Origin of the sequence: Aeromicrobium sp. Root236 (assembly GCF_001428805.1) — a bacterium.
Classification (GTDB): domain Bacteria; phylum Actinomycetota; class Actinomycetes; order Propionibacteriales; family Nocardioidaceae; genus Aeromicrobium.
Genome location: NZ_LMIS01000001.1, coordinates 3,013,916 through 3,071,586, shown reverse-complemented (window position 1 = coordinate 3,071,586; position 57,671 = coordinate 3,013,916). Strand labels below are relative to the sequence as shown.

The 57,671-nt window shown below is 69.4% G+C and carries 45 protein-coding genes (2 of these 45 running past the window's edge); 13 read left to right on the top strand and 32 right to left on the bottom strand.

Going from position 1 to position 57,671, the window contains the following annotated elements; translation table 11 throughout:
- Together ASE12_RS15380 and ASE12_RS15375 are read left to right on the top strand one after the other, a co-directional pair.
- Positions 1–954: the 3' portion of an AraC family transcriptional regulator gene (locus tag ASE12_RS15380; protein ID WP_056402483.1), read on the top strand. 48 nt of this gene lie to the left of the window's left edge; 954 of the gene's 1,002 nt are visible here — the last part of the coding sequence; the start codon falls outside the window, past its left edge; it ends in the stop codon at positions 952–954.
- On the top strand, positions 951–2,360 hold the full coding sequence (locus tag ASE12_RS15375) for an NAD(P)/FAD-dependent oxidoreductase (protein ID WP_056402481.1): 1,410 nt from the start codon (positions 951–953) through the stop codon (positions 2,358–2,360). The genes ASE12_RS15380 and ASE12_RS15375 overlap by 4 nt, the downstream gene beginning before the upstream one ends.
- Here the strand turns inward: ASE12_RS15375 and ASE12_RS15370 are convergent.
- The 18 genes from ASE12_RS15370 to ASE12_RS15285 all read right to left on the bottom strand — a co-directional run bounded on the left by ASE12_RS15370 (position 2,339) and on the right by ASE12_RS15285 (position 33,174).
- Positions 2,339–2,710 (bottom strand): hypothetical protein, encoded by a 372-nt coding sequence (locus tag ASE12_RS15370; RefSeq protein ID WP_056402479.1) that lies wholly within the window; start codon positions 2,708–2,710, stop codon positions 2,339–2,341. The genes ASE12_RS15375 and ASE12_RS15370 overlap by 22 nt on opposite strands.
- A 2-nt stretch (positions 2,711–2,712) precedes the next feature.
- Positions 2,713–6,396: an immunoglobulin-like domain-containing protein gene (locus ASE12_RS15365; RefSeq protein WP_157412972.1), complete on the bottom strand. Its 3,684-nt coding sequence runs from the start codon at positions 6,394–6,396 to the stop codon at positions 2,713–2,715.
- A gap of 37 nt (positions 6,397–6,433) precedes the next feature.
- Complete coding sequence (locus ASE12_RS15360; protein ID WP_162255506.1) at positions 6,434–11,077, bottom strand: alpha-L-arabinofuranosidase C-terminal domain-containing protein; 4,644 nt, start codon at positions 11,075–11,077, stop codon at positions 6,434–6,436.
- 101 nt (positions 11,078–11,178) lie between these two features.
- Entirely contained in the window at positions 11,179–16,239 is a 5,061-nt protein-coding gene (locus ASE12_RS15355; RefSeq protein ID WP_200955037.1) for a family 43 glycosylhydrolase, read from the bottom strand.
- A gap of 58 nt (positions 16,240–16,297) precedes the next feature.
- On the bottom strand, positions 16,298–17,800 hold the full coding sequence (gene araA / locus ASE12_RS15350; protein WP_056402468.1) for an L-arabinose isomerase: 1,503 nt from the start codon (positions 17,798–17,800) through the stop codon (positions 16,298–16,300).
- A gap of 29 nt (positions 17,801–17,829) precedes the next feature.
- On the bottom strand, positions 17,830–18,504 hold the full coding sequence (locus ASE12_RS15345; protein WP_056402465.1) for an L-ribulose-5-phosphate 4-epimerase: 675 nt from the start codon (positions 18,502–18,504) through the stop codon (positions 17,830–17,832).
- Positions 18,501–20,171, bottom strand: a complete 1,671-nt coding sequence (gene araB, locus ASE12_RS15340) for a ribulokinase (RefSeq protein ID WP_056402462.1) — start codon at positions 20,169–20,171, stop codon at positions 18,501–18,503. Before araB ends, ASE12_RS15345 begins: the two co-directional genes overlap by 4 nt.
- On the bottom strand, positions 20,168–21,196 hold the full coding sequence (locus tag ASE12_RS15335; protein WP_056402460.1) for a LacI family DNA-binding transcriptional regulator: 1,029 nt from the start codon (positions 21,194–21,196) through the stop codon (positions 20,168–20,170). The genes araB and ASE12_RS15335 overlap by 4 nt, the downstream gene beginning before the upstream one ends.
- Positions 21,193–22,206, bottom strand: coding sequence for a galactofuranose ABC transporter, permease protein YjfF (gene yjfF, locus ASE12_RS15330; protein WP_056402457.1), 1,014 nt, complete (start codon positions 22,204–22,206; stop codon positions 21,193–21,195). The genes ASE12_RS15335 and yjfF overlap by 4 nt, the downstream gene beginning before the upstream one ends.
- The gene (locus ASE12_RS15325; RefSeq protein ID WP_056402454.1) at positions 22,203–23,240 is read right to left on the bottom strand and encodes an ABC transporter permease; all 1,038 of its coding nucleotides are present in this window, start codon (positions 23,238–23,240) and stop codon (positions 22,203–22,205) included. Before ASE12_RS15325 ends, yjfF begins: the two co-directional genes overlap by 4 nt.
- A complete protein-coding gene (locus ASE12_RS15320) occupies positions 23,233–24,789 on the bottom strand; it encodes a sugar ABC transporter ATP-binding protein (protein ID WP_235508925.1) in 1,557 nt (518 codons plus the stop codon). The genes ASE12_RS15325 and ASE12_RS15320 overlap by 8 nt, the downstream gene beginning before the upstream one ends.
- Before the next feature lie 69 nt (positions 24,790–24,858).
- A complete protein-coding gene (locus ASE12_RS15315; RefSeq protein WP_235508924.1) occupies positions 24,859–25,833 on the bottom strand; it encodes an ABC transporter substrate-binding protein in 975 nt (324 codons plus the stop codon).
- 352 nt (positions 25,834–26,185) lie between these two features.
- Complete coding sequence (locus ASE12_RS15310; RefSeq protein ID WP_056402448.1) at positions 26,186–27,814, bottom strand: amidohydrolase; 1,629 nt, start codon at positions 27,812–27,814, stop codon at positions 26,186–26,188.
- Positions 27,814–28,221 (bottom strand): VOC family protein, encoded by a 408-nt coding sequence (locus ASE12_RS15305; RefSeq protein WP_056404890.1) that lies wholly within the window; start codon positions 28,219–28,221, stop codon positions 27,814–27,816. Before ASE12_RS15305 ends, ASE12_RS15310 begins: the two co-directional genes overlap by 1 nt.
- A gap of 44 nt (positions 28,222–28,265) precedes the next feature.
- A complete protein-coding gene (gene mmuM / locus ASE12_RS15300; protein WP_056402445.1) occupies positions 28,266–29,117 on the bottom strand; it encodes a homocysteine S-methyltransferase in 852 nt (283 codons plus the stop codon).
- Between the two features lie 14 nt (positions 29,118–29,131).
- A complete protein-coding gene (locus ASE12_RS15295; RefSeq protein ID WP_056402443.1) occupies positions 29,132–29,806 on the bottom strand; it encodes a response regulator transcription factor in 675 nt (224 codons plus the stop codon).
- Positions 29,803–30,963 carry a histidine kinase gene (locus ASE12_RS15290; protein WP_056402440.1) on the bottom strand — a complete coding sequence of 387 codons (1,161 nt, stop codon included), beginning with the start codon at positions 30,961–30,963 and terminating at the stop codon, positions 29,803–29,805. The genes ASE12_RS15295 and ASE12_RS15290 overlap by 4 nt, the downstream gene beginning before the upstream one ends.
- Before the next feature lie 12 nt (positions 30,964–30,975).
- The gene (locus ASE12_RS15285; protein WP_056402437.1) at positions 30,976–33,174 is read right to left on the bottom strand and encodes an MMPL family transporter; all 2,199 of its coding nucleotides are present in this window, start codon (positions 33,172–33,174) and stop codon (positions 30,976–30,978) included.
- A 189-nt stretch (positions 33,175–33,363) separates the two neighbouring features.
- Here ASE12_RS15285 and ASE12_RS15280 point away from each other — a divergent pair, with 189 nt between their 5' ends.
- The gene (locus tag ASE12_RS15280) at positions 33,364–33,744 is read left to right on the top strand and encodes a cupin domain-containing protein (protein WP_157412970.1); all 381 of its coding nucleotides are present in this window, start codon (positions 33,364–33,366) and stop codon (positions 33,742–33,744) included.
- A 12-nt stretch (positions 33,745–33,756) separates the two neighbouring features.
- The gene (locus tag ASE12_RS15275) at positions 33,757–35,055 is read left to right on the top strand and encodes a cation:proton antiporter (protein WP_056402435.1); all 1,299 of its coding nucleotides are present in this window, start codon (positions 33,757–33,759) and stop codon (positions 35,053–35,055) included.
- Positions 35,056–35,061: 6 nt separating this feature from the next.
- Here the strand turns inward: ASE12_RS15275 and ASE12_RS15270 are convergent, their stop codons facing one another.
- Positions 35,062–36,162 carry a calcium:proton antiporter gene (locus ASE12_RS15270; RefSeq protein ID WP_056402432.1) on the bottom strand — a complete coding sequence of 367 codons (1,101 nt, stop codon included), beginning with the start codon at positions 36,160–36,162 and terminating at the stop codon, positions 35,062–35,064.
- A gap of 77 nt (positions 36,163–36,239) precedes the next feature.
- Here ASE12_RS15270 and ASE12_RS15265 point away from each other — a divergent pair, with 77 nt between their 5' ends.
- From ASE12_RS15265 to ASE12_RS15245, 5 genes are read left to right on the top strand one after another with little or no spacing between them, the layout of a single operon-like run.
- Entirely contained in the window at positions 36,240–36,944 is a 705-nt protein-coding gene (locus tag ASE12_RS15265; protein WP_082582311.1) for a lysoplasmalogenase, read from the top strand.
- Between the two features lie 30 nt (positions 36,945–36,974).
- Complete coding sequence (locus tag ASE12_RS15260) at positions 36,975–37,529, top strand: RNA polymerase sigma factor (RefSeq protein WP_056402429.1); 555 nt, start codon at positions 36,975–36,977, stop codon at positions 37,527–37,529.
- Positions 37,526–38,587 carry a hypothetical protein gene (locus ASE12_RS15255; protein ID WP_056402425.1) on the top strand — a complete coding sequence of 354 codons (1,062 nt, stop codon included), beginning with the start codon at positions 37,526–37,528 and terminating at the stop codon, positions 38,585–38,587. Before ASE12_RS15260 ends, ASE12_RS15255 begins: the two co-directional genes overlap by 4 nt.
- Before the next feature lie 28 nt (positions 38,588–38,615).
- Positions 38,616–39,377: a 1-acyl-sn-glycerol-3-phosphate acyltransferase gene (locus tag ASE12_RS15250; protein WP_056402422.1), complete on the top strand. Its 762-nt coding sequence runs from the start codon at positions 38,616–38,618 to the stop codon at positions 39,375–39,377.
- Positions 39,378–39,389: 12 nt separating this feature from the next.
- Complete coding sequence (locus ASE12_RS15245) at positions 39,390–40,226, top strand: alpha/beta fold hydrolase (RefSeq protein WP_056402419.1); 837 nt, start codon at positions 39,390–39,392, stop codon at positions 40,224–40,226.
- Position 40,227: 1 nt separating this feature from the next.
- Here ASE12_RS15245 and ASE12_RS15240 read toward each other — a convergent pair whose 3' ends face one another.
- Positions 40,228–41,871 carry a DUF563 domain-containing protein gene (locus ASE12_RS15240; protein WP_056402417.1) on the bottom strand — a complete coding sequence of 548 codons (1,644 nt, stop codon included), beginning with the start codon at positions 41,869–41,871 and terminating at the stop codon, positions 40,228–40,230.
- Between the two features lie 320 nt (positions 41,872–42,191).
- Here ASE12_RS15240 and ASE12_RS15235 point away from each other — a divergent pair, with 320 nt between their 5' ends.
- The 3 genes from ASE12_RS15235 (at position 42,192) to ASE12_RS15220 (ending at position 44,782) form a co-directional block, all read left to right on the top strand.
- Entirely contained in the window at positions 42,192–43,436 is a 1,245-nt protein-coding gene (locus ASE12_RS15235; RefSeq protein ID WP_056402414.1) for an HNH endonuclease signature motif containing protein, read from the top strand.
- 487 nt (positions 43,437–43,923) lie between these two features.
- The gene (locus ASE12_RS15225; RefSeq protein ID WP_056402408.1) at positions 43,924–44,355 is read left to right on the top strand and encodes a hypothetical protein; all 432 of its coding nucleotides are present in this window, start codon (positions 43,924–43,926) and stop codon (positions 44,353–44,355) included.
- Positions 44,356–44,431: 76 nt separating this feature from the next.
- Positions 44,432–44,782, top strand: a complete 351-nt coding sequence (locus ASE12_RS15220; RefSeq protein WP_157412968.1) for a hypothetical protein — start codon at positions 44,432–44,434, stop codon at positions 44,780–44,782.
- Between the two features lie 31 nt (positions 44,783–44,813).
- Here the strand turns inward: ASE12_RS15220 and ASE12_RS15215 are convergent, their stop codons facing one another.
- Positions 44,814–45,044, bottom strand: a complete 231-nt coding sequence (locus tag ASE12_RS15215; protein WP_056402400.1) for a hypothetical protein — start codon at positions 45,042–45,044, stop codon at positions 44,814–44,816.
- 36 nt (positions 45,045–45,080) lie between these two features.
- On the bottom strand, positions 45,081–45,923 hold the full coding sequence (locus ASE12_RS15210) for an exonuclease domain-containing protein (RefSeq protein ID WP_157412966.1): 843 nt from the start codon (positions 45,921–45,923) through the stop codon (positions 45,081–45,083).
- Positions 45,924–46,009: 86 nt separating this feature from the next.
- Between ASE12_RS15210 and ASE12_RS15205 the strand changes: the two genes are divergently transcribed.
- Positions 46,010–46,876 carry an SDR family oxidoreductase gene (locus ASE12_RS15205; protein ID WP_056402394.1) on the top strand — a complete coding sequence of 289 codons (867 nt, stop codon included), beginning with the start codon at positions 46,010–46,012 and terminating at the stop codon, positions 46,874–46,876.
- Here ASE12_RS15205 and ASE12_RS15200 read toward each other — a convergent pair.
- From ASE12_RS15200 to ASE12_RS15155, 10 genes are all read right to left on the bottom strand, one after another.
- Positions 46,845–47,558, bottom strand: a complete 714-nt coding sequence (locus ASE12_RS15200) for a gamma-glutamyl-gamma-aminobutyrate hydrolase family protein (protein WP_056404886.1) — start codon at positions 47,556–47,558, stop codon at positions 46,845–46,847. The genes ASE12_RS15205 and ASE12_RS15200 overlap by 32 nt on opposite strands.
- A gap of 2 nt (positions 47,559–47,560) precedes the next feature.
- The gene (locus ASE12_RS15195) at positions 47,561–48,328 is read right to left on the bottom strand and encodes a 3-oxoacyl-ACP reductase (protein WP_056402392.1); all 768 of its coding nucleotides are present in this window, start codon (positions 48,326–48,328) and stop codon (positions 47,561–47,563) included.
- 62 nt (positions 48,329–48,390) lie between these two features.
- Positions 48,391–49,752, bottom strand: a complete 1,362-nt coding sequence (locus tag ASE12_RS15190; protein ID WP_082582310.1) for an aldehyde dehydrogenase — start codon at positions 49,750–49,752, stop codon at positions 48,391–48,393.
- 9 nt (positions 49,753–49,761) lie between these two features.
- Positions 49,762–51,123, bottom strand: coding sequence for a glutamine synthetase family protein (locus ASE12_RS15185; protein WP_056402389.1), 1,362 nt, complete (start codon positions 51,121–51,123; stop codon positions 49,762–49,764).
- A gap of 28 nt (positions 51,124–51,151) precedes the next feature.
- A complete protein-coding gene (locus ASE12_RS15180) occupies positions 51,152–51,892 on the bottom strand; it encodes a FadR/GntR family transcriptional regulator (RefSeq protein ID WP_056402386.1) in 741 nt (246 codons plus the stop codon).
- A 63-nt stretch (positions 51,893–51,955) separates the two neighbouring features.
- Positions 51,956–53,581, bottom strand: a complete 1,626-nt coding sequence (locus ASE12_RS15175) for an alpha-amylase family glycosyl hydrolase (RefSeq protein ID WP_056402382.1) — start codon at positions 53,579–53,581, stop codon at positions 51,956–51,958.
- Positions 53,578–54,480, bottom strand: a complete 903-nt coding sequence (locus ASE12_RS15170; protein WP_082582309.1) for a carbohydrate ABC transporter permease — start codon at positions 54,478–54,480, stop codon at positions 53,578–53,580. Before ASE12_RS15170 ends, ASE12_RS15175 begins: the two co-directional genes overlap by 4 nt.
- The gene (locus ASE12_RS15165) at positions 54,470–55,423 is read right to left on the bottom strand and encodes a carbohydrate ABC transporter permease (protein WP_082582487.1); all 954 of its coding nucleotides are present in this window, start codon (positions 55,421–55,423) and stop codon (positions 54,470–54,472) included. The genes ASE12_RS15170 and ASE12_RS15165 overlap by 11 nt, the downstream gene beginning before the upstream one ends.
- A gap of 5 nt (positions 55,424–55,428) precedes the next feature.
- Positions 55,429–56,703, bottom strand: a complete 1,275-nt coding sequence (locus tag ASE12_RS15160) for a sugar ABC transporter substrate-binding protein (protein WP_056402380.1) — start codon at positions 56,701–56,703, stop codon at positions 55,429–55,431.
- 11 nt (positions 56,704–56,714) lie between these two features.
- Positions 56,715–57,671: the 3' portion of an FAD-dependent oxidoreductase gene (locus tag ASE12_RS15155; protein ID WP_056402377.1), read on the bottom strand. 648 nt of this gene lie beyond the right edge of the window; only the last 957 of its 1,605 coding nucleotides appear in the window; its start codon lies off the right edge, out of view — the gene reads right to left on this strand; the stop codon is at positions 56,715–56,717.

Genomic DNA, 57,671 nt, shown 5'->3' with positions numbered 1-57,671 from the left:
CGATCCGCCGCGCTGACCGAGGCGCTGGCGCACGTGCAGCTGTCCGGCGCGATGTTCCTGCACGGCGAGTACACCGAGCCGTGGGCGTACGAGTCGCTGCCGACGCAGGACGCCACGGCGGTCCTGGCGCCCGGCGCCACACGCATCGTGATCTTCCACGTCGTCGTGTCGGGCAGCTGCTGGGTCGAAGCCGGGTCGCACAAGGTCTGGGCGCACGAGGGCGACGTCATCGTCATGCCGTACAACGACCAGCACCGCATGGGCGGGCACGAGGACGCCGAGCTGGTGCCCATCACGCAGCTCGTCGCCCCGCCGCCGTGGGAGTCGCTGCCGCACATCGTCCATGGCCTCGGCGGCGCCCGCAGCGAGCTGGTGTGCGGCTACCTCGTGTGCGACGACCGGCTGTTCGACCCGAGCATGGGCGTGTTCCCGCCCGTGTTCGTCGTGAGCCCGCCCGAAGGCCCGGCCCGGTCGTGGGTCAGGGCGAGCAGCGACCTCGTGCTGCAGCAGACGAGCCAGGTCGGCACCGACCGGCTCGCGGCACCGACCGACGTACCGCAGCTGCTCCTGCGCGAGGTGCTCAAGCTGCACCTGGCCGGTGCACCGGCGACCGACACCGGCTGGCTGGGCGCCCTGCACGATCCGGTCGTGGCGCCCGCGCTCGCCGCGATCCACGGCGACCCCGCGCGCAAGTGGACCCTCACCGATCTCGCCCGCGAGGCCACCGTCTCCTCGACGGTGCTCGACGAGCGGTTCCGCTCGGTGCTCGGGATCGCGCCGATCCGTTATCTCACCGGTTGGCGTATGCACGTCGCGGACGACCTGCTGCGCTCGACCACCCTCCCGGTGACGGCGATAGCCCGCAGAGTCGGGTACGAGTCGGAGGAGGCGTTCAGCCGGGCCTTCAAGCGCGACCACGGCACGGCGCCGAGCCTCTGGCGCGTCGCGCGGTGACGACAGCCACGGTGGTCGGCAGCGGACCCAACGGTCTCGCCGCGGCCCTGACCCTCGCCGCTGCAGGGGTCGACGTCACGGTCCTCGAGGCGCAGGACCGGCTCGGCGGCGGTGCCACGTCGAGCGAGCTGACGCTGCCCGGCCTGGTGCACGACGAGTGCTCCGCGATCCACCCATTGGCGGTCGGCTCGGCGTTCGCCCGCGAGTTCGACCTCGAGGGCGCGGGACTCGTGTGGCGCTGGCCCGAGGTGCAGTTCAGCCACCCGCTCGACGGTGGCCGTGGCGCAGCGGTCTGGCGGTCGGTCGACGAGACGGCAGCCGGCCTGGGTACGGACGGCCGGTCGTGGACGCGGCTGTTCGGCCCGCTGGCCGAGCGGTTCGGCGCCCTCACCGACGACATCCTCCAGCCGGTCCTCCGCGTGCCCAGCCATCCGATCCACCTGGCGAGGTTCGGCGCGTACGCGGCGCTGCCCGTCCCGGTGCTCGCCCGTCGCTGGGAGACGCCGGAAGCCCGGGGCCTGTTCGCCGGCGCGGCGGCGCATACGTTCCGGCCGTTCTCCGGGGTCCTGTCCTCGTCGATCCCGCTGGCCCTGGGGGCGTCCGCACACGCGCTCGGCTGGCCGGTCGCCGAGGGCGGCACGGGCCGGATCAGCCGGGCGATCATCGAGCTCGCGAAGGCCCACGGCGCCACGTTCGAGACCGGTGTCGCCGTGACGTCCCTCGACCAGCTGGGCCGGCCCGACATCGTCATGCTCGACACCTCGCCCCGCGCCGCGGCCGCCATCATCGGCGACCGGCTGCCGGCCCGCGTGGCGCGAGCGTACCGGCGCTATCGCCACGGGCCGGGCGCCTTCAAGGTCGACTACGCCGTCGAGGGAGGCGTGCCGTGGACCCACGAGCCGTCGCGCTCCGCGGGCACGGTCCACCTCGGCGGGACGTTCGAGGAGATCGCCGCTGCCGAGCTGGCCGTCTCGAGGGGACAGATGCCGGAGCGGCCCTTCGTGCTCATCGGCCAGCAGTACGTCGCCGACCCCACGCGATCCCGCGACGACGTGCACCCGCTGTATGCGTACGCGCACGTCCCGGCGGGCTTCACCGGCGACGCGACCGAGGCGATCACGAGCCAGATCGAGCGGTTCGCACCCGGGTTCCGTGAGCGCATCCGGGCGAGCCAGGTACGGACGACCGCCGAGCTCGAGGCGGGCAACGCCAACTTCATCGGCGGCGACATCATCGGCGGCGCCAACACGGCACGGCAGCTCATCGCGCGGCCGCGCACGACCCTGCAGCCGTACGCGACAGGTGTCCCGGGCGTCCACCTCTGCTCCGCCGCCACCCCTCCGGGTGCCGGAGCGCACGGCATGTGTGGCTACAACGCCGCCCGCTACGCCCTGCGCCGCGCCTGACTGGCGGCGTCCCGCAGTCTGCGAGCCTTGACCAGCCGCACCGCGAGCCGGCTGTAGGGATCACGGGGCTCGGGACACGCCGCGATCCAGCGTTCCAGCACCTCGACCTCGGCGGCGTAGTCCCGCCGCCGGCGATGGATCACGGCGGCACGATGGGCGTACTCCTGTGGCGGTACGCCCTGAGTCGCCCATGCCTCGCGCTCGGCCGCCGCCATGCACTCGAGCAGCAGCGCGAGACCCGTGTCGTCGCGGCCTCGCGCGCGCAGCCGGTCCAGGGTCGCCACCCACTCACTGTGGTGGCGACCCCGGACGACGGCGTCGGTGCGGTCGAGCTCGTGCAGCACGGCCATGCCTATCGGACGACCCGCAGCGTGACGGTGCGGACCACGGCGTCGACGGTGGGACTGCCGGCGTACGCCACGCTCATGGCGTACGAGCGGGCGCCCAGCCTCGGCAGGGTCACGGTCGCCTTGCCCTTCGCGTCGAGCGTCACGGTGCGCTGGACGTAGTACTTGCCGCCGGCCCTGACCCGGATCGTGGCGCGCCCCGAGACCGGAGTCGCCGGGGTGGCCAGCACCGTGACCTTGATCGTCGCCCGCGAGCTCGGCTTGATCTTCGACGGGATGCTGAGCGACACCTTCCCCGCGGCCTTGATCACGGTGAGCGTCACCGTGTCGTCGGACGCGCGATACTCCGCGTCGCCGTCATAGCGGACGGTCAGCTCGTTCACGCCGACCGCGCCGAGGTCCTTCGTGCTGACCGTCACCGTGGCGCGGCCGCCGGCCAGGGTCCCCGTGCCGACGAGGGTGTCGCCGTCGAGCACACGCACCTGGCCGGTCGGCGTCGGTCCGGCGCCGTTGACCCGTGCCGTCACGGTCACGTTCGAGCCGTAGCGCACCTTGCTCGCCGACAGCGTGGCCACCGTCACCGAGTCGTGCAGGCCCTGCCCGACGGCTGGCACCGTCACCGAGTTCGGCTCCTCGGCGTTGCCCGCCTTGTCGACCGCCCGGAACTGCACGGCGGTCTCGCCGGAGCCGACCTGGACGGAGCTGCCTGTGGTCCAGTCCCCCGACGTGCCGAGCCGCGACTCGACCCGGGCGACGCCCGAGGTCTCGTCGGCGGCGACCAGGGTGACGGTACGCCCGGCGGCGACCGTCGCCTTGCTGATCGGCGCCGCGGTGTCGACCTTGAGGTCGAGCGTCTGGACCGGCGAGACGTTGCCGCTCGCGTCCGTCGCCCTCGCTCGTACGGAGTGCTTGCCCTCGCCGGTGACCTGCACCGTGACCTCGTCATCCTCCACGGCGACCCACGGCCCCTCGTCGACGGATGTCTCGACGCCGGCGACCTCGCGGTCGTCGAAGCCGGCGGCCGTGACCTTGACGGGTGCGGTCGTCCACCAGCCGACCTCGCCGTCAGGTGCGACCGGGTCGGTGGTCAGCGTGACGCTCGGGTCGAGCGCGTCGGTGACCGTGACGGTCGCCGTGGCGCGCACCGTCGAGCCCGGAGCCACGTCGCCCTGGACCTCGAACGTGCCGACGTCTGCGTACTTCGACGGGTCGACCGCGTCCCAGTCGACGGTCTTCTCGGCCGTCGAGCCGTCGGCGAAGTGCACCGTCGCCTTGGCCGGCAGCACCGGTGCGGTGCCGGCCTTGGTCGTCGCCGTCAGCGGGTCGACCGACTCGACGAGGAGGTTCGGCTGCAGGTCGAGACGCATCCGGTCGAGCTCATCCTGCGTCACCGGCAGCACCGTGCCGTGCCGCGGGCTGCTCGGCAGGTCCGCGTCGGGCACCGCCGTCCAGTCCGCCGACGCGATGTCGTGCGTCTCGAATGCCATGTAGCCCTGACCGCCGTGATAGCTCGGCTGGTCGATGAACATGATCCAGTGGTCGGGGTCGTCGTTGTCGCGGAAGACCGTCGGGCCCTCGCCGCCGGTGAAGGTGCCGCCCCACGGGTTGGGCTGGCCGAGGCCGACCTTCTCCTTGACGAGCTGCCAGCCCGGCGTCGACGTCGTGGTCGGCAGCGAGCCGGTGACGGTGGCGAGCAGGTCGGTCGACTTCTCCTGGCGCGGGATCATGTACGCCTCGTCCTTGACGACGCGGTAGAACGTGTCGCCGTCCTTGACGACGGTCGCATCGATCATGCCCTTGCCGGTCCCGCGCTTGACGTCGATCCACGGCTTGGGGTCGCTGAACGTCACGAAGTCGCGCGTCGTCGCGTACATCATCCGCTGGTACGACGTGTTGATGTCGCGGCCCGCGGTCTGGGTCGTGGGGTAGAGCGCCGACGCCCAGTAGACGACGTACTCACCGGTGTTCTCGTCGTAGTACGACTCCGGAGCCCACGTGTTGCCGGCGAAGTCCGACGACACCTTGACGTGCCGCTGGTTGCCCCAGTGCACGAGGTCGGTCGACTCCCACACCTCGAGGTACTTGCTGCCGGTCTCCTGGGCCTCGCCGAAGTCGACCGCCGGGTACGCCTTGAGGTCGGTCGCGAGCAGGTAGAACCGGTCGCCCTCGTGCGAGCGGATGATGAACGGGTCGCGCAGGCCCTTGGTGCCGAACTGCGACGCCAGGACGGGCTTGCCGTCGTTGAGCTCGTCGTAGTCGAGCGGGTCGTCGCCCTTGCTGGCGCCCATGTAGATCTTCTCGCCGTCGTCCGTGCTCTCGCCGGCGAAGTAGGCGAACGCGTACGCCTCGAAGTCCAGCGGTGCCGGGGCCGGCTTGACCGTCAGGACGATGTCGCGGGTGCCGGTCGTGGAGCCGAGCGTGCCCGTGGCGGTCAGCGTGACCTCGACGGGATCGGCGCCGTGCGCAGGCCGGGTGACCTCGCCGGTCGCGGTCACGACGCCGGGCTTCGACGACGACCAGCTGATGGTCGTGCCCGAGCTGCCCTTGGTCGGCAGCGTCAGGTTGCCGCGTACGTCGTCGGGGTGCACGAGCTCGATCGCGTCGAGGGCTGCCTGCACCTTGCCGGCGTCGTCGAGCTCGTCCTCGAGTACCGTCACCGCGAAGTCCTTCGTCGTGCTCACGGCCCCGTGGGTGATGGTGGCCGTGAGGGTGACGGCGGCGTCGCCGGCACCGTGCGCGGGCCGGGTCACGGCGCCTGCGCTGCTGACGGTGGACGGGGCCGATGAGGCCCACGTGATCGTCGACCCTGCGGAGCCCTTGACCGGCAGCGTCAGGTCGGCGGTGACCGCCGACGTGTCGCCGAGCGTCAGGCTCGCCTTGTCGGCGGTGGTCACCGCGGTCGAGGTCTTGGCCGACAGCGTCGCCGCGTCGCCGGCGTCGAGCGCCCGGTCGTAGATGCGGAAGTCGCGGATCGTGCCCTTGAACGAGAGGTCGCCCGCGTACGCCGAGCGGCCGAGGACGTTGCGCGTCGTCGTGCCGTCGGGCTCGCCGAGGTCAGAGGGCTTCGCGGTGATGTTGGAGTTGGAGGCGACGAGCAGGCCGTCCTCGTACAGCTTGCTGGTGCCCGGCGATGCCGGCGTGCCACCGTCGACGGTCAGGGTCACGTGCTTCCACACGCCGGTGCTCAGTCCGCCGGCGCGCGAGGCACTCTGCTCCGTCGCGAAGCCACCGGCCGCCATCGTGCCGCGGTAGCGGCCGTTGGAGTCGTTGGTCACGAACAGGTAGCCCGTGCCGTTGGGGTAGTTCGCGGTGTTGCCGAGGTTGAACATGAACCAGTTGCCGCTCAGCGCCGGGTCGACCTTGACGTCGAAGTCGACGCTGACGTCGTCGAGGCCCGCCAGCAGGTTGTTCGGCAGCGTGATGGCGTTGCCACTGCTGTTCGCCCCGCCGCCGAACGTGAACCCGTCTCCGGCGTTCCACGACGCCGTGCCGGTCACGGTGCCGTTGCGGCCGTGGCCCGACGAGTCCACGGCGGTCGTGCCGCTGGTCTCGTCGAGCTTGTACCAGGCGACAAGCCCCGTGGACACGTCACTCGCGGAGGCCGGCATCGTCGCCAACCCCGTCGCGGTCACGGCCACGCTCACGGCAGCCGCGATCAGGCCACGCGAGACCTTGGTGGTGATCTTCATGGAACGCCCCTTGCTGATGGTGGTGGTCACGGCCGGCCTACTTCACTCGGAGGTGGATCGACGCCGCGGACGAGCCGGTGACGGTCGCCGTGCCGGAGTACCTGACCCGCAAGGAGTAGGTGTCCCGCTTCGACAGCCGCGGCAGCGTGATGGTGACCCGGCCCGTCGAGCTGACCTGGCCGGTGCGCTCGGTGACGAGCTTGCCGTCGCGATAGACCTTGACGGTCGCCGTGCCGCCGCGAGCCGTGGACGGGCTGGTCGTGACCGTCACCGAGACCTTGGCGCGCTGCGACCGCTTGACGGTCGTGGGTGACACCGTCGCCCTGGTGCGCGACGACGCCTTCGACACGGTGATGCCCGCCGAGTCCTCGGAGGCGGCGTGCGCGGCGCTGCCGGCGTACCGGGCGACCAGCGTCCTGGTGCCGACACCGAGGCTCGACGCCTTGAGGCTGAGCACCACCTGGCCGTTGGTCAGCACGCCGGACGCGATCAGCGTCGCACCGGAGCGGATCGACACCTCGCCGGTCGGGGTGCCGGCCGTGGCCTTGACCCGTACGGTCGCGGTCGTCTTGTCGCCGACCCTGATCGCCGAGCTCGACAGCGTCAGTGCGGTGACCGTCGCGGTGAGCTGCTGGCCCTTGGCCGGCACCACGCTCGCGTTGGTCGCCTCGACGTTGCCGAGCTTGTCGATCGCGCGGAACTCGACGGTCGTCTCCTCGTCACCGACCGTCACGGGCTGCGCGTACGTCGCCCAGTCCCCCGCGCCGACGCGGAACTCGATGCGATCGAGGCCGGCGCCGGAGTCCGCCGCCGTGAGGGTCACGGTGCGCGCCTCGGCGTCGACGACGGCCTTGGAGACCGGCGGCGTCGCGTCGATCGTGAACGACACCGGGCGGGTCTCGCCGACGTTGCCCGACGAGTCGACCGCCCGGACCGCGACGGTGTGCGCGCCGTTGCCGGCGACCTCGAACGAGGCGTTCGCGCCGTCCTTCGCGGTGAACGCTCCCCCGTCGACCGAGACCTCGAGGTGGTCGACCTTGCGGTCGTCTGTCGCCTCGACCTTGACCGTCACCGGGTCGGCGTAGGTGCCGCGAGAGCTGGCGCCCTCGAGGTCGAGGCTCGACACGACGGGCGCCTCGGCGTCGACCGTCTCCATCCGCAGGAACGTGACCGACGAGGCCGGGAACTCGTAGCTGAACGAGTCCGAGAGGCCGTCGACCGAGCTCGTGAACGGCACGACCTTGGTCTTGCTCGCCTTGGAGTTGGTGTCGGCCAGCGACGACGCGGTCAGCTGCGTGACCTTGCCGGTGCCCTTGATGCCCACGTCGGAGACGTCGACCGCGGTGCGGACCGGCTTGGTCGCGGTGTTGACGACCTTGGCGACCAGGTCGCCCGACTTCTTGTCGCGCGTGACGACCTGGAACAGCTTCTCGGTCGAGGCCGCCTCGTCGTACGACATCTGCAGCTCACCGTCGAGGTAGAGCTTGATCGTGTGCCCCTCGACCACGACCTTGATGTGGTACGTCTGGCCGGTCACGAGGCTCGTGTTCTCCAGCGCCTTGACCTCCGACGCCGCACCGCCGGACGCCTTCTGCAGCACCGACCGGGTGTTGTTCCAGCCGCCGATGTTCCACCAGTAGAAGTCGTTGGTGTCCTTGGCGCCGAAGCCGACCAGGAAGCCCTCCGCTCCCGACTGCTTCGTGGCGTCGAGCTCGAGCGTGTAGTTGCTCCAGTCCTTCGCGTACGCACCGGTGACTATGCTGCGGGCGTCGTTGACCGACGTCGACGACTGCACGTACTTGCCACCCGTCGCAGCCCACGTGCCCGACTGCGGCGACCACTTCGACGCGTCGTCGAACTGGTCGGAGAAGAGCGTGTCGCCGGTGTCGTTCGACTTCACCGTCAGGTTGTCGTACGCCGCTGCGGTGCTCCAGGTCGACAGGAAGACGCCGCCCGAGATGTCCTCGGGCTGGTTGACCGCACCGTCGAACGTGCTGGGCACGACCTCGTCGCCGACGTTGTTGCCGAACATCTTCTGGACCTCCCAGTTCGGCGACGACCATGACTCGTCGTTGTCGAACCAGATCGCGTCCGGGGTCCACTGCACGTTGGACTCGTTGGCGAGCAGCGGTGCGTACGACGCGAGCCGCACGACGTCGGCGTTGCGCTGCAGGGCCGTCATGTAGGACGCCTCCGACAGGGCGTTGCCGAACGTGTTGCCGCGCGAGGCGTACTCACCGAGGAAGACCTTGGGTCCGCTGCGGTCGTACGTGTCGTAGCGGTGGTTGTTGGCGAGGAACCAGCTCGGGTCGCGGTAGTAGTGCTCGTCGACCAGGTCCACCTTCTGCGCCCGGTTGAAGTTCCACAGGGTGTCGAAGCGTGCGCCCGAGGAGTCCGGTCCGGCGTTGGAGATGATCTTGATGTCCGGGTACTTGGCCTTGATGGCGTCGCGGAACTTCGGGAAGTTCGCCTCGAACGTCGTGGTGTTCTCCTCGTTGCCCAGCCCGATCATCTTCAGCCCGAACGGCTTGGGGTGACCCAGGGCCGCGCGCTTGGCGCCCCACTCGGTGTCGGTGCCGCCGTTGGCGAACTCGATCAGGTCGACCGTGTCGTCGACCCAGCGGGCGATCTGCGCGGGGTCGTGCATCTCGGCGAGCCCCGCCCCGCCGCAGCCGTTGGCGCCCACGGACAGGACCGGCAGCGGCTGCGCGCCGAGGTCCTCGGCGAGCTCGAAGTACTCCAGGTAGCCGATGCCGTAGGACTGGTTGTAGCCCCAGAAGTTCCAGTTCGTCGGGCGCTGCTCGACCGGCCCGATCGTCTCCTTCCACTGGTACGTCCGCTTGCGATCGGTGTAGTTGCTCTCCTCGTACGAGTTGAACGTGCCGACGTTCGTGACGCAGCCGCCCGGGAAGCGTACGAACGAGGGCTTCATGTCGGCGACCTTCTCGGCCAGGTCCTTGCGGAGCACCGACTTGCCGTTGACCGGGCCGACCCAGCGGTCCTCCGGCATGAACGAGACCATGTCGATGCGGATCGTCGACGCGGCACCCGCGAGCACGGCGTAGCGGCCGGAGTCGGTCGTGTCGGTCGCGGTGACCTCGACGTCGTACTTCTTCCACGTGTCGCTGCCGTCGACCGCGACCTTCGCCGTGGCGGCGACAACTGTGTTGGCGTTGTTCTCCACGCGCAGCGTCAGGTCCTGGGCCGTGGTGCTGCGGGCCCAGATCGAGGCGGTGTAGGTCGCCCCGGCCTTGACCGCGACGCCGTTGTTGAAGCTCGTGTTGCGCACGCCGTCGCCGGCCGCCGCCGCGTCGAGCTTGAGGTAGTTGCGGTTCATGGCGTTGAGCCGCTCGCCGTCGTTGACCACTGACGCCGTCGTGCCGTTGCCGCTGCGGTCGAGCGTCTGCCAGCCGGTGAGCCCGGTGAACGAGCCGTTGTCGGAGGAGTTGAACTCGAACGAGCGGTTGCGGACGAGCTCGGCGTAGAGCCCGCCGTCCGCTGCGTAGTTGATGTCCTCGAAGAAGATGCCGAACATCGTGTCGCTGATCGACGCGCCCTTGCCGGCGCCGTCGACGTGCAGCGACGCGGTGTCGTCGTCGACCTCGGTCAGCGTGAAGCGGGCGGCGTCCTGCCGGTCACCCATCACGATCGCGCCGTTGTCACCCTCCGTCGCGTACGAGTCGCCGTCCGCGCTGCGGATGAACAGCTTGCCGCCGCCGGCGTCGGTGAGCCGCAGCGCGGTGGGGTCGGTCCCGAGGGTCAGCCGGCCGTCGTCGACCGCGACGGGCTTGCCGTCGTCCTTGGTGCGCAGGTTCACCGCGCCGTCACCGGCCGCCTCGGCGGTCAGCCGCAGGCTCGCCGTCGGCGGGGCGGTTGTCAGCCTGAGGTCCGTGCCGTCACTGACGAGATAGGGCTTGTCGCCGACGCTCCTGAGGGCGAACGTGGTGCTCGGGACGATGTCGTCGCCCTGCGCGGCGTCGACCGAGAAGTAGTCGAACGTGGTCGGCAGCGCCGTGCCGTCCTGGGCGCCCAAGGCGTACAGACCCACCTGCGTGGTCTCGAAGGCGACGTCGACGGACCCGGCAGGGATCCACGCGTCGGTCTCGTCGTTCCAGTAGCTCGTCGTGATGGTGGCCCCGACCCGCTGCAGGCGCAGGGTCACCGAGCTCGCGCCCGGGAGGTCCGCGAACGAGGCGGCGCGGAACGAGGCGCCCGTCTCGACGTCGTTCTCGACCGCGATGCCGGACGGCGAGAGGTTGCCGACGAACGTCAGTCCCGACCGTACGTAGTTGTCGATGTCCTTCCACGCGATCAGGCCAGCACCTTGGTAGACCTTGCCGACGGGCGCGGAGAGCTTCGTGACCGCCGTGAAGTCACCGGCCGGGACGTCGACCATGAAGATGTTCTTGGCGGTGTTGGTGCCCTGGTACGTGTCGCCGGCCTGGCCGCTGACGGCGAGCTTGCCGTCGGCCACGGAGTAGGCGTCGGTGTCCTCGTTGGTGATGTTCCAGTCCGCCGACAGGCTGCTGCCGGTGAAGTCGTCGCGCCAGCCCGTGGTCGTCGGTTCCGCCGCGCGTGCCGTCTGCGGCGACAGCATTGTGAGCGTTAACAACGCTGCGATGGCAAACATCGCGCCGTGTCGCAGCTGGCGCCGTCCGGTGATCGGGGTGGAGGTTCTCACGATGTGCCTGCTCTCGGAAGGTGGTGCCGACATCTTGAAGAGGAGTGGAAACCGGCCGGCACCACCTCACTGGAGGAGAGGAGGTGGTGCCGCCCGGGGCTTTAGCTGACGCGGATGGTGACCGTGTCCGAGCTGGAGAGCACCCCGGCGGATCCCCGATAGGAGAACCGGAAGGTGTGCGTGCCTCGTTTGACGACGCGATAGCTCGCCGAGACCTTGCCGCCGTGAACCGTCAGCGTCTTGATGCGCCGGCCGCGGTAGTAGACGTCGACCTTGCCGTCGGCCGCGACCTTGCCGGCGCTGATCGAGGCGCGCAGCTTGACTGTCGTGCCACTGCGCACCGAGGTGTCGCTGAGCGAGGCCTTCGTACGGCTGACCGCCTTGGCGACCTTGGCGGTCGGCTGCGAGACCGCGGTTCCGGGCGTGACGCCGGCCTTGGTGGCGGTGACCTGCACCGCGATGCGGTGCCCGGCGTCCTTGCCGGTCAGCCGGTACGTCCGTCCGGTGGCGCCGGCGATGCGTACGCCGTCGCGCAGCCAGCGCCGCGAGAACGTCAGACCGGTCTGGTCCCACTCGCCGTCGAACGCCGTCAGGAGCGAGCCGACGCGCGGGACGCCGAGCACGACCGGGGCGGTCGTCGCGACCGGTGCCGCGCCGGGGCCGGGGTCGACCGCCTTCGCGATCTCGAGCGAGCCCGTCACACCTTGGTTGCCGGCCGCGTCCGTGGCCCGGTAGGTCATGGTGTGCGCCGCGCCGTCGACCTGCACGGGCGCCGCGTACGTCAGCCAGTCTCCGCCGTCGAGCTGGTACTGCACCGCGGCGACGCCGGAGTCCGCGTCGGTCGCGGTCAGCGTGACGGTGCGGTCGTCGAGCCCGGCGGAGACCGACGGGTCCGTGACGTCGACCTTGGCGGACAGCGATGCGACGTCGCTCCAGATCAGGTTGTCGCCCTGGGCGCGGTAGTCGATGCCGTGCGTGCCGGCGTCAAGTGCGACGGGTGCGTCGTACGCCGTCCAGGTGCCGCCGTCGATGCGGTACTGGAGCGCCTTGACCCCACTGCCACCCGTGAGGGTCAGCGCGGCTCCCTTGCGGTACCAGCCACCCGTGCCGGCGTGCGAGATCTCCGCCTGCGGCACGGCGCCTTCGTACGCCAGCGGGTCGACGCTCTCGAGGGTCGGGACGACCTTCTTGATCGTGCCGTCGGCGTTGAAGTAGAGCCGGTCGATCGTGGTCTCCCGGTGGGTGCCGTCGCCGCCGGGCATCCCGAAGCGGTGGTAGGCGATGTACCAGTCGTCGGTCCCGGGGACCTGGATGATCGAGCTGTGTCCGGTGCCGAGGATGCCGAGGCTCGTGTCCTTCGTGAGGATCTCGCCCTTGTTCGTGAACGGCCCGGTCGGGCTGTCGGCCATCGCGTAGCCGACGCGGTAGTTCTCGCTGCCGGTGTCGTCGATCGACCAGCTGAGGTAGTACTTCCCCGCGCGCTTGTTCATGAACAGGCCCTCGCGGAAGTCCGCCAGGCCGTCGATCTTGACCCGCTTGCTCACGTCGTACGACGTCATGTCCGCGTTGAGCGGGACGACGTATGCCGAGCCGTTGCCCCAGTAGAGGTAGGACTGGCCGTCGTCATCGGTGAACACCGCCGGGTCGATCTGCTGGGCGTTGTTGTAGTCCGCCTTGCTGACCAGCGGCTTGCCGATCGGGTCCGTGAACGGGCCGAGCGGCGAGTCGGAGACCGCGACGCCGATGTTCTGCTGCGCCGAGAAGTAGAAGTAGTACTTGCCGTCCTTCTCGGTCGCGGTCGGCGCCCAGGCGTTGCTGTCGGCCCACGAGACGTCCGGACCGAGGTCGAGGATCGTGCCGTGCTCGGTCCAGTCGACCAGGTTCTTGGACGACCACACCTTGAACTTCGAGCTGCCCCAGCCGGGGAAGCCGTCAGTCGTGGCGTAGATGTAGTAGGTGTCGCCGAAGCGCACGATGTTCGGATCCGCGTTGTAGCCAGGCAGGATCGGCGACTTCATCTCCACCGCGCGGACCTTCCAGTCCCGGGTGTCGCCGCCCGCCGCCGTGACCGTGAACGTCTTCGCAGCGCCCAGGTCGATCGGGCCCGTGATTTCCGGCGTGATCGTCGACGTCGAGGCGATGTCGAACGCCGGTTGGAGCGCCGACACGTCGGTGCCCTTCTTGACCGGGAGGGTGACGGTGCTCGTCGCCGCGTCGATGATCGGGTCGATCTTGAGGCTGTCGAGCTCGACGCCCGTGATCGCCGTCGGATCCGCGCCGAGATCCTTGACCTCGGCCGCCGACAGCGCGCGGTTGTAGATGCGGAAGTCCTGCACCTTGCCCTTGAGGTACTTGTCCGCGTTGTAGACCGAGCGACCGATGTAGTTGGCCGTCGTCCGTCCGCCACCGATGTCGCCCGGGACGATCGTCACGCCGGTCTTCTCGCCGACCTTGACGCCGTCGAGGTAGATCGTGGCGGTGCCGTCCTTGAGCGTGTACGTCATGGTCTTCCAGGCACCCCGCGGCGCCGACGCATCATCGGTCGCGGTCTGCTCGGTCGTCCAGTTGCCGGTGGCGATCGAGGTCCGGTACTTGTCGTTGCCACTCGTGAAGAGGTAGCCGCTGCCGGCACCGCCGGAGTCGGTGTTGCCGAGACCCCAGATGAAGTACGGATTGGCCTGGCTCGGATCGATCCAGACCTTGGTCGAGACCGTGACCTGGTTGAGCCCCGTCAGCATGTTGTCGGGCAGCTTGACGTGGCCGTTGGTGCCACCGAGGGTCAGCGAGCCGCCGGCCCAGGACGCGTCGCCGCTCAGGGTCCCGTCATAGCCGTTGCCGGACGCGTCCTTCACGGTCGTGCCGGAGGTGGCGTCGAACGTGTAGTGCACGACCTCGCCGTCCGCGTTCGCCTTGACCGGGTCGGGATCGTTGCGGAGCCGCTTGAGCTCGTCGGCCGTGACCGGGATGACCGTGCCGTGACGCGGGCTGCCGGGAAGCTTGTAGCTGGCGGGCACCTTCCAGTCGGGCGCGTTGATGTCGTTCGTGCCGAGCGGGATGTAGCCGCGTCCGCCGTACTCGTCGGTGAACAGGTAGTACTTCGAGCCGGAGGTGTCGCCCGCGTTCGCCTTGAACGCCGTCGGGCCCTCGACCGCGGACGTGCCGGCCTTCTTGCCGATGCACGAGTCCTCGATCTTCCAGGCGGGGTTGTTGATGTCCCAGCCCGGCTGGCTCGCGTCGTCGACGGCGAGGAGGTCGTTGCTCTTCTCCTGGATGATGTCGGAGCAGCCGGTCACGCCGCCCTCGTCCTTGGTGAAGCGGTGGTACGTGCTGCCGTCCTTGAGCACCGTCGAGTCGATGCGTGAGGCGCCGAAGTCCTGCCAGACCTTGGGCTTGCTGAACGTCCGGAAGTCGCGCGTCGTGGCGTACAGCATCTTCTGGTACGTCGAGCCGGTGTGGTCGGGGTCGCTCTCGGCGTACAGCTTGGAGGCCCAGAACACGACGTACGAGCCGAGCTCGTCGGACCAGTAGGCCTCGGGCGCCCAGGTGTTGCCCGCGGTGTCGGGCGAGACCTTGACGTGGCGCTGTGCGGACCAGTTCACGAGGTCGGTCGACTCCCAGACCTCGAGGTACTTGCTGCCCTTGCGCTGCGAGGTGTCCCAGTCGGTCGCGTCGATGTCGAGGTCCGTCGCGATGAGGTAGAACTTGTCGCCCTCGGGCGAGCGGATCAGGAACGGGTCGCGCAGGCCGGTCGTGCCCATGGTCGACTTGAGCGTGGCCTTGCCGCCGTTGAGCTCGTCCCACTGCAGGGCGTTGTTGCCACGGCTGGCGGCGAAGAAGATGCTCTCCTCTGCTCCGGTGAAGTAGCTGAACGCGTAGCCGGCATAGGGGCCGAGCTCGGGCTTCGGCGTGACGGTGGCGGTGATCTGGCGGGTCGCGGTGGCCGAGCCGGCCGTCACGGTCGCGGTCAGGTGGACGGTCGCGGGGTCGGCGCCGTGGGCCGGCCGGTGGACGATGCCGTCGGTGTCGATGATCGAGGCGTTGTCCGAGGCCCAGGCGATCGTCGTGCCGTGGCTGCCGCTGGTGGGCAGCGTGATGTTGCCGCGCACGTCGTCGACGTCGGGGATCGTGATGGCGGCCGCGTCGGCGTCAGCCTTCTCCTGATCGCCCTCAGCCGGCAGCACCGTGGCCTGGAACGTCTTGGTGTCGCTGGCAGTGCCACGCGTCAACGTCGCGGTGAGCGTGACGGTGGCCGGGTCGTCGGTCGGGCTCGGGCGGGTCACGGTGCCGTTGTCGGCGATGACGGCGGTGTTGCTGGAGGACCAGGTCACGGCCGAACCGCGCTGGCCGGTCGCCGGGAGCGTCAGGTTGCCGGTGACGGCCGAGAGGTCGCCGAGCGACAGCACGGCCTTGTCGGACGCGACGATGTCGGCATCGGTCGGTGCCAGCGAGGTGACCTCGGCGGCGGTGAGCGCGCGGTTGTAGATGCGGAAGTTGCGGACCTTGCCCTTGAGGAACTTGTCGGCGGCGTAGTTGGACTTGCCGATGTTGTTGTTGACCGTCGTGCCGCCGCCGATGTCGCTCGGCTTGACCGTGACGGCGGTGTTCTGCGCGACCTGGACACCGTCCTCGTACAGGGTGCCGGTCGTGCCGGTCTGCGTGTAGGTGATGGTCTTCCAGACCCCGCGGGTCAGGGCTGCACCCTTGGTGGTGACCTTCTCGCCCTGCCAGTTCGTGAGCGTCGCGCCGGCGCGGAGCGCGGGGTCGCCGCTGACGAAGAGGTAGCCGGTGCCGTCGCCGGAGGTCGCCGAGTTGCCGAAGCCCCAGAGGAAGTACGGGTTGACCTGGGTCGGCTCCAGGTAGACCTCGGTCGAGACCGTGATCGACGAGAGGCCGGCCATGATGTTGTTGGGCAGCTTGACGTAGTCGTCGGCGCCGTCGAGCGTCAGCCCGCTCGCCCCGCCCCAGGTCGCGCCGCCGTTGAGCGTGCCGTCCTTGCCGTTGCCCGACGAGTCGGTGACGGTCGTGCCGGAGCTCTGCGTCAGGTCGTACTTGAGCACCAACCCGTCCGTCACGTCAGCCGCGTGAGCCGTCGTGGGCAGGCCCACGACCAGTCCTGCGACGAGCGCGAGCACCGCGAGGCAGGCCGATGTGACCCGGGTCACAGACCGAAAAAGGGTAGGGCTGCTCATGATGTCTCCCGATGGATTGGTGTGGTGAGGGTCAGAGACCGGCGGCGAGCCGGTGATATGCCTGGTTCCATCGGAGCTCCCTGAGGAAGCTCCGCGGCGTGGTCTCCGCGTTGATGTGCAGCAGCTCGGTGCTCAGGATCTCGGCGAGGTCGTCGAACTCCTCGAACCCGACCGCCGTCGACAGCACCGTGTGGTGCGGACCGCCGGCCATGATCCAGGCCTCGGCCGCCGTGGCGAGCGACGGGTGCGACTTCCAGACCGCACACGCCACGGGCAGCTGGGGCAACGGCTCGTCGGGCTCGACGAGCGTGACGTCGTTGGCGGTCAGCCGGAACCGGTCACCCAGGTCCGAGAGGCCCACGACGATGCCTTCGCCCTGGTCGGCGACGAACCGCATGCGTACGGGATCCTCGCGGCCGCCGATGCCCAGCGGGTGCACCTCGATCGTCGGCTTGTTCGTCGAGATCGAGGGGCAGACCTCGAGCATGTGGGCACCGAGCGACTTCTCGTTGCCCGGCTCCAGGTGGTACGTGTAGTCCTCCATGAACGACGTCCCGCCGGGGCGGCCGGCCGCCATCGCCTTGGTCGTCCGCACGAGCACCGACGTCTTCCAGTCGCCCTCGCCACCGAAGCCGTAGCCGTCGGCCATCAGCCGCTGGACCGCGAGACCGGGCAGCTGGCGCAGCCCGCCGAGGTCCTCGAAGTTCGTGGTGAACGCGCCGAAGCCGCCCTCCTCGAGGAACTGCCGCATGCCCGCCTCGATGCGCGCGCCGTAGCGCAGCGAGTCGTGCCGGGACCCGCCGACGCGCAGCTCGGCGGCGACGTCGTAGAGGTCCTGGTACTCCGTGACGAGCTTGTCGACGACGGCCTCGTCGACCGCGTCGACGACCTCGACGAGGTCGTTGACGCCGTAGGTGTTGACCGAGACGCCGAACCGCAGCTGCGCCTCGACCTTGTCGCCCTCGGTGACCGCGACGTCGCGCATGTTGTCGCCGAAGCGGGCGAGCTTGAGCGAACGCATCTCCGCGGCACCCGCGGCGGCACGCACCCAGACGCCGATGCGCCGGCCGACGTCAGGGTTGCTGACGTGGCCGACGACGGTCTTGCGGGCGACGCCGAGCCGGGTCTGGATGTAGCCGAACTCCCGGTCGCCGTGTGCGGCCTGGTTGAGGTTCATGAAGTCCATGTCGATCGTGGACCACGGGATCTCGCGGTGGGCCTGCGTGTGCAGGTGCAGGAACGGCTTGCGCAGCGCGTCGAGCCCGTTGATCCACATCTTGGCCGGCGAGAACGTGTGCATCCAGCCGATCAGGCCGAGGCACGAGTCGTCGGCGTTCGCCTCGAGGATCGTCCGACGGATCGCGTCGGACGAGGTCAGGACCGGCTTCCACACGATGCGGATCGAGAGGTCGGGGTGGGCGGCCAGCGTGTCGGCAACCTCACGCGACTGGTCGGCGACCTGCTGAAGCGTCTCCTCGCCGTAGAGGCCCTGGCTTCCGGTCAGGAACCAGATCTCGCGGTCGGCGGTGCTCATGGACGTCTCCTTCTGATGGGTCGCGGGGCTCACTGGCCGTACGCGTTCTGGTAGCGGTCGAAGAGGCTGGCGATCTGCTCCGGCGGGATGGGCACCGGTTCGCCGAGCTGTCGGGCGATGTGGGTCGTACGCGCGACGTCCTCGCACATCACGGCGGCCTTGACCGCCGAGCGGGCGTCCTTGCCGATCGCGAAGACACCGTGGTTCTGCATCAGGACGGCCGGCGAGCTGCTGTCGCGCAGCGTGTCGACGATGCCGCGGCCGATCGAGTCGTCGCCGATCAGGGCGAACGGCCCGACGGGGATCTCGCCGCCGAACTCGTCGGCCATCATCGTGAGCACGCACGGGATCGGCTCGGCGCGGGCCGCCCAGGCCGTGGCGTACGTGGAGTGGGTGTGCACGACGCCGCCGACCTCGGGCAGGTGCCGGTAGACGTACGCCTGTGCGGCGGTGTCGGACGACGGGGCGAGGTCGCCCTCGAGCACCGTGCCCTCGAGGTCCGTGACGACCATGTTCTCCGGCGTCAGGTCGTCGTAGCTGACCCCGCTGGGCTTGATGACCATCATGGCGGCGCCCGGCACGCGGGCCGAGACGTTGCCGGCCGTCCAGACGACGAGCTCGTAGCGGGTCAGCTCGGCGTGCAGGGCGCAGACCTCGCGCCGCAGTCGCAGGATCGTGTCCTGGACGTCCTGGATGAGCGTCATGCCACGCCTCCCGCCAGCGCTTCGCGGCGCAGGGCGTGGAGCCGGTGCATCACGTCGTTGCCGCCACGACCGAAGTGGTCGTGGAGCGCGGTGTACTCGGCGAACAGCCGGTCGTAGACCTTGGAGCGTCCCTCATCGGGCAGTACGACTGCCCGATTGAGGGAGCCCATAGCCTTCGCGGCGGCGCGTATGTCCGCGTACGCGCCAGCCGCGACGGCAGCATGGAGGGCAGAGCCCAGAGCGGGGCCCTGCTCGGACCCGATCACCGAGAGCGGCAACCGGGTCACGTCGGAGTAGATCTGCATGAGGAGCGGGTTCTTGGACAGTCCGCCGGCGATGATGAGCTCCTCGACCGGGACCCCGCTGGCGTTGAACGTCTCGATGATCGTGCGGGTGCCGAACGCCGTCGCCTCGATGAGGGCGCGGTAGACGTCCTCGGGCTTTGTGGCCAGCGTCTGCCCGACGATCAGGCCGGTGAGCTCGTGGTCGACCAGCACCGAGCGGTTGCCGCTGTGCCAGTCGAGCGCGACGAGGCCGTGCGCGCCGACGGGCTGCTTGGCGGCGAGCTCCGTGAGGTGCTCGTGGACGCCGAGGCCTGCCGCATCGGCGGCCTCGCGAACGTACGCCGGCACGCCGTGATCGACGAACCAGCCGAAGATGTCGCCGACGCCGCTCTGTCCGGCCTCGTAGCCCCACGTGCCCGAGACGATGCCGCCGTCGACGACGCCGCACATGCCGGGCACCTCGCGCAGGACGCTGCCGCTCATCACGTGGCACGTCGAGGTGCCCATGATCGCGACCATCTGGCCGGCGTCGACCGCCTGCGCGGCCGGTGCCGTGACGTGCGCGTCGACGTTGCCGACCGCGACGGCGATGCCTTCGGGCAGCCCGGTCCAGCCGGCGGCCTCAGCGGTCAGCGTGCCCGCCGCACGGCCGAGCTGGCCGATGGGCTGGTCGAGTTTAGCGTTAACAAAGTCTGCAAATGCAGGGTTCAGGCCGGCGAGGAAGTCATCCCCCGGGTAGGCGCCGTCCTGCAGGATGCCCTTGTAGCCGGCGGCGCAGGCGTTGCGGACGTACGTGCCGCACAGCTGCCAGACGATCCAGTCGGCCGCCTCGACCCAGCGGTCCATCGCGGCGTAGATCTCGGGGTCCTCCTCGAGGACCTGCAGTCCCTTGGCGAACTCCCACTCCGACGAGATCAGCCCGCCGTAGCGCGGCAGCCACGCCTCGCCCCGCTGCTCGGCGAGCGCGTTGATGCGGTCGGCCTGGCCCTGCGCGGCGTGGTGCTTCCAGAGCTTGACGTACGCGTGCGGGCGGTCCGCGAACTGCGGCAGCTCGTTGAGCGGCGTGCCGTCGGCGAGCGTCGGCACCATGGTGCAGGCGGTGAAGTCGGTGGCGATGCCGATGACGTCGGCCGGGTCGATGCCCGACGCGCGGACGGCCTCGGGAACCGCGGTGCGGAGCACGTCGACGTAGTCCGACGGCACCTGCAGTGCCCAGTCGGGCGGCAGCGGCGAGTCAGGAGTCGTGGGCAGCGCGTCGCTGATCACGGCGTGCGCGTAGGGGTGCACCGCGCTCGCGAGCTCACGGCCGTCCTTGACCGAGACGACGAGGGCGCGCCCCGAGAGGGTGCCGTAGTCGACTCCGACGACGTACTGTTCGCTCACTTCTGGGCCTTTCGGGGGGTCGGTGCCGCCGTGCTCGAGCGGATGATCAGCTCGGGGGCGATGAGTCGTGGGAGGTCTTCGTTCTCGCCGCTGATCGCGGCGTGCAGGACGTCGATCGCGCGGCGGCCGACCTCCTGGAAGTTCTGGCGTACGGTCGTCAGCGGCGGGTTGAGGAACTCGGTCTCGGGGGTGTCGTCGAACCCGACGATGCTGATGTCGTCCGGCACCGCGATGCCGGTCTCGTGCAGCGCATGCATCAGCCCGATGGCCATCTGGTCGTTCGCGACGAACACGGCCGACGGCCGGCCCTCGGACGCGAGCTGGCGGCCCGTGATGTAGCCGCTGCGCGGGGTCCAGTCGCCGAGGTACAGCGGGCCGAGCTCGAGCCCGGCGGCGCGCAGCGCGTCCTCCCAGCCCTGGCGGCGGGCCTCGGCCTCGGTCCACTCGAGCGGACCGCGTACGTGCGCGATCGTCGTGTGGCCGAGCTCGATCAGGTGGGTCGTCGCCTCGTACGCGCCACGGTGCTGGTCGACGCCCACGGCCGACTTGGCCTTGGACAGGTCGCCCTCGACCACGACGAGCGGGACGCCCGGGTCCTGCCGGCGGATCGCGTCGAGCGCCTCGTGCTGCGCGGCGATCATGACGATGCCCTCGACCGACTGGCGCAGCAGGTGGTCGATCGCGTCGGTCAGCGACTGCGCCGTGACGGTCGGCAGGCTCACCGACCCGGCGAAGTAGCCGGCCTGGCGGGCGGCGTCCTCGACGGTGCGGTGGATGCTGTTGGGGCCGTAGAGCCCGGACTCGGTGCTGATGATGCCGATCGTCGACGACTTGCGCGTGACCAGGGCACGGGCGGCGGTGTTGGGCCGGTAGCCGAGCTCCTTGATCGCCGCCTCGACGCGCTTGCGGGTGGAGTCCTTGATGTTGGGCATGCCGTTGATGACCCGCGAGACCGTCTGGTGCGAGACACCGGCGACCTTCGCGACGTCGGCCATGACCGGCGCGTGCTGGGGGTTCGCCGTCATACGGCTCTCCGCGTGAAGAGCCGCTGGATCAGGACGAACAGCAGCAGCAGCACGCCGATCGTGATCTTGGTCCACCACGAGCTGAGCGTGCCGTCGAACGAGATGAACGACTGGATCAGGCCGAGCACGAGGACGCCGACCGCGGAGCCGAGCACCAGGCCCGAGCCGCCGGTCAGCAGCGTGCCGCCGATCACGACCGCGGCGATCGCGTCGAGCTCCATGCCGACCGCACCGAGGTTGTAGCCCGAGAGCGTGTAGATCGAGAACAGCAGGCCGGCGAGGGCGGAGCAGAAGCCGCTGATGACGTAGACGCCGACCTTGGTGCGCGCGACGGCCAGGCCCATGAGCAGCGCCGACTGCTCGCTGCCACCCACGGCGTAGACGGTGCGGCCGAAGCGGGTCATGTGCAGCACCACGGCGGCGATCACGAGCACGATGAGCGCGACGACGACGGACGGAGTGATGAAGTAGTCCCCCATCTCGATCGTGCCGCTGGCGAACGACTTGAAGGTGCCGTTCTCGATCGGGATCGACTCGAGGCTGATGACGTAGCAGAGGCCGCGGGCCAGGAACATGCCCGCCAGCGTCACGATGAACGGCTGGATCTCGAAGTAGTGGATCACCAGACCCATCAGCAGGCCCAGCACCGACCCGGTGAGCAGGACCGTGACGATCACGAGCGGCGCCGACCAACCGGCCCGCAACGTCTCGGCGGCGATCATCGTGGACAGGGCGACGACCGACCCGACCGACAGGTCGATCCCGCCCGTGAGGATCACGAATGTCATGCCGACCGCGAGGACGATGAGGAACGAGTTGTCGACCAGCACGCTCAGGATCGTCTGGGGCGACGAGAACCCTTCGTAGCGGACGCTGCCGGCGCCGAACATCGCGAAGAAGAGCGCGATCGTCGCGATGACGGGATAGAACCGCGGCGGCGGGGTGAACCGGCGGATCGAGTCGGGCAACGAGCTGCCCAGCTCCTTGATCGTGGGTGCCTGGGCGCTCATGCCGGTGTTCCCTTCGCGAGGAGGGACGACGGTCGTCGTACGGAGAGCGCCGCGCGAGCCTTGGGCGACTGCAGCAGGCAGACCACGATGACGACGACGGCCTTGAACAGGTAGTTGGTCTCGGCCGGGATGCCCATCGTCGGGATCGTCGTCGCAAGGGTCTGGATGAACATCGCGCCGATCAGCGTGCCGGTCAGCGAGAACCGGCCGCCGGCCAGCGACGTGCCGCCGATGACCACCGCGAGGATCGCGTCGAGCTCGATGAACAGGCCTGCCGCGTTGGCGTCGGCCGCGCTCGTGTTGGAGGCGATCATCAGGCCCGCGATGCCGGCGCAGAACGCCACGAACACGTAGACGGTCCAGGTGATCGTGCGCGCCCGGACCCCGGCGAGCCGGCTCGCCTCGGGGTTGATGCCGACGGCCTCGATCAGCATGCCGAGCGCCGTACGCCGGGTCAGCACTGCCGTGATGGCGAAGACGGCGAGGGCGATCAGGATCGCGATCGGCAGGCCCAGCACGAATCCCGTGCTCACCTTGCCGAACAGCGAGTTGTTGACCGTGGTGATCTGGCCGTCGGTGATCAGCATCGCCAGGCCGCGACCGGCGGTCATGAGGACGAGCGTCGCGATGATGGGTTGGATGCCCAGCACTGACACCAGGAAGCCGTTCCAGACGCCGAGGAGGACAGCCACGGCCACGGCCATGGTCATCGCGACGATCGCACGGCCTGCGGTCGACTCGTCGGGCGAGCCGGCCATGTAGGTGCACGCGACGGCGCCGGAGATCGCGGCGACCGCGCCGACCGAGAGGTCGATGCCGCGGGTCGCGATCACGAGCGTCATGCCGAGCGCGATCAGCAGCGTCGGGGCGCTGTTGCGGAGGATGTCGATCAGGCTGCCGTAGAGGTGGCCGTCCTGCAGGCGGAGCGAGAAGAAGTCGGGCGTCTTCGTGAGGTTGAGCAGCAGCAGGAGCACGAGGGCCAGGGTGGGCCAGAACAGGTTGTGGCGGACGAACCGCAGGCCGAGGTCACGCATCGTTGCGCACCTCCCCCGCGATGATCTCGAGGACGTCCGAGACGGTCACGTCCTCGTTGGGGCGCTCGTCGATCTTGCGACGGTCGCGCATCACGACGAGGCGGTCGCTGAGGCGCAGGACCTCTTCGAGCTCGGCGGAGATGAACACGACAGACATGCCTTCCTTGGCCAGGTCGGCCACGAGCTGCTGGATCTGCGCCTTGGCGCCGATGTCGATGCCGCGCGTCGGCTCGTCGAGGATCAGGAGCTCGGGCTCGGTGATGAGCCACCGGGCGAGCAGGACCTTCTGCTGGTTGCCGCCGCTGAGGTTGCGCATCAGCGCGTTGGGATCGGCCGGGCGGATGTCGAGCGCCTCGATGTACTTCTTGACGAGGCGGTCCTTGGTCCTGGCGGGGATCGGCCGCAGCCAGCCCCGCGACGCCTGCATCGCGAGGACCATGTTGTCGGCGATCGACAGGTCGGCGATGACGCCCTCGGACCGGCGGTTCTCGCTCGAGAACGCGATCTTGTGGTCGATCGCCTGACGGGGCGTGCGGAGCTTGGTGCCCTTGGAGCGCATGCGCATGTCGCCGTGGTCCGCGGTGTCGGCGCCGAACAGCAGCCGGGCGAGCTCGGTGCGGCCCGAGCCGAGGAGGCCGGCGATGCCGATGACCTCACCCTCGAACACCTTGAGGTCGACCGACTCGACGCTGCCCTTGCGGCCCAGCTCGATGACCTCCATGAGCGGCGCGCCCTGGGTCTTGACGGTGTGCTCCTCAGCGGCCTGCTCGATCTTGTCGAGCGTCTCCAGCTCGCGGCCGATCATGGCCTGCACGAGCTGCAGCTGGGTCGTCTCGGCGGTGACGTACTCGCCGACGAACTGGCCGTTGCGCAGCACCGTCATGCGGTCGGAGATCGCGAAGACCTGCTCGAGGAAGTGCGAGACGAACACGATCGCGACGCCCTCGGCGCGGAGCGTGCGCATGACCTCGAACAGCTTGGCGACCTCGTCGGCGTCCAGGCTGGAGGTGGGCTCGTCGAGGATCAGGAGCTCGGCGTCGATGTCGACGGCGCGGGCGATCGCGACGAGCTGCTGGATCGCGATCGGGTGGGTGCCGAGCTGCGACTTGGGATCGATGTCGAGGCCCAGACGGGTCAGGGTCTCCCCCGCGCGACGGTTCATGGCGCGGGTGTCGATGCGGCCGAACGAGCGGGGCTCACGGCCCAGCAGCATGTTCTCGGCAACCGTGAGGTTGGTGCAGAGGTTGACCTCTTGGTAGACGGTGCTGATGCCGGCGGCCTGCGACTCGGCCGGGCTGTGGAACGTACGCGGCTCGCCGCCGACGATGATCGTGCCCTCGTCGATCGAGTAGACGCCGGTCAGCGCCTTGATCAGCGTGGACTTGCCGGCGCCGTTCTCACCCATGAGGGCGTGCACCTCGCCGGGCCGCAGCGTGAGGCCGACGGACTGGAGGGCCTTGACGCCGGGGAAGCTCACCGAGACGCCGCTCATCTGCACGACCGGTTCGGTGCGTGTGGCCTCGGCGGCTTCGGCTGTCATCTGGATCATCTCTTCATTCCTGGAAGTTGGGGTGGGGCCCTGCGCCCTGCGGCGCAGGGCCCCGATTCCGTGCTGTGCTCAGTACTGACGGCTCGGCAGGGCGGCCTTGGCCTGCGCCTGGTCGAACTCGCCTTCCTTCGTCTCGACACGCGCCGGGACGTCCTCGCCTGCGACGACCTTCTTGGCCAGGTCCATCAGCTGCGGGCCGAGGAGCGGGTTGCACTCGACGATGTAGTTGATCTTGCCCTCGGACAGCGCCGTCATGCCGTCCTTGACCGCGTCGATCGTGACGATCTTGATGTCGACGCCGGGCTTCTTGCCGGCTGCCTCGATGGCCTCGATCGCGCCGAGTCCCTCGTCGTCGTTGTGGGCGAAGACGACGTCGATGTCCTTCTGCGACTTCAGGAACGCCTCCATCGTCTTCTTGCCGCCGTCGCGGGTGAAGTCACCCGTCTGCGACGCGACGATCTTGATCTTCGGGTCGGCCTTGATCTTGTCCTCGAAGCCCTTCTTGCGATCGATCGCCGGAGCGGCGCCGGTCGTGCCCTGGATCTCGACGACGTTGATCTTGCCGTCCTTGTTGACGTCGTTGGTCGCGGCGTTGTCGACGACCCACTGGCCGGCCTTGTTGCCCTCGAGCACGAAGTCGGAGCCGAGGAACGTCTTGTAGAGCGACTTGTCCTTCGAGTCGACGGCGCGGTCGGTCAGGATCACGGGGATCTTGGCGCGCTTGGCCTCCTGCAGAACCGTGTCCCAGCCGGTCTCGACGACGGGGCTGAACGCGATGACGTCGACCTTCTGCTGGATGTACGAACGGATCGCCTTGATCTGGTTCTCCTGCTTCTGCTGAGCATCGGAGAACTTGAGCTTGATGCCGGCATCCTTGGCCGAGGCCTGGATCGACTTGGTGTTTGCTGTCCGCCAACCACTCTCGGCGCCGACCTGGGCGAAGCCCATGGTGATGTCGCCGGAGCCTCCCGAGCCGCCGGATCCGCTGTCACTGCTGCTGCCACAGGCAGCCAGGCCGCTGGCCAGGACTACGCCCGCGCTCACGGTGATGAGTTTCTTGAACACTGTTTCCTCCATCTGGGATGGGACACCCCAAGTCACTCGACTTCGGGAGAGCCAGGACACTCGCGGGCGGACATCCGCTCGAGTCCTTGAAGCCTTGCCTCGGATTGAGGTGCGGCCCCGTTGTTAGCGTTCACGTAAACCACTGTGTGACGTGGACCACGCGAACCCTGCGTTGAATTGTTAACGCTAACAACTCCGGCGTCAAGTAAATCTCTCAAGAAACTTTCATGTCGATCGGTGACAGCCCACCCAAGATGTGAGCGTGAACAATTTGTTGCCTCACCTAGCACAATTGGCTGGAATCACAGCGGTTCCAGCGAATTGTGACACGTCACAACAGATGTACGAGCCGCCCGCGTGCGTACGTGCGGGTGACCCGGACGGCCCCGATCCTCGCCGAATCGATCGAGAGGACATCCGCGTCGAGGACCGCGAGATCGGCGGCCTTGCCGACCGCGAGGCTGCCGGTCGCCAGATCGCGCCGACTCACCCACGCACTGCCCCGGGTGTAGGCCTCGATCGCCTCGACCACCGTAAGGCGCTCACGGGCCAGCAACGGCTCGGCGTCGGAGCCGGCTGCCACCCGGTTGACGGCGACGTGGATGCCGAGCAGAGGGTTGGGCGACGACACCGGCCAGTCGCTGCCGAACGCGAGGCGGGCGCCGGCATCGACCAGGGACCGGAAGACGTACTGCTGCTCACGAGCCGTCGCGCTCAGGAACGGCAGGGTCAGGTCGGCCATCTGGTCGTCGAGGCACGCCCACAGCGGCTGGGCGTTGGCCGTGACCTCGAGCTCCGCGAACCGCGACACGTCGTCGGGCCGCACGATCTGGACGTGCGCGAGGTGGTGCCGGTTGCCACGCCGGCCGTTGACGGCGACAGCGTGCTCGATCGCGTCGAGGCTGTCGCGCACGGCCCGGTCGCCGAGGGCGTGGATGTGCACCTGGAAGTCCGCGGCGTCGAGCAGCTGGACGTAGCGGGCGAGGTCGGCGGCCTCGATGAACGACAGGCCGTGGTTGTCCGTCGCGTGGCCGTGATGATCGAGGTAGGGCTCGACCACGGCCGCCGTGAACGTCTCGCAGACGCCGTCCTGCATGATCTTGACGGAGCCGGCGTCGAACCCCGCCGCGGCCGCCCGCTCGCGGCGCTCGACGAGCTCGGCGATCTGCTCCTCGCCACGGTCACGGTCCCACCAGAGCGCGCCCACGACCGCGGCCGTCAGCGTGCCACCGCGCTGCGCCGCGAGGTAGGTGTCGAGCGCGTCCGGCATGCCGAGCCCCTCGCCGACGAGGGCGTCCTGCCACCCGGTGATGCCCAGCGAGTGCAGGTGGGCCTGAGCCGTCTGTAGCGCGTCGGCGATGTCGTCGTCGGTAGGGCGCGGGACGAGGTGGCGTACGAGCTCCATCGCACCTTCGTGGAGCGCCCCGGTCGGCTGCCCGCGGTCGTCACGCTCGATGCGGCCGTCGGCGGGATCCGGTGTCGCAGCGGTGATGCCGGCCAGCTCGAGAGCCGCGGAGTTGACCCAGGCGCTGTGGTGGTCGCGGTTGGGCAGGAAGACGGGCCGGTCCGACACGATGCGGTCGAGCACCGCCGCCGTGGGGACGCCGCCCGGGAAGACGTCCATCGACCAGCCGCCACCGACGATCCACCCGGCCCGGGGATGCGCCAGCGCGTACGCCGCGATGGTGGCGACGTAGTCGTCCAGGTCGTGCCCCTCGGCGAGGTTGCAGGCGTTCATCTCGAGGCCGGCCTGCACGGGGTGGACGTGCGCGTCCTGGAACCCCGGCAGCACCCAGCCGCCCTCGAGATCGACCACCTCCGCCGATGGCACGAGACCCTCGAGACCGGCGACGGATCCGAGGCCGACGATGACACCGTCACGCACGGCGATCGCGTCGACGCCGGGTTGCCACGCCCCGTCGCCGTACACGTGGGCGTTGGTCAGCAGCAGCTCCGTCATCAGGTGATGAGGTGCGAGTGATAGTCCGGGATCTCGAGGTCGCTCCGCAGGATGCAGAACTCGTTGCCCTCGGGATCGGCCAGGACCATCCAGCCGAGACCCTGCGGGGTGCGGAGGTCGGAGACGACGGTCGCACCCAGCGCCAGCACGCGTTCGATCTCGTCCTTCTGGGTGCGATCGGTGGGGCGCAGGTCGAGGTGGATGCGGTTCTTGACCTGCTTGTCCTCGGGCACCTCGATGAACAGCAGCCGGGTCCGGCCGTCGCGCGAGAAGATCATGCACTCCTCGTGGCCCGGCTCGTTGGGGTCACGGGGATCCTGCTGCATGTCGAGCACCTGCGCCCACCACAGTGACTGCGCGTGCGCGTCATGGCAGTCGATCGTGGTGTGCGAGATGCGGCTCGTCATGGTTCCCATCTGACCACAGGACGCAGGCGGCGGCGATCCGTCGTTCAGGCCAGGCTCTCGGCCAGCGCGGCGATGTCGGCCGGCCCGATGCGGCAGCACCCTCCGACGTACGCGACGCCGGCGTCGATCCAGGCCGGCACGAGCCCGAGGTCGTACGACGGCTCGCCGAGCCACGTGTGCGTCGCGCTGTCCCACGCCTGTCCGCTGTTGGGATAGGCGACGCCGGGCTTGCCGGTCACGTCGTGGGCGACCTGGACGGCGGCGAGGACGTCCGCCGGTGCGCAGCAGTTGACCCCGGTGGCGATCACCGCATCGGTGTCAGCGACGAGGGCGAAGGCCTCCCTCAGGGGTTGTCCGGCGCGGGTCGCCTCGCCCTCGATCGTGAACGACAGCCAGGCCGGGATGCCGATCTCGTCGAGCAGCCCCGCGAGGACGGTCGCCTCCTCGAGGTCGGGGATCGTCTCGACCGCGAACAGGTCGGGCTCCGCGGTGGCGAGCAGCTCGAGCCGCGGCCCGTGGAAGTCGTAGAGCTCCGTCGCGGAGAGCCCGTAGCGCCCGGAGTACTCCGAGCCGTCCGCGAGCACCGCGCCGTACGGTCCCACGGAAGCCGCGACCAGGCGGCCGGGAGCCTCGTCGCGCACGTCCCGGGCGATCGCGACGCTCAGGCGTATCAGCGCCTCGGCCCCGGGGATCGTCATGCCGGCACGGACGAACCCGGACACGCTCGCCTGGTAGCTCGCGGTGGTGGCGACCTGGGCCCCGGCCTCGAAGTACGCCCGGTGGACCGCGGCGATCTCGTGCGGAGCGTCGCGCAGCAGCTCGGCGGTCCAGAGCTCCGACGACAGGTCGTGCCCACGTTGCTCGAGCGCGTTGGACAGTCCGCCGTCGAGGATCATGCGTCCAGTCTCGCTCAGCCCGGAGGATCCGCGCTGACGAGGCCCGACTGGTAGGCGACGACGACCAGCTGGGCGCGATCGCGGGCGTCGAGCTTGATCATGGCGCGGTTCACGTGGGTCTTGGCGGTCAGCGGGCTGACGAACAGCTGCTCGGCGATCTCGTCGTTGGAGAGGCCCTGCGCCACCAGCCCGACGACCTCACGCTCGCGTCGTGTCAGCACCTCGAGCTCCGCCGGTGTCGCGACCGGCCGGCCGGAGGGCTGGGCCAGGAAGTTGGTGATGAGGCTGCGCGTCGCCCGCGCGGACAGCAGGGCGTCGCCGACCGCGACCGTACGGATCGCGGCGAGGAGCTCCTCGGTCTCGACGCCCTTGCCGACGAAGCCGCTCGCCCCGGCACGCAACGCCTCGATCAGGTAGTCGTCGGTCTCGAACGTCGTCACCACGAGCACCTTGACGCCGGCCAGGTCGTCGTCGGCGCAGATCGCGCGGGTCGCCTCGAGCCCGTCCATCTCCGGCATGCGTACGTCCATCACGATGACGTCGGCCCGCGTGCTGCGGGCGAGCTCGACGGCCTCCTTGCCGTTGGCCGCCTCGCCCACGACCTCGAGCTCGGGGTCGGACTCGATGAGCACGCGAAAGCCGCTGCGGATCAACGCCTGGTCGTCGGCGAGCAGCACCCGGATCGTCATACGGCGGGCTCGAAGGGCAGCCGGGCCGCGACGCGCCACGCGTCGCCGTCGTTGTGTGTCCTGACCGTGCCGCCGACAGCCTTGGCCCGCTCGTGCATGCCGAGCAGTCCGTGGCCCGCGCCGCCGAGCGAGGTCGCACCGGGGCACGGGTTGGCGATGTCGATGCAGAGTGCGCCCCGCTCGAACGTGAAGTCCAGCGTGGCGGTTCCCGAGCCGTGCTTGTGGGCGTTGGTCAGGCCTTCCTGGATCAGCCGGTACGCGACGAGCTCGACGGCCGGCGGCAGGGCATGGGGCTCGCCCTTGGCCTGGACGTCGACAGTGAGGCCCGACGCCGAGAACGAGTCGATGAGCGAGGTGAGTCCGCCGAGGCCGGGCGCCGGCGCGGTCGGCGTGATGGGTTCGTCGGGCTGGCGGAGCACGTCGAGGAGGCCGCCCAGCTCGTCGAGCACCGAGCCGCTGGCCCGGCGGATGTGGGCGATGGCTTCGTGCGCCTCGGCGGGCTTGGTGTCGAGCAGGTGGTCCGCGACGCCGGCCTGCACGTGCACCACCGCGATGTGGTGGGCCACGACGTCGTGCAGCTCGCGCGCGATGCGCAGGCGCTCGGCCACGACGCGGCGCTGCGCCTCCTCCTCGCGGCTCTCCTCGGCGTCGATCGCGCGCTGCTCCACCTCGGCGAACCACTCCTTGCGTGAGCGGACCGCGCTCGCGGCTGCCGCGGCGAATCCGGTCCACGCGAACACCGAGAAGTTCTCGAACCGGAGGACCGACTCGGTGCCGAGGGCCATGGCGCCGGCGAGGATGAACCCGCTGACCAACCACACCGCGATGCTCCCCTTGCGCTCGGCGCGATAGGCGACGGTGCAGATCGCGACGAACGCCATCGCGAGGATCGGTGACTTCCCGTGCTCGAGAACGAGCACCACGGCCGTGCCGGCGAGCACGAGGCCCAGCACGGTGTGGGGATAGACGCGCCTGAACGCGATCGCGACGAGCATGCCGATCACGATCGCGGGCGGGACCCAGTTGGGTCCGCTCGGCGGCTCGCCACTGTCGTGCGGGACCAGGAACGCGATCAGTCCGAGGGCGACGGCAAGCACGATGTCAGCCCCGAAGGGATGACACCGTGCCTGCTCGACGAGCTCGTCCTTCAGCTTCACGTGCTCAGCCTGTCACGCCCTCGCAGGTTGGTCGACGGTGTCGAGCTCCGCGATCTCCGCCACGGGCGCGTCCTCCATCGGCTCGACCGACAGGTGCGGCAGCCGGCGGTCGATCCAGGCCGGCAGCCACCAGTTGGCGGCGCCGAACCAGTGCATCAGCGCCGGCACGAGCAGCATCCGGAGGATGAACGCGTCCACCGCGACCGCCGCCGCCAGGCCTATGCCGAACTCGGCGATCACGCGTTCACCCTCGAACACGAACGCGATGAACACGCTGATCATGATGAGCGCCGCTGCGGTGATGACCCGTCCGGTCTCGCTCTGGCCGATGACCACGGCCCGGCGGTTGTCCTTGGTGTGGGTCCACTCCTCGTGCATCCGGCTGACCAGGAACACCTGGTAGTCCATCGACAGGCCGAACAGGATCGCCAGCATGATGACCGGCAGGAACGCCTCGACCGGGCCCTCCTTGCCGATGCTCACCAGGTCACCCAGCCAGCCCCACTGGAAGACCGCGACGAGCACACCGAAGGCCGCGCCGGCCGCCAACAGGTTCATCAGCGCTGCGGTGAGCGGCACGACGATGCTGCGGAACGCGACCATCAGCAGGATGCAGCCCAAGGCGACGATGACGCCGAGGAACAGCGGCAGCTTGCCGGTCAGCACGTCGGCGAAGTCGCCGAACGTCGCGGTGTTGCCGCCGACGTACACCTGCAGGGTGCTGCCCTTCTCGGCCGCCGGTATGACGTCGTCGCGCAGGTTGTCGATGAGCCGGGTCGTGGCCTCGTCCTGCGGAGCACTCTTCGGCACGACCTGGACGATGCCGACGGTGGCGTCGGCCTTCATCGGCAGCGCCGTGGCCGCGGCGACGCCCGGGGTCGCCTCGACGTCGGACACGAGCGTCTTCAGAGCCTGTTGGTCGCCGGGCGACTTGAGCTCGGCGACGAGCTGCAGCGGCCCGTTGAAGCCGGGACCGAAGCCGTCAGCCAGGAGGTCGTACGCCTTGCGGGTCGTCGTGTCGGCCGGGTTGTTGCCGGCGTCGGCGGACCCGAGCCGCAGGGAGAAGAACGGGATAGCCAGGACCGCGATGAGGCCGAGCGCGACGACCGAGACGAACGCCTTGCGCCGCGCGACGAAGCGGGCCCAGCGGGCCCAGACGCCCACGGCCTCGAGCTGTGGGCCTTCCGCGGCGAGGACCCGGCGCTCACGGCGGGACAGCAGCCGCATGCCGAACAGGCCGAGGAACGCCGGCGTCAGCGTCAGTGCGGCCACGACCGTCCAGAGCACCGTCACGGCAGCCCCGATGCCCATGCCGGCGAGGAAGTCGACGTTGAGCACCAGCAGGCCGAGCAGCGCGATCACGACCGTGCCACCGGCGAACAGCACCGAGCGGCCCGACGTGTTGAGCGCCTTGATCGCGGCCTCCTCCGGCTCGAGTCCCATCTTCAGGCCCGTGCGATAGCGCGTCACGATGAACAACGCGTAGTCGATGCCGACACCCAGGCCGATGAGGGCCGCCAGGGTCGGGGTCACGTCGCTCAGGCTCAAGGCGTGGGACAGCAGCGCGATGGACATCATCCCGCCGCCGACGCCGGCGATCGCGACGATCAGCGGAAGCACCATGCCCAGCAACGAGCCGAAGGCGAGGAACAGGATCACGGCGGCCGCGGCGATGCCGAACAGCTCGGTGCTGCCCGGACCGGCCTGCGTCGCGGTGTCGATCGCCTGGCCGCTCAGCTCGACCTGCAGCCCGTCGCCCCGAGCGTCCTGCGCCGTGTCGATGACGGCTTCGATGTCCTTGAGCGCGAGCTCGTCGGCCTGCTTGTCGAACTGCACCGTGGCGTACGCGGTGCGGCCATCGCTGCTGACCTGGCTGGCGCCGGCCTCGTCGTACGGGCTGGTGATGCCGACGACCGAGTGGACCGAGCCGACCTCCTTGAGCATCGCGTCGACCCGCGTCTTGACCGCCGGATCGGTGATCTTGCCCTCGTCGACGTGAAGGACGATCTGGTCGGCGTCGCCGGCGGACTCCGGCAGCGACTTCTGCAGCAGGTCGAGCGCCTTGGTCGACTCGGTGCCGGGCAGGTCGAACGCGTCGGAGTAGCTCGTACCGGCGGCCATCGAGGCACCGCTGACTGCGATCAGCAGCGCGATCCAGATGCCGATGACGGAGAGGCGATGGTTGAAGCACCATCGAGCGAATGCAGCCATGGGGATCCTCCGAGAAAACGGGCCGCGGGTCTCGCGGCAGTGTGACCACCCTCCCGAACCAGCGCGGTCCGGCGCGTCCTCCGTACGCCGTGACTCTCGACTACCACGAGGGCAGTACGTGGGGCCGTTCCTACGCCTGTCGCAGCAGCGGCCTTCACCTGTGGGCACGTTCCGGACTAGCGTGGCCGGATGCATGTGATCCACACCACAGGAACCACGCGGCCCGACGGGCGCATCCTCGACAGCATCGAGGGCGCGGCGTACGGCGCCGGGGTCTCGTTGATCTTCTCCGACAGCGACGAGGACGGCGAGGGCCCCTACCTGCACCAGCACCCGTACGCCGAGACGTTCGTGATCCGGGGCGGCCGGGCGTTGTTCACGGTCGCCGGCGAGCAGCTCGTGGGCGTCGCGGGCCAGGTGCTCGTCGTCCCGAAGCTCACGCCGCACAAGTTCGAGGTCGTGGGGCCGGAGCGCTACATCGCGACCCACATCCACGCCAGCGAGACGTTCATCACCGAGTGGCTCGAGGGGCCCCGGGCTCAAGGGGCGGGTGCGGGCTCCTCCCCGTAGCCTCGAGAGGTCATGGCGACCCATCTCGTCTACCTCCTCGGCGGCGCGGCCCTCCTGCTGGCCGTCGTCCTGCCGTACGCGCTGAGGACCGCTGCGCTGTCGCCGCCGGTCGTCCTGCTGGGTCTTGGTGCGCTGATCGGGCTGCTGCCGGGCATCGACGACTCGGCGTTCTCGCCCGTCGCGCATCGCGGGTTCGTCGAGCACCTGGCCGAGTTCACGGTGCTCATCGCCCTGATGGGCGTCGGCCTCGCGCTGGATCGTCCGCTCAGCCTGCGGTCGTTCAGGTCGTGGCGGCAGTGGAGCGCGACCTGGCGCCTGCTGGCGGTCGCGATGCCACTGTCGATCGCGGGCATCGCGTGGCTGGGTTGGTGGGTCATGGGCCTCGCGCCGTCAGCGGCCCTGCTGCTCGGAGCGGCACTGGCGCCGACGGATCCGGTGCTGGCCTCGGACGTGCAGGTCGAGGGGCCGACCACGACCGAGGGCGACCAGGACGAGATCGACGAGGACGACGAGGTGCGCTTCGCCCTGACCTCCGAGGCGGGTCTCAACGACGGGCTCGCCTTCCCGTTCGTGCAGGCGGCGATCCTCCTCGCGGCGAGCGGCTCGTTCGCGGACTGGGGTGCCCGGTGGGTCGCCTGGGACCTCGCCGGCAAGGTCGTCGTGGGCTCGGCGATCGGCGTCGCCGTCGGTTGGGTGCTCGCGAAGATCGCTTTCCGGTCCAACCAGCCCTCGCTGCGCACGGCGGACTCCGGCGAGCCGCTGCTGGCGCTGGCTGCGGTGCTGCTGGCGTACGGGATGACGGAGGTCGCCGGCGGATACGGCTTCCTCGCGGTGTTCGCGTGCGCCATGACGATGCGGTCGGCGGAGCGCGGTCACGACTACCACGCGCTGATGCACGACGTCATCGAACGGCTCGAGCGGCTGCTGACGCTGATCGTCCTGCTCCTGCTCGGGGTGGCGCTGACGAATGGTCTCCTGTCGGCGCTCACCTGGCAGGCGGCACTGGTCGCCGTCCTGCTACTCCTGGTCGTACGCCCGTTGAGTGGGATGGTCGCGCTGTTCGCGGGCCGCTCCGACCTGCGCGTCGGGACCAACACGATGGGTCCGCGAGAGCGTGCGGCCACGGCGTTCTTCGGGGTGCGGGGCGTCGGCTCGATCTACTACCTGGCGTACGCGACGGGGCACGCCGACTTCCACGACGTGCCGCTGCTCTGGTCGACGGTCGGCCTGGCGATCACCTTGTCGGTGATCCTCCACGGCGTCACGGCGACACCGGCGATGCGCTGGCTCGACGCCAGGCGGGAGGCATAGGGCTGGTCAGGGGCTGGCGGCGAGGAACAGGAACGAGCCGAGGATCGCAACGTGGATGCCCCCCTGCAGGATCGTCGCCCGGCCCGGCACGACGGTGAGGACGCTCGTGATCATCGTCAGCGAGAGCAGCACGAGCTCGGTCGAGCCGAGGCCGAGCACGAGCGGACCGTCGAGCCAGATCTGCGAGATCGCGATGACCGGGATCGTGAGACCGATGCTGGCCATCGCCGAGCCGTACGCCAGGTTGAGGCTGATCTGCACACGCTTGCGGCGAGCCGCGCGAACCGCCGCGATCGTCTCCGGCAGCAGGATCAGCAGCGCGATGGTGACCCCGACGACGGCCTGCGGCATGCCGGCGGCGTCGACGGCATCCTCGAGGGAAGGCGAGACGTTCTTGGCGTTGCCCACGACCGCGGCCAGGGCGATCAGGAGGAAGCCGAGGCTGAGCCACGCCGCACGGGCCGAGGGCGGCGAGGCATGGTCGTCGTCGGAGGCGACCGACCCGTCGCTCCTGGTGGGCAGGAAGTAGTCGCGGTGCCGCACGGTCTGCATGCCGACGAACAACAGGTAGAGGCCCAGCGAGGCAACGGCGGCGAACCCGAGCTGGCCCGGCGTGAACACCGGTCCGGAGCGGCCCGTCGTGAAGGTCGGGAGCACGAGGCACAGCGTCGCCACGGTGCCGACCGTCGCCAGGGCCGCGCCGGTGCCCTCGGCGTTGAAGTGGGCGACCTGACCCTTGCGGGTCGCGGCGAGCAGCGAGACGCCGACGATCCCGTTGCAGGTGATCATGATCGCGGCGAAGACCGTGTCGCGGGCCAGGCTCTCGCTGCCCTTGGCTCCCGTCGTCACGAGGGTCACGATCAGCGCGACCTCGATGACCGTGACGGCGACCGCCAGGACCAGTGACCCGTACGGCTCGCCGACCCGGTGGGCGATGATCTCCGCGTGGTGCACCGCGGCGAGCACGGCGCCGCCGAGGAACGCCGAGACGACGGCGACCGCGAGCCACGGGAGGTCACGGTGCCAGGCCAGGGCGAAGACGATCAGGGCGGCGACCGGCACGATCCCGGTCCATCGGCTGGTCAGGACGGCGAGCCGGGAAGTCATGCCTCCACCTTTTCAGGTTCGTGGTCGTCGTGACCAACCAGCGAACTCGCGGTGCGGCAAACCGGTACGGTGCTGGGATGGCAGTGAAGAGTCCCTGGCTGATCGCCTTCGGGGTCGTGTCCGTCGTGCACCTGGCGCTCAACGCCGCCGACGCCACGCCGTGGGACAGCATCACCAAGTGCTTCATCGCCCCGCTGCTCGCCGCGTGGGTCGTGGAGCAGGGCGGGCCGAGGCTGCTCGTCGCGGCGCTCGGCTTCTGCTTCCTCGGCGACCTGTTCCTCGAGCTCGGCGACGACGTGTTCGTCGTCGGCATGGCGGCGTTCGCGGCGGCCCATGTCTGCTTCATCCGGTTCTTCATCGCCCGCGGCGCTCTCGGCCGGTTGCGAGGCAAGCCCTGGATCCTGGTGGTCTACGTCGCCGCGGCGATCGGCCTCGTCGCCTGGGCGTGGAGCGGCCTCGAGGTGGGGCTGCGGCCGATCGTCCCGGTGTATGCCGCCCTGCTCCTCGGCACGGCCTCGACCTCGCTCGCCACGGACCTCCGGGCCGGGATCGGCGGCGCCTGCTTCCTGGTCTCCGACGGCATCATCGCGCTCGGCGAGGCCGACCGCATCGACAAGGACGCGACCGGCACGGGACTCGCGATCATGGGGCTCTACATCGTCGCGATCCTGCTTCTGGCGACCGGCATCCTGGGCCGCGAGAAGCGGACGATCGCCGCCGGAGCCGGCTTCGACCCGACGATCCGCACCGACTGCTGGCCCCGGCTGCCGCAGAAGATGTAATGCCGGGCGGCGACGTGGACATAAACGGTCATGACTGCCGATGAGGACGAGCGCCGCCGCGCTTTCGAGACGCTCTACCGGATCACCCTCCCCTCGATCCGTTCGTACGCCCGACGGCGCGCGCCTGACGACCTCGCCGAGGACGTCGTCGCGCAGACCTACCTGACGGCCTGGCGGCGCTGCGACGAGGCCGTCGCCGGTGGGCTGCCGTGGCTCTATCGCACGGCGAGGTTCACGCTCGCCAACCACCAGCGCACCGAACGTCGTCAGCTCCGCGTCGCCCAGCGCGTCACCGACACCACGGAGCTCGTCGAGTCCGACGGCACTGCCGCGGCCGACGACCGGTCACTCGTGCTCGAGGCCATCGAGCGGCTCAGCGACGACGAGCGCGAGATCCTGCTGCTCGTCTACTGGGAGCACCTGACCGTCAAGGCCGTCGCGGTCGTGCTCGACTGCCGGCCCGGCACCGCAGCCGTTCGCCTGCACCGCGCCCGGCGCAAGCTGCGCGACGCGCTCTCGGACCCACCGGGTCCCCAGCGCGTACCCGCCCATCCCACCGCCCACACCGCAGAGGTGCCCTCATGAACGCCATCACCCGTACGCTCGCCGAGCTGGACCCGCAGGCCGACGCCGCCACGCAGATCACCGCCCAGGACGAGGAGCTGCTCCGCGCCATCATGGCGACACCGCATTCCCCGGTCATCGAGCTTGCCGAAGTGACGCCACGTCGACACGTACGCCGCACGCTCATCGTCGCCGGTGCCGTCGCCGCCACGGTCGCCCTCGGCCTGACCCGGATCGACCTCGGCGGTCACGACGTCGCCGGATCGCCTGCAGCCGCCGTGCTGGAGCACGCCGCCGACGTCACGATCAAGGCGTCGGACCCCGTGGTCGGTCCCGGTCAGTACCTCCGCATCAGCACGGTGCAAGAGGGCTGGACGTACAGGGGCTACTTCTACCCGGAGGGCGAGGCGCCTGACAAGGTGACCGTCGACGTCGGCGACGACGGCCGGCCGCAGTTCTTCAAGGTGCGATCCGTCGACCGTACGTTCATCCCGTACGACCATGACCAGGGCACGTGGGTGTTCACCCAGGACTCCACGATCGTGCAGCACATGAGCAGCGACCACACGCCGTACGACGACGGACCCAGCCACGAGGCGTGGACGTCCAAGGGCGGTGCCACGTCGAAGATCCGGGAGTACTCCAAGTACCTCGACGCCGACTGGTACGCGTCGCTCCCCCGCGACCCCGACGCGCTGCTCAAGGAGCTGCTGAAGGACGCGCATCACTACGCGCCGATCGAGCACTACGTGGCGCTCGAGGAGGCCGCCGCACCGGTCCTGACCAGTGGGGTCGCGCCTGCCGACATCCGTGCAGCGCTGTTCAGGGCACTGGCCAAGGAGCCGAAGGTACGGATCTCCGACGACGCCCCGGTCCTCGACGGCCGACAGACGTTCGCCCTCCACATCGGCTACTCCGACCTGCTGTTCGACAAGGAGACCGCGCAGTACGCCGGTCGGCAGGAGATCCCGGACCCCGCCGACGGCGAGCCTCGAGTCCCGGGCCTCGGTCCCCACGAACCGCAGTCCGTCACGACGTTCCACGTCGACGTCGTGGACACCGCGCCGGGACAGGACTGACGCCGCCGCACGGCGTAGCCTGAGCAGCGTGCCTGGATCCGACCTCACCTACCGGGTGGTGGTCCGGATCTTCGGCACGCTGTTCCGGTTGATGGGCTACCGCTTCGACGTCCGCGGGGTCGAGCGCCTCCCGACGAGCGGCGCCGGCGTGGTCGCCGGCAACCACATCGGCTTCCTCGACTTCACGTTCATCGGGTACGCCGCCCGGCCGCGCAAGCGTCGCATCCGGTTCATGGCCAAGCGCTCGGTCTTCGAGCTGCCGGTCGTCGGGCGGCTCATGCGGGCCATGCGCCACATCCCGGTCGACCGGAAGTCCGGCGCCCGGGCGTACCGGCAAGGGCTGCGCCTGCTCGACGACGGTCAGCTCGTCGGAGTCTTCCCGGAGGCGACGATCAGCCGCTCGTGGCTGCTCAAGCCGTTCAAGCGCGGTGCCGCCGGGCTCGCGGTCAACCGGCAGGTGCCGCTGATCCCCGTCGTCGTGTGGGGCGGCCACCGCATCTACACCGTCGACGGGCACCGCTCGTTACGCCGACGCATGCCGGTCACGATCATGGTCGGTGAGCCACTGCTGCCGGCGGAGGGCGAGTCGGTCGACGAGCTGTCATTGCGGCTCCACGTCGCGATGGACGCGCTGCTCGCCGAGGCGATCGACACCTACCCGGCGCTGCCCCGCAACGACGAGGACCGCTGGTGGCTCCCCTACGATCGCGGTGGCAGCGCACCCGACCCGGAGACGGCGGCGGTGCTCGACCGCGAAGCCGTGGCCCGCATCGGCGACAGCTTCGACTGACCGAGGAGCACCATGACGTACGACGAGACCACACCCGTGACGGTCGGCGACCTGACCTTCGACGTACGCATCACCGGTCCAGAGGACGGGGAGCCGGTGATGCTGCTGCACGGGTTCCCGGAGAACTCCCTGTCGTGGTCGGGCGTCGTGCCGCTGCTCGCGGGAGCCGGCCTGCGGATCTTCGCTCCCGATCAGCGCGGCTACTCCCCCGGCGCCCGGCCATCAGGCGCCGAGTCGTACACGACCGACCTGCTCGCCGACGACGTCGCCGGGCTCGCGGACGCGCTCGGCATCGGCACGTTCCACCTCGTCGGCCACGACTGGGGCGCCGCGGTCGCGTGGGTCACCGCCGTGCGTCACCGCGACCGGCTCCGCACGTTGACCGCGGTCTCGGTGCCGCACCTCGCGGCGTACGGGGCGGCTCTCCAGGGTGACGCCGACCAGCAGCAGCGCGCGTCGTACATCGGACTGCTGCGTCAACCCGGCAAGGCCGAGCACGTGCTGCTCGAGGACGACGCCCAGCGCCTGCGGGCGATGTACGAGGGCCACGTCCGGCCTGCGCAGGTCGACAGCTATGTCGCGACGCTCTCCGAGCCGGGAGCTTTGACCGCAGCGCTCAACTGGTACCGCGCCATGCGGGGCGACCTCGCCTCGTTGCCGCCCGTCACGGTGCCCACGACATACGTGTGGAGCGACCAGGACCAGGCGATCGGCCGGGCGGCTGCGGAGCGATGCGGCGAGTTCGTCGACGCCGACTTCCGTTACGTCGAGCTGACCGGCACGAGCCACTGGATCCCGGAGCAGGACCCCGAGGCGCTCGCCGAGGCGATCCTCGCGCGCGTCGGCTGAGCTAGGCCAGGGCCTCGATGAGCTCGGCGCGGTGCTCGTCGAGGTTGAACACGAAGTCGGAGCGGTAGGCCTCGACGGCGAAGCCGCCTTCTGGTTGATCGACCAGCGGCGGCGCCCAGAAGTAGTGGAGCTCGTGGCCCGCAGCGGAGCCGAACAGGTACTCGTTGGCGGCGACGTACGCGCGGCTCGAGAGGACGACGATGCGCGCCTCGGGGTTGAGCATCATGCTGAACAGCGCGCTGCCGGCGAACCCCGCGATGACCTTCGCAGCGCGAACGGTGTGGGCCTGCTCGGCGTACGAGGAGTCCTCGGGATAGATCACGGTGTAGCCCTGCCCGGCCATGAACGCCTCGACCTCCGGCGTGTTGAGGCACCAGCGCTGGGTGCGGGTGCGCCGGGACAGAAAGATCTTCTCGGGGCGGCCCTGCGGCGAGGGGTCGGGGCCGAGCCCCGCGTAGAGCGCCTCCCACGTGTCGATGAGTCCGCGATCGGCGTAGTGCGGGTTCTCGAGCTGCGGCATGGCGGCGACGAGCGAGTCGACCCTGACGGACTCGCCCTCCGTGACCCAGAGGATGTCGTCGAGCGGGACGCCGAGGGCGCCGAGGATGTCGGCCTTCCACACCGGGAGGCGCGGCTTGCCGGGCTGGTGCGTCATGACGACGCGGAGGTCGGGGTTGCGCTCGTGGGCGATCCGCCAGCCCCAGTGCTTCGACAACGTCTCGGTCGTCAGGTGCCCGAAGTGGGTCGGGAAGGCGGAGTCGAACGAGAAGAACTCGCCGGCTTCATGACGTACGTCCGCCTGGTGCATGCGGTCCTCGAGCCGGCCGAACCAGGCGGTCGCGGGGATGATCCGCTTGTGGAACAGGCGCCCGGCCTGCCAGTGCCGGAACGAGTCGGGCAGCACGAGGTTGCCCTTGGTGGTGACTTCGCGGACGTGGCAGGTCACGTCGCTGTAGCGGCGCAGGGACAGTGCGGGCACGGAGATCGTCTCCTGCTTCTCGCGGGGCGCCGGCTCGCCGTGCATGTGGACGGTGGCGCGCGACTCGTACTCGTACGCCTCGTGGTGCGCGACGACCTCGCCCCAGTCGGCGCCGAGCTGGTCGCTCAGGACCTGCTCGACGGCGTGGTGGCGGAGGGTGAAGTGGTGGGTGCCGCGCTTGCGTACGACGCCGAGGCCTTGTGCATGTGGTTGGACGTCGATCGAGTCGGCGAGCTCCTGGCGGCGCCGGGCGGCGGCCTGGCCCTCGCCGCTGCGAGGTTCGGCGGCGCGGCGCACATCGGCGGTCCACGCGTCGGTGGTTCCGGCGGCCACGTAGGCGGCGCCGTCGGGCAGGGCGAAGACCGTCTGCCGGAGCAGGTTGACCCGGTTGCCGGTGTGGGTCGCGTCGAGGATCGCAGCCGGGCGCGGCATGGATCGGAGTGCGGTGAGGGCGGTGTCGATCGAGCCCTCGACCTGGATCGGGCGGACCTCGACGGCCGTTCTGTCCTTGAGGCGCTCGACGAGCTGGGGGTTGGGCTCGTCGAGGTAGACCACGATGAAGCCCTGTGTCGCGTTGAGGGCATCCGCGATGGCGTCGATGTCGCGGAGAGCACGAGTCAGGCGGTGGCGTCGGACAGCACGAGCAAGCCTGCTCCTCAAGGTCACGCAGGAAGTCTAGGTCGCGGTCCGGCTGGCCCAGGTTTGTTGGCCGGGGGCCCGGCCAGGCCCGCTCCTTGAGCTTGTCGAAAGGACCGCTCCCTCAGCTGTCGCGCCGTTCCTTGAGCTTGTCGAAAGGATCGCCTCACTGAGCTGTCGCCCCGTTCCTTGAGCTTGTCGAAAGGACCGCTCCCTGAGCTGCCCCGCTCCTTGAGCTCTGGGGGTCCCCCCAACATTGAGGGCATAGCCGTTGGGGGAGCGGAAGGAGTTGTCCACAGCCGGGATTGCAGTCGAAAAGGCGTGTCAGTGGTGGCGTCTAGGTTGGAAGTATGTTCACCGAAACCGCACCCGAAGCCGTCCTGGCCGAGGTGCGCGAACACGATTTCGGTGCCGACCCAGGGCATGGTTTCGGAGCCTCGCGGATCGATGCGATCGTGGCACTGGACCGGGCCATCAGCGCCGCGCAGGCTGAGCAGATGGCCCAGATCGCCGCGCTCCACGCCGAACGGGTCGCGTTGACCGGGGTCGGCCGCCCAGACCCCACGGTCTCGGTGATCGGTGAGATCTCCATGGCACGCAAGGTTGGCCTGGCCGCTGCGGGCACCCAGGTCGGCACCGCCCTGGGTGTGGAACGGCTGCCGCAGGTCCAGGCGTTGTTCCTGACCGGGCAACTGTCCGAACCGGTGGTCCGCGCCGTCGTCAACGAATCCGTGACCCTGGGTGCCGATGACTTGTTGGTGCTCGATGGTGAGATCGCCGACCAGCTCGTCGGGCTCACCCGACACGAGGCAGCACGGCTCACCGCACGCGCCGTGATCCGCATCGATGCCGAAGCCGCCGCCACCCGGGCCGAACGCAACCGCGCCGACCAACGCGTGTCCTTGTTTCCTGACACCGACGGTGTCGCGCACCTGCACGCACGCGGGCCGGCCGAACAGATCCTCGCCGCACATGCTGCTTTGGACCAGCACGCCCGTGCGCTGCGGGCGGCCGGTGACCCCCGCACGTTGGGCCAGATCATGACCCAAACCCTCATCGAACGACTCACCGGACAGTCCCATGCTGAGGACACCAACGTCGAGGTCCACCTCGTCATGGACGCCGAGACGTTCACTGGCCAGGACACCGGCGAACCGGTCGACCTGCCCGGCTACGGGCCCATCAGTCCCTCAGTGGCCGATGACATCATCGCCGGCGCACCCAACGCCTGGATCCGACGGTTCCTCGTCGACCCCGTCGACGGCACGCTGGTCGTCCGCGATCCCCGCCGCCGCCACTTCGACACCACCACCGCCAGCCACATACGCGCCCGCGACCAACGCTGCCGCCAGCCCGGATGCGACCTCAAGATCCGCCACCACGACCACATCCACGCCTACGCCGACGGCGGCCAAACCACCGCCGCGAACGGTCAAGGGCTCTGCACCAGATCCCACACCCTCAAACACCTACCCGGCTGGACCGTCACCCCTCAAAACAACGACACGGTCTGGACCACCCCCACCGGCCACACCTACATCTCCCGACCACCACCCCTCCTCCCCAAAGACCAACCCCACCACCCCCGCGAATAGGGCTGCCGCAGTTCGGCAGTTGAACTAGGGATCGAGTCACACCGGTATCGTCCGGCTATGAGACGGAGACCGAGTCGCCACGCGGCGCAGCCGCCTCCGCAGGTCCACGAGACGCAGTACCTGATCGAATCCGGGGACGGCGCGACCTTCTGTCTTTTCATCGAGCCTGAGTGCATCCAGTTCGACTTTCCGCCGTGCGAGAAAGTGCTGCTCATCTTCCGCAGTGCGAATCCGCTCTCCTACATCGAGATGAGTCATGCCGTCGACTGCCTCACCATCTGGCGTCCCGGCGACACCGAGGTCTGGGCGACTAGTGGCGACGGTCCGGCCGAGCAGGTGGCCGGATTCTCAGACCACCCCTTTCCATGGATCGACTCCGGTCACCAAGCAGAGGGTCGTCCGCCATGGGATTGGCCGCCCGCACCACCGACGAGCCACTAGGGAACGTCACGCTCTCGCGTCACTGTCCCGATGACACACTGCTGCCATGCCGACCGACATCGAGGGGATGCTTCACCGCGTGGTGAGTGACGTCTTCGGCGCGAGTGTAGAGGTCGACTACTCGGATCATCCCAAAGCTGTCGGGCACATTTTTCGTGCCCGGCTCACGTCGTCGGAAGATTCGACACGAACTGCCGGCCTGCGCGCGAGCCATGAATGGTCGGACGCCGTCATCTTCGATCTCGACACAGGGGTGAACGTCAGCGCCACGTTGTTCGAGTACGACGACGACGCTTCAAAAGAGGACAATCTGCGAGCGCTCGCGCTCGTCCTGCGCGCCTACCTTCGCGGGGAAGGGCGCGTGGAACATCGACCTTCGATGTTCCGCCGGAGGCCGCGACCGCGCTACGTCGTCACGATCGACGGGCGCGAATGGCGTCTAGGGAAGAGCTCGAGCCGAGTCGCATATCCGAAGTAGTCGATCACGTTCAGGCTGTGAACGGCGACGGACTCGACCGATTGCAGCCGCACACACGACCCACGAGACTGAAGGCATGGCGCGCGACGACCCGCAGGACACTCGGGAGTCCCCGCGATCCACATGGTGGGTGGGGCGCGCCTCGAAGCCGCGGGCCTGGTGGCGCGACGCGGTGTTCCCGGTCGTGTTCGCCGCGTGGATGACGATCAGCTACCTGGTGTCGCCCGACCGGAAGGGGGCCTGGGTACTGGTCGTCACGTGGATGATCGCCGGCGCCCTCGCGGCTTGGCCCTACTACTGCCATCGAGCGGGTCGGGACCTTTCAGACACGCGTCTGGATCGCTGGGCCGAGGCCCATCCGGTGCGCTTCTGGAGCGCCTTCGGCGGCGTGGCCGCCCTCGTGTTCGTGATCATCCAGATCACCTGACCGCCCGACAGGGAACCCGGAGCGAGCTCAGCTACCAGCCGAGGACTTCTCCGGCGTCCACGTCACCATGCTCGTTCTGGATAGCGTCGGCGAGCTTCTCGACCTCGTCGGGCTCGACCTCGACGCCGACTTCGTCGAATCCCTTGCGCAGCTCTTCGGCGACCGTGCCCTCGGTCGCGCCGTCCTGCCATGAGGAGACGCGGTCGACGACCAGCTGGACGGCCTCGAGCTCGGGGTTGCCTGGCGTATCTGTCTCAGTCATGTGCGGGGATGTACCCAGCGATCCCGGGCGTACGCGTCAGGCGATGCGGACGTTGCTGCGGTCCGGCGCGGCCAGCGGCCAGCCGGCCGGATCGTCCAAGGGACGACCCACCCTGCGGGCGTAGTGGTTCCAGTCCTCGGCCCGGCCGGCGAACCAGATGACCTGGCGCAGCATGAGGCTCTCGAGGTCGCCGGCCGCGACAGGGGGATGGCGACGACCGATCTCGTAGGCGATCTCGCGAGCCGCCCGGGCGTCCGCGGTCGCGTCGTGGGCGTTGTCGAGCGGGACGCCGTAGTAGGCAGCCACATCAGTGAGCCGGCGCGGCCCGAGACCGCCGCGCTCGATGCCCCAGTCGATGACATAGGGATCGACGACGAACAGGCGCTCCCAGTCGGGCTGCGTCAGGCCCCAGCGCGTCGCCTCGGCCCGCAGCATCGTGAGGTCGTAGGCGGCGTTGAACACGACGAGTCCCACGCCGCGCTCGATCAGGTCCTGCACCCAGGCGATGACCTCGGCGAGCGCGTCGACCGGCGCCGGAGCCCCGGCCAGGGCTTCGGCGGTGAGTCCGTGGACCGCCGCCGACGCCGGAGGGATCGGGACGCGGGGATTGACGAGCCCCGAGAAGTCGTGACCCCGATCGTCGAGCAGGGCGTAGCTCAGCACCCGGTCGGTCAACGGGTCCACGCCGGTCGTCTCGAAGTCGAGCGAGGCCAACGGCGTCAGGTGCCAGCCGGGGTGATCGCCGCGCGGCGGCGGCGTGGGTGAGCACGCCACACAGATCGTGCGCCAGTCGCCAGGCAGTCCGATGAGCCGTCCGGCCGCGATCTCCACGGTCACGTCGCACTCGGCACACCGTCCGGCGTACTTGTTGGCTCTCATGAGGATCACGGTAGGTGTCGGAGCGGACAACGGGACTTCACGACACGAAAGCGGTACGATCGTCTCACTTATTCCGGGAGGGAATCATGCCCAAGACGTCCTTCGGCGGCAAGACCGTCGTCATCACCGGCGCCGGCAGCGGGATCGGCCGCGCCGCCGCACTCCAGGCCGGCGACAAGGGAGCTCGCCTGCTGCTGACCGACGTCAACGCCGAGGGGCTCCAGGAGACGGCCGACCTCGTGGCCAAGGCAGGCGGCACCGTCGTGCACCACGAGGCGTTCGACGTCTCCGACGAGGACGCGGTCGCCGCGTTCGCCCACCGGTCGCTCACCGCGGCGGGCAGCGTCGACATCGTCATGAACGTCGCCGGCATCTCGACCTGGGGCCGCATCCAGGACCTCGACACCCTGCACTGGCGCGACTGCGTCGAGATCGACCTCATGGGACCCATCCACGTCATGTCGGCGTTCGTGCCGGCCATGATCGAGGCCGGCAACGGCGGTCACGTCGTCAACGTCTCGTCGGCGGCCGGGCTGTTCGGGCTGCCCGGGCACGCGCCCTACAGCGCCGCCAAGTTCGGCCTGCGCGGCGTCAGCGAGGTGCTGCGGTTCGACCTCCAGCAGTACGGCATCGGCGTCACCCTCGTCTGTCCCGGCGCCGTCGACACCCCGCTCGTGGGGACGGTCAACATCGTCGGCGTCGACCGTGACAACCCGGTCATCCGCAAGAACATCGGCCGCTTCCAGAAGCACGCGGTCAGCCCCGAGAGCGCCGCCGCCTCGATGATCCGTGGGGTGGAGAAGGGCAAGTACCTCGTCTTCACCTCCACCGACATCCGCGCCGGCTGGTACGCCCAGCGGTACGCGCCGTGGATCTACAACACGATCATGCGCCAGCTCAACCGCCGGTTCTCGGCGATCCTCACGAAGGCGCAGGCGACGCAGGACGCCTAGCGGCCTCCACCAGGGACCGGAACAACCCGGCGTCCTCGACGCGCTCGGGGTGCCACTGCACGGCGAGCCAGAACGGTCGCGACGGGTCCTCCATGGCCTCGAGCACACCGTCGGCGGCATGCGCGGAGGCGACGAACCCGGGGTGCTCGCGTACGGCCTGGTGGTGGTGGCAGTGCACCGAGCCCTTGTCGCCCACCGCGCGACCCAGCAACGTACCGGGCACGACGTCGACGTCGATGACGCCGAACTCGTCCCCGCCGGGTGAGTGGTCCTCGTGGCCGGCGATCTCCGGCACGTGCTGGTCGAGCGTGCCACCGCCGTGCACCGCCATGACCTGCATGCCGCGGCAGATGCCGAGCACCGGGAGCCCTGCGGCGGCTGCGGCGTCGAGCATCGCGAGCTCCCACGCGTCGCGATCCTCGCGCCAGCCGACCGTACGCTCGTGGGGTTCCGCGTCGTAGCGACCGGGGTCCACGTCGGCACCACCGGCGATGATCAGTCCGTCGATCCGCGCCGCCACCGACGCAGCGCCCTCGGGATCACCGGGCGGCAGCAGCACGGCGACTCCGCCCGCTGCCTCGATCGACCGCGAGTAGACCGCGTGCAGCACGTCGGCCTGCTCGTGCCAGATGCCCCACCGCGACTGCTCGCGATAGGTCGTGACTCCGATCAGTGGCCGCATGGTCACACCGGGGTGACGTACGCCCCGGAGATGCCGCCGTCGACGAGGAACGTCGACGCGGTCATGAAGGACGACTCGTCGGAGGCCAGGAACAGCACGGCGTTCGCCATCTCCTCGGGCTCGGCGAACCGGCCCAGCGGCACGTGCACCAGACGGCGCTCCGCCCGCTCCGGGTCGCTGGCGAACAGCTCGCGCAGCAGCGGGGTGTTGACCGGGCCGGGGCACAGCGCGTTGACGCGCACGCCCTCGCGCGCGAACTGCACGCCGAGCTCACGCGACATCGACAGCACGCCGCCCTTGGACGCCGAGTACGAGATCTGTGAGGTCGCGGCACCCATCACCGCTACGAACGACGCGGTGTTGATGATCGAGCCCTTGCCCTGCTCCAGCATGTACGGCAGCGCGGCCTTGCAGCAGAGGTAGACGCTCGTTAGGTTGACGTCCTGCACGCGCTTCCACGCCTCGAGGTCGGTGTCGAGGATCGAGTCGTCGTCCGGCGGCGAGATGCCGGCGTTGTTGAACGCGATGTCGACCGAGCCGTAGGTGTCCTTGGCGGTCTTGAACAGCGCGTCGACCTGCTCCTTGTCGGTGACGTCGACGTGCACGTACGTCCCGCCGACCTCCTCGGCGATGCCCGGACCCTTGGCGTCGTCCACGTCGCCGATGACGACGTTGGCGCCCTCCTCGGCGAAGCGGCGTACGGTCGCCAGGCCGATGCCCGAGCAGCCGCCCGTGACGACGGCGGTCCGGCCTGCGATGCGTCCTGTCATGTCTGTGTTCCTTTCGGTCCTTGAGCCTGTCGAAAGGACCTTTCGACAGGCTTCAAGGTGCGTTAGTCGTTCGAGATGAAGATGTTCTTGACGTCGGTGAAGGAGTGCGGGGCGTCCGGGCCGAGCTCGCGACCGATGCCGGACTGCTTGAAGCCGCCGAACGGCGTCCAGTAGCGCACCGACGAGTGCGAGTTGACGCTCAACGCTCCGGACTCGACGGCCCGCGACACCCGCAGCGCCCGGCCGACGTCCCGGGTGAAGATCGAGCCGGACAGCCCGAACTCGGTGTCGTTGGCCAGCTGCACGGCCTGCGCCTCGTCGTCGAACGGCATCACCGCGACGACCGGGCCGAAGACCTCCTCGCGCCAGATCCGCTGCTGCGGGTCGTCCGCCAGCACGACGGTCGGCGCGAACCAGTAGCCCGCACCCTGCGGCGCCGACCCGGAGAACGCCACGTCGACCTCGTCGACGAAACCCTTGACGGTGGCCTGCTGGCCCGCCGAGATCAGCGGCCCCATCTCACTCGTACGGTCCGACGGGTCGAGCACCTTGATGCCCTTGACCGCCGGCTCGAGCAGCGAGACGAACTCGTCGTACGCCGACCGCTCCACGAGGATCCGCGAACGCGCGCAGCAGTCCTGCCCGGCGTTGTCGAACACCGCCGACGGCGCCGACGCCGCTGCCTTGGCGAGGTCGGCGTCCGCGAACACGATGTTGGCGCTCTTGCCGCCCAGCTCCAGCGTCACCCGCTTCACCTGGTCGGCGCAGCCCGCCATGATCTTCTTGCCGACCTCGGTGGAGCCGGTGAAGCACACCTTGCGTACGGCCGGGTGGGTCACGAACCGCTCGCCGACGACCGAGCCCTTGCCCGGGATCACCGTGAAGACACCCTCCGGCAGCCCGGCCTCGAGACCCAGCTCACCGAGCCGGATCGCGGTCAGCGGCGTCAGCTCCGCGGGCTTGAGCACCACGGTGTTGCCCGCGGCCAGCGCCGGCGCGAAGCCCCAGCCCGCGATCGGCATCGGGAAGTTCCACGGCACGATGATCCCGACGACGCCGAGCGGCTCGTGGAACGTCACGTCGATGCCGCCGGCGACCGGGATCTGGTGCCCGGTCAGACGCTCGGGTGCGGCCGAGTAGTAGTTGAGGACGTCGCGGACGTTGCCGGCCTCCCAGGTCGCGTTGCCCCAGGTGTGCCCGGAGTTGCGGACCTCGAGCTCGGCGAGCTCCTCGACGTGCTCGTCGACGAGCTGCGCGAAGCGGCGCAGCAGCCTGGCCTTCTCGCCGGGTGCGACGTCACGCCAGCGCGGAAATGCCTCCGCGGCCCGTGCGATCGCGGCGTCGGTGGCCGCCAGGTCAGCCATCTCGACCTCGACGACCGCTTGCTCCGTCGCCGGGTTGACGACGGTGTACGTGTTGCTCAATGCAGTTCCTTACATTCTCTCGAAGCCGCGGCGCAGCTCCCAGTCGGTCACGGCGGCGTCGAACGCGGCGAGCTCGACGTCGGCCATGTTGGTGTAGTGGTCCACGACCTCGTCGCCGAACACCTCGCGGGCGATCGCCGATCCGTGCCAGGCCTCCCGGGCCTCGCGCAGCGTCGTCGGCACCTTGGGCTTGTCGGAGGCGTACGCGTTGCCGGTCTGCTCAGGCTCGAGCTCCAGCTCGTGGTCGATGCCGTACAGGCCACCGGCCACCATCGCGGCGAGGGCGAGATAGGGGTTCGTGTCGCCACCCGGCACGCGGTTCTCGAGGCGCGCCGACGGACCCTTGCCGACCAGGCGTACGGCACAGGTCCGGTTGTCCAGGCCCCAGGCGATCGTCGTCGGGGCGAACGAGCCACCGGCGAACCGCTTGTAGGAGTTGATGTTGGGCGCGTAGAGCAGGGTGAAGTCCCGCATCGTCGCCAGGATCCCGGCGATGAACCGGTCGTACGTCGGTGTGCGCGCGTCGCCGTCCCAGAACGCGATGCCGCCGTCGGTGTTCCGCAGCGACAGGTGGATGTGGCAGGAGTTGCCCTCGCGCTCGTTGTACTTCGCCATGAACGTCAGCGCCTTGCCGTGCGCCGAGGCGATCTCCTTGGCGGCGGTCTTGTAGACCGCGTGGTTGTCGGCGGTCACGAGTGCCTCGTCGTAGAGGAAGCCGATCTCGTGCTGGCCGAAGTTGCACTCGCCCTTGGCGCCCTCGACGTTCATACCCGCGGCGTACATCGTGTTGCGGATGTCGCGCAGCAGCGGCTCGACCCGCGTCGTCCCGACGATCGAGTAGTCGATGTTGTACTGGTTGGCCGGCGTCAGGTCCTGGTAGCCGCTCGACCACGCCGCTTCGTACGTCGTGTCGAACAGGATGAACTCGAGCTCGGTGCCGGCGAGTGCCGTGAAGCCGGCGTCGGCGGCCTTGGCGAGCTGCGCCTTGAGGATCGTGCGCGGCGACTGGACGACCGGCTGGTGGTCGAGCCAGACGAGGTCGCACTGGATCATCGCGGTCGCGGGCAGGTGCGTCAGGACCCGGATCGTGTCGAAGTCGAGGGCGAACTCCATGTCGCCGTAGCCCTTGTCCCACGACGACATCTCGTAGCCGTCGACCGTGTTCATGTCGACGTCGACGCTCAGCAGGTAGTTGCAGCCCTCGGTGCCCGCCTCGACGACGAAGTCGAGGAAGTACTGCCCGTGCAGCCGCTTGCCCTGCAACCGGCCCTGCATGTCGGTGAACGCGACGATGACGGTGTCGATGTCGCCCTCCTCGATCTGCACGCGCAGCTGCTCGAGGCTCAGCAGGTGGGGGTGTCGCTGGGTCATCGACTCGTACCTCTCATCTTGGGCAGGTTCACATGAGCCCCCGGAGCAGGGCTGCGGTGTCGTCGCAGTGACTCTCCATGACCCGCCGCGCCTTGGTGGCGTCGCCGGCGAGGATGGCTTCCACGATCGCGGCGTGCTGCTGGCGCGAGTGGTCGATGTTGCGGTCGAGGACCGGGATCGCGCCGAGCATCTCGTGCAGCCGGACCTGCACGCTCGTCACGGCGTCGATCAGCAGCGGCGACTCGGTCAGCGACGCGATCGCGAGGTGGAACTGGGCGTCGGCCTGGCGGTGCACGGCCTTGCCGGCGGCCGAACTGACCCGCTCCAGCGACGCCCGGAGCAGCTCGGTCTGCGCCTCGGTCAACGTACGTGTGGCGGCCGCGTGCGCGGCTCCGGGCTCGACGATCCGGCGGAACTCGAGCGCGTCAAGCAGCTCGTCGCGGGGGCGCTCGAGCTTGGTCGAGGCACCGGGCTCCTCCGGGTGGAACTCGACGACGCTGCCGCCGCCGCGCCCTCGCCGGGTGGTCAGCAGGCCGGCGTCGCGCAGGGCGCCGATCGCCTCGCGGAGCGTCGAGCGGGACACACCCATGCGCTCGGCGAGCTCGCGCTCGGGCGGCAGCGTGCTGCCGTCGGGATAGATGCCGAGGCGGATCGACGTCGCGAGCATCTCGACGCACGACTCGAACGCGTGATGCGCGCGGAGCGGGCGGAGGACGGCGGCCGCGAGGTCGTCCTGCGCGTCCACGACGGCGTCGTCGGTCTCCGCCATGCCGCCTCCCGTCGCCGCCTTAAGGTCTGATATCGAACCTTATCGGCACGGCCAAGCGTATGTCTACGGGCTCACGAGGCGGACCCACACCGTCGCGTCAGCCGGCAGCGCCCCGTCGACGAGCGGCTCACTGCCGAGGAGCACGGACCACGCGGGGTCGAGGGCAACGGCGTCCGACCCGAGGTTGGTGACCGAGGCGATGTCGCCCCGCCGGAACGCCAGGACCGAAGGCCCGAGGTCGAGCCACGACATCGCGGCCGTACGCAGTTCGGCCTCGGCCCGCCGCAGGAGAAGGCTCTCGCGGTAGAGGGTCAGGGTCGACGACGGGTCACCGTCCTGTGCCTCGACCGACAGTCCCGCCCAGCCGGCCGGCTGCGTCAGCCAGGTCTTCGTGCCCGGCTCCGGCGAGAACCCGAACGGCCGTCGATCGCCCGACCACGGCAACGGCACCCGGCAGCCGTCGCGGCCCGGGCTCGTGCCGCCCGTCCGGACGTACATCGGGTCCTGCAGCTCAGCGCGGTCCAGGTCCTCCACCTCCGGCAGCCCGAGCTCGTCGCCCTGGTAGACGTACAGCGACCCCGGCAGCGCCGCGACCAGCAGCGCCGCCGCACGCGCCCGCCGCAGGCCGAGCACCTCGTCGGTCGGCACGCCCCACGCCTTGGTGTCGAAGTCGAACGACGAGTCCGCGCGACCGTAACGGGTCACCGGCCGGGTCACGTCGTGGTTCGACAGCACCCAGGTGCACGGCGCAGCGACCGGCTCGTGCGCGGCGAGCATCAGGTCGATCGACTCCCGCAGCTCCCCGGCGTCCCAGGCCCGCGTCATCAGGTCGAAGTTGAACGCCGTGTGCATCTCGTCGGGGGCGAGATAGCGTGCGAACCGTCCGGCATCCGGCAGCCAGACCTCGCCGACCAGCATCCGCGGTTCGTCGTACGAGTCGGCGACCGCCCGCCACCGCCGGTAGATCTCGTGCACCTCGTCACGGTCGAGGTTGGGGTGAGCGCCGAGAGCGTGCGTGCCGTCGTCCTCCGGCAGCGCCGGATCCTTCATGATGTGCGCCGCCGAGTCGATGCGGATCCCGGCGACCCCGCGGTCGAACCAGAACCTCAGGATGTCCTCGTGCTCCCGCACGACATCGGGGTGCGTCCAGTTGAGGTCGGGCTGCTCGGCGGCGAACAGGTGCAGGTACCACTCCCCCGGCGAGCCGTCCGGCTTCGTCGTGCGGGTCCAGACGTCACCGCCAAAGTTGTTCTTCCAGTGCGTCGGCGGCTCGGATCCGTCGGGGCCCTTGCCGGGGTGGAACCAGAACCGTCGGCGCGCGTCCGAGCCCGGCGGCGAAGCCAGCGCCTCGACGAACCACGGGTGCCGGTCGGACACGTGGTTGGGCACGACGTCGATGATCGTGCGGATCCCCCGCTCCCGCGCTTGGCTGATCAGCGCCTCGGCCTGCTCCAACGTGCCGAACACCGGATCGATGCGCCGGTAGTCCTGCACGTCATAGCCGCCATCAGCCAACGGCGACACGTACCAAGGCGTGAACCAGATCGCGTCGACCCCGAGGCGCTCCAGGTGGGGCAGGCCCTGGCGTACGCCCTCGAGGTCCCCCACCCCGTCGCCGTCGGCGTCCCGGAAGCTGCGCGGATAGATCTCGTAGACGACCGCCGTGCGCCACCAGTCCGGCTGGGTCATCCCTTGAGCCCGGAGTGCGCCAGCCCTTCGACGAACTGCTTCTGCGCGATCAGGAACACCGCCAGGACGGGCGCCACCGTCATGGTCGCCGCGGCAAGCTGGGTGTTCCACATCTCGCCGCCGTACGCATCGGTGTAGCGCGTGAGCGCCTGCGGGAGCGTGAACAGGTCGGGCGACGTGATGTAGACCGTCGGCTCGAGGTAGAGGTTCCACGAGGCGAGGAACGTCAGGATCGCGACGGCGGAGAGAGCGGGCTTGGCCAGTGGCAGGAAGATGCGCCACCAGATGCCGACCTGGCCCAGGCCGTCGAGCCGCGCGGCCTCCTCGAGCTCACCGGGCAGCGCGATGAAGAACTGGCGCATGATGAACGTCGCCAGCACGCAGGGCGCCGCCAGCGAGGTGACCAGGATCAGGGGCCAGTGGGTGTTGATCATGCCGAGGTCCTTGAACATCTGGAACAGCGGCACGATCGTCACCTCGCTCGGCACCAGCAGCCCGATCAGCACCACCAGGAACAGCAGGTTCTGGCCGGGGAACTTGATGCGCGCGAACGCGTAGCCGGCGAGGCTCGAGACGAACATCGTGATCATCGTGACGAGCACCGCGATGTAGACGCTGTTGAAGTACTGCCGCGCGAAGGGCTGGAAGTCGAACGCCTCGCGGTAACCGTCGAGGGTCGGCGAGTCGGTGAAGATCGTCGGCGGTGACGCGAAGATCTCGCTCAGCGGCTTGAACGACGACGCGATCATCCAGATCGTCGGCACCGCGAACGGCAGGGCCATGACGACCAGTGCGGCGTAGAGCGCGATCCGCCGGACGATCGCGGCGCGATCCCGCGTGCGTACGCGCGGCTGGATGACGCGAGGCAGCTCGATCCGCGGCGCGGTCTCAGTCCTCATAGAAGACCCACTTTCTGCGGAGCTGCCACTGCAGCACCGTCAGGATCATGACGAACGTCAGCAGCATGAGCGCCAGCGTCGAGCCGTAGCCGATGTCGTTGAACGAGAACGCCTGCTGGAAGACGTAGTAGACGAGCACCGTCGTCGACAGCTCCGGACCGCCCTTGGTCAGCACTGCGATCTGGGCGAACGCCTGCAGGGCGCCGACGATCGTGATGATCGCGGTCAGCAGCAGGGTCGGCGAGATCAGCGGCAGGGTGATCCGGGTGAAGATCTTGCGGTTGCTGGCGCCGTCGATGCGGGCCGCCTCGTGGAGCTCGCTGGGCACGCCTTGCAGCGCCGACAGGAACAGCACCATGTTGACGCCGACGCTGCGGACGACCTGGGTGATGACGACCGCGACCATCGCGGTGTCGCCGCTCTGCAGCCAGTTGGGGCCCGGGATCCCCACCTGCTCGAGGACGCCGTTGATGCCGCCGTTGTCCTGCAGCAGGAAGCCCCACACCAACGTCCAGGCGACGACCGACACGACCACGGGTGAGAAGAACAGCGTGCGGAAGAACGTCACCCCGCGGAACTTCCGGTTGAGCATGACCGCGAGGCCGAGGCCGAGGGCGATGTTGAGCACCACGACACCGATCGAGAAGATGGCCGTCGCGGCGAGGACCTTGGGCAGCTGCGGGTCGTCGAGCAGCTGCGCGTAGTTCTCGCCACCGACGAAGTCGAGGTCGCCGGTGAAGACGTTCCAGTCGTTGAGGCTGTAGTAGATCGCGAGGCCGACCGGGAAGATCACGAAGACCAGCACGCCGAGGAGCTGTGGCGCGATGAAGAGGTAGCCCGTCAGCGCGTCGCGGCGCGACAGCGTCCAGAACCGCTTCGTGCGCGCCGGCGCCCCCAGGGGGGCATCGACCGATGCCCCCCTGGCCCCCGAGCGGGTGGTCACGGTCGTCACTTCGCGAGCAGCGGATCGATCGCGGAGCAGACCGAGGTCAGCACCTTCTTGACGTCGGCGCCGGGCTTCCACATCGCGTCGAGCGCGGTCTTGCCCTTCTGGGCGATCTCGGCCGGGCTGGTGTGGTTGGGCAGGGTCACTGCGTCAGCCAGCTGGTCCACGACGACGCTCTGCAGCTGTGCGGCATTGAGCTTCGGGTTGTTCGCGGCGAGGGTCTTGCCCGACAGCAGCGAGGTGCGCGGCGGCGGGAAGAACTGGGCGAGCTTGGCGGCGTTCTCCGGGTTCGTCAGGTACGCGAGGAAGTCGGTCGCCTCGTCCACGTGCTTGCTGGACTTGAGCACACCGACACCGGCCTGCCCGAGCACCGACGCCTTGCCTGCCGGACCAGCGGGCAGCGGGTAGATGTCGTACTTGAAGGAGCCGTCGAGGAGCGAGGCGCGTGACACCTGGGCGACGGTGAAGGCCGAGTCGCCGGCGAAGAAGTCAGCTGTGGTGCCCGGTCCGGGCATCGACTTGTCGACGTAGACCGCGTCGTGCAGGAACTGGAACGCGTCGACCATCTTGTCGCTGTCGAACTCACACGTCTTGCCGTCCTTGCTCCACGCCGAGGCGCCGAAGCCGGTCCAGACCGTCGCCAGGGTCTGCCAGTTGGCGAAGTCGAAGTCGCGGATCACGAAGCCGCCCTTGCCGGTGGCCTTGTTGACCGCGGCGCCGACCTTGGAGACCTGGTCCCACGTCAGGTTGGCCGGGTCAATCTTCGCCTTGGCCTTGGCGAGCAGGTCCTTGTTGACGTAGAGGCCGAACGGCGAGTTGCTGAACGGGTAGGCGTACAGCTTGCCGTCCTCGGTGTACTCCGACGTGACGCTGCCGAGCAGGTCGTCGTAGTTCCAGCCCTTCGTGTCCTTGAGCTTGTCCGTCAGCGGCACGAGGGCGTCCGACGCGATGAGGTCCTTGGAGAGGTCGCCCATCCACGCCAGGTCCGGCGAGTTGCCACCGGCGATCTGGGTCGTCAGCGTCGTGTTGTACTCCGGGAACGGCAGGCTGTCGAACGTGATCGACTTGATCTCCTTGTGGTCAGCCTTGTAGGCGTCGGCGATCTTGTTGAACAGCGCGAGCTGCGCCTCGTCAGCGGTCCAGACCGTCATGCGGAGCTTCACACTGTTGGGGCCGGACTCGCCGCCACCGGAGTCGGAGCCGCTGCACGCGGACGCCACCATCGCGACGGCAGCAGCCAGGGCAGCGACCCTGACCAGCTTCTTCGTTGTCTTCATGGGTTCTTCCTTCAGTAGCCGAGGATCTCGGGCCAATGGATTTCAACCCCCGCCTCGACGAGGCGGGTTTGGAACTGGCGGACCAGCTCGGGTACCGAGACGACATCTCTCGGAAGAATCGATCGCTCCAGGCAGAACGTCGCGAGCTCACCGGCGGACTCGCCGATGTTCCACTCGACGGGATGCAGCCGGTAGGCACCGTTGGTGATGTGTGTCGTGCCGATGTTCTTGGCGGCCGGCAACAGGTTCTGGGTCGCCACGGGCACCAGGGCACCCAGCGGGATCTCGAACGGTGCGCACTCGACGTCGATGTAGTTGTCGCCGCCCGTCGAGGGATGCAGGTCGATCCGGTACATCCCGATGCCGACCGAGTCGTCGAACGTCGCCGGGCCGGCGTGACCGCGTACGCGAACCGAGACGTCCTGCTCCACCACGGTCTTCACGGCGCGGATGCGTCGCGACTCCCGGATGTAGGGCGCCTGGGCGAAGCCGTCGTCGCTGCCGAGCACGTCCCCGCGCAGCCGCAGTCCCGGCCAGCCCGTGCCGCCGTCGGGACGCGGCGCCTCGGTCTGCAGCCAGTAGAAGAACGACCTCGACTGCTCCTTGGCCGCGGCGAGGTGCCGCTCGCGCTCCGGGTTGTCGACGATCGAGCCGCCGAGGTAGTCGAGCTGTGGCCAGTTGGCGAGCACGATGTCGCTCTCGTACGCGCCGCGCTGGAACGTCGCCCGTGCGGCGATCCGCCGGAACTCCCAGAGGTCGCTGTCGCCCGCGTCGTAGCGCGGGTCCTCGGGCGCTCCCTCGGTCAGCTTGGGATTGACGTGAAGCGTGCGCACCTCTGGGGTGAGGGTGCGTGGGTGCGGCGCGGTGAACGACAGCATCGTGTCGCCCCAGAACGACGGCTGGTAGGTCCGCCAGTAGTCGTAGGTCGCGGGCCGCTCGATCGTGTGGTCGGCGCCCTCCTCGTGGTC

Excerpts from the sequence above, each read along its gene's own strand:
- ASE12_RS15370 (WP_056402479.1), bottom strand. The coding sequence starts at position 2,710 with ATGGCCGTGCTGCACGAGCTCGACCGCACCGACGCCGTCGTCCGGGGT.
- ASE12_RS15365 (WP_157412972.1), bottom strand. The coding sequence starts at position 6,396 with ATGAAGATCACCACCAAGGTCTCGCGTGGCCTGATCGCGGCTGCCGTG.
- araA (WP_056402468.1), bottom strand. The coding sequence starts at position 17,800 with ATGAGCACCGCCGACCGCGAGATCTGGTTCCTGACCGGAAGCCAGGGC.
- ASE12_RS15345 (WP_056402465.1), bottom strand. The coding sequence starts at position 18,504 with ATGACGCTCATCCAGGACGTCCAGGACACGATCCTGCGACTGCGGCGC.
- ASE12_RS15335 (WP_056402460.1), bottom strand. The coding sequence starts at position 21,196 with ATGACGGCGAACCCCCAGCACGCGCCGGTCATGGCCGACGTCGCGAAG.
- yjfF (WP_056402457.1), bottom strand. The coding sequence starts at position 22,206 with ATGAGCGCCCAGGCACCCACGATCAAGGAGCTGGGCAGCTCGTTGCCC.
- ASE12_RS15325 (WP_056402454.1), bottom strand. The coding sequence starts at position 23,240 with ATGCGTGACCTCGGCCTGCGGTTCGTCCGCCACAACCTGTTCTGGCCC.
- ASE12_RS15320 (WP_235508925.1), bottom strand. The coding sequence starts at position 24,789 with ATGATCCAGATGACAGCCGAAGCCGCCGAGGCCACACGCACCGAACCG.
- ASE12_RS15310 (WP_056402448.1), bottom strand. The coding sequence starts at position 27,814 with ATGACGGAGCTGCTGCTGACCAACGCCCACGTGTACGGCGACGGGGCG.
- ASE12_RS15305 (WP_056404890.1), bottom strand. The coding sequence starts at position 28,221 with ATGACGAGCCGCATCTCGCACACCACGATCGACTGCCATGACGCGCAC.
- mmuM (WP_056402445.1), bottom strand. The coding sequence starts at position 29,117 with ATGATCCTCGACGGCGGACTGTCCAACGCGCTCGAGCAACGTGGGCAC.
- ASE12_RS15295 (WP_056402443.1), bottom strand. The coding sequence starts at position 29,806 with ATGACGATCCGGGTGCTGCTCGCCGACGACCAGGCGTTGATCCGCAGC.
- ASE12_RS15285 (WP_056402437.1), bottom strand. The coding sequence starts at position 33,174 with ATGGCTGCATTCGCTCGATGGTGCTTCAACCATCGCCTCTCCGTCATC.
- ASE12_RS15280 (WP_157412970.1), top strand. The coding sequence starts at position 33,364 with ATGCATGTGATCCACACCACAGGAACCACGCGGCCCGACGGGCGCATC.
- ASE12_RS15275 (WP_056402435.1), top strand. The coding sequence starts at position 33,757 with ATGGCGACCCATCTCGTCTACCTCCTCGGCGGCGCGGCCCTCCTGCTG.
- ASE12_RS15270 (WP_056402432.1), bottom strand. The coding sequence starts at position 36,162 with ATGACTTCCCGGCTCGCCGTCCTGACCAGCCGATGGACCGGGATCGTG.
- ASE12_RS15265 (WP_082582311.1), top strand. The coding sequence starts at position 36,240 with ATGGCAGTGAAGAGTCCCTGGCTGATCGCCTTCGGGGTCGTGTCCGTC.
- ASE12_RS15260 (WP_056402429.1), top strand. The coding sequence starts at position 36,975 with ATGACTGCCGATGAGGACGAGCGCCGCCGCGCTTTCGAGACGCTCTAC.
- ASE12_RS15255 (WP_056402425.1), top strand. The coding sequence starts at position 37,526 with ATGAACGCCATCACCCGTACGCTCGCCGAGCTGGACCCGCAGGCCGAC.
- ASE12_RS15245 (WP_056402419.1), top strand. The coding sequence starts at position 39,390 with ATGACGTACGACGAGACCACACCCGTGACGGTCGGCGACCTGACCTTC.
- ASE12_RS15235 (WP_056402414.1), top strand. The coding sequence starts at position 42,192 with ATGTTCACCGAAACCGCACCCGAAGCCGTCCTGGCCGAGGTGCGCGAA.
- ASE12_RS15225 (WP_056402408.1), top strand. The coding sequence starts at position 43,924 with ATGCCGACCGACATCGAGGGGATGCTTCACCGCGTGGTGAGTGACGTC.
- ASE12_RS15220 (WP_157412968.1), top strand. The coding sequence starts at position 44,432 with ATGGCGCGCGACGACCCGCAGGACACTCGGGAGTCCCCGCGATCCACA.
- ASE12_RS15215 (WP_056402400.1), bottom strand. The coding sequence starts at position 45,044 with ATGACTGAGACAGATACGCCAGGCAACCCCGAGCTCGAGGCCGTCCAG.
- ASE12_RS15210 (WP_157412966.1), bottom strand. The coding sequence starts at position 45,923 with ATGAGAGCCAACAAGTACGCCGGACGGTGTGCCGAGTGCGACGTGACC.
- ASE12_RS15205 (WP_056402394.1), top strand. The coding sequence starts at position 46,010 with ATGCCCAAGACGTCCTTCGGCGGCAAGACCGTCGTCATCACCGGCGCC.
- ASE12_RS15200 (WP_056404886.1), bottom strand. The coding sequence starts at position 47,558 with ATGCGGCCACTGATCGGAGTCACGACCTATCGCGAGCAGTCGCGGTGG.
- ASE12_RS15195 (WP_056402392.1), bottom strand. The coding sequence starts at position 48,328 with ATGACAGGACGCATCGCAGGCCGGACCGCCGTCGTCACGGGCGGCTGC.
- ASE12_RS15185 (WP_056402389.1), bottom strand. The coding sequence starts at position 51,123 with ATGACCCAGCGACACCCCCACCTGCTGAGCCTCGAGCAGCTGCGCGTG.
- ASE12_RS15180 (WP_056402386.1), bottom strand. The coding sequence starts at position 51,892 with ATGGCGGAGACCGACGACGCCGTCGTGGACGCGCAGGACGACCTCGCG.
- ASE12_RS15175 (WP_056402382.1), bottom strand. The coding sequence starts at position 53,581 with ATGACCCAGCCGGACTGGTGGCGCACGGCGGTCGTCTACGAGATCTAT.
- ASE12_RS15170 (WP_082582309.1), bottom strand. The coding sequence starts at position 54,480 with ATGAGGACTGAGACCGCGCCGCGGATCGAGCTGCCTCGCGTCATCCAG.
- ASE12_RS15160 (WP_056402380.1), bottom strand. The coding sequence starts at position 56,703 with ATGAAGACAACGAAGAAGCTGGTCAGGGTCGCTGCCCTGGCTGCTGCC.